This is a genomic window from Acinetobacter sp. Leaf130, assembly GCF_001423205.1.
GTDB classification, from domain to species: Bacteria; Pseudomonadota; Gammaproteobacteria; order Pseudomonadales; family Moraxellaceae; genus Acinetobacter; species Acinetobacter calcoaceticus.
In genome coordinates this window covers 1-57,671 of record NZ_LMOE01000006.1, presented here as the reverse complement: position 1 = coordinate 57,671, position 57,671 = coordinate 1, and the positions used below count along the sequence as shown (strand labels likewise).

At 38.8% G+C, this 57,671-nt stretch carries 55 protein-coding genes and 1 pseudogene (1 of these 56 running past the window's edge); 32 read left to right on the top strand and 24 right to left on the bottom strand.

The window, feature by feature from the left end; all coding sequences use genetic code 11:
• The 3 genes from ASF86_RS13305 to ASF86_RS13295 all read right to left on the bottom strand — a co-directional run.
• A protein-coding gene (locus tag ASF86_RS13305) for an NAD(P)-dependent oxidoreductase (RefSeq protein WP_056482779.1) crosses the window boundary here: on the bottom strand, positions 1-184 show its start. The gene continues 686 nt to the left of window position 1, outside the view; only the first 184 of its 870 coding nucleotides appear in the window; it begins with the start codon at positions 182-184; its stop codon lies off the left edge, out of view.
• An 11-nt stretch (positions 185-195) separates the two neighbouring features.
• Positions 196-984, bottom strand: a complete 789-nt coding sequence (locus ASF86_RS13300) for a crotonase/enoyl-CoA hydratase family protein (RefSeq protein ID WP_003655004.1) — start codon at positions 982-984, stop codon at positions 196-198.
• A 94-nt stretch (positions 985-1,078) separates the two neighbouring features.
• Positions 1,079-3,886 (bottom strand): ATP-binding protein, encoded by a 2,808-nt coding sequence (locus ASF86_RS13295; RefSeq protein WP_056482776.1) that lies wholly within the window; start codon positions 3,884-3,886, stop codon positions 1,079-1,081.
• 172 nt (positions 3,887-4,058) lie between these two features.
• Here ASF86_RS13295 and cysM point away from each other — a divergent pair, with 172 nt between their 5' ends.
• Genes cysM through ASF86_RS13275 form a run of 4 tightly spaced genes read left to right on the top strand, consistent with a single transcriptional unit; the run spans position 4,059 to position 9,560 of the window.
• Entirely contained in the window at positions 4,059-4,991 is a 933-nt protein-coding gene (cysM, locus tag ASF86_RS13290) for a cysteine synthase CysM (RefSeq protein WP_004641224.1), read from the top strand.
• 12 nt (positions 4,992-5,003) lie between these two features.
• Positions 5,004-5,822: a 3'-5' exonuclease gene (locus tag ASF86_RS13285; RefSeq protein WP_017391245.1), complete on the top strand. Its 819-nt coding sequence runs from the start codon at positions 5,004-5,006 to the stop codon at positions 5,820-5,822.
• A gap of 9 nt (positions 5,823-5,831) precedes the next feature.
• Positions 5,832-7,223 carry a 23S rRNA (uracil(1939)-C(5))-methyltransferase RlmD gene (gene rlmD / locus ASF86_RS13280; RefSeq protein WP_056482773.1) on the top strand — a complete coding sequence of 464 codons (1,392 nt, stop codon included), beginning with the start codon at positions 5,832-5,834 and terminating at the stop codon, positions 7,221-7,223.
• Positions 7,224-7,253: 30 nt separating this feature from the next.
• Complete coding sequence (locus ASF86_RS13275) at positions 7,254-9,560, top strand: RelA/SpoT family protein (protein WP_003655013.1); 2,307 nt, start codon at positions 7,254-7,256, stop codon at positions 9,558-9,560.
• A gap of 46 nt (positions 9,561-9,606) precedes the next feature.
• On the opposite strand, the gene ASF86_RS13270 is transcribed toward ASF86_RS13275, so the two are convergent.
• The 5 genes from ASF86_RS13270 to ASF86_RS13250 form a co-directional block, all read right to left on the bottom strand.
• Complete coding sequence (locus ASF86_RS13270) at positions 9,607-10,611, bottom strand: CsgG/HfaB family protein (RefSeq protein WP_056482770.1); 1,005 nt, start codon at positions 10,609-10,611, stop codon at positions 9,607-9,609.
• Between the two features lie 71 nt (positions 10,612-10,682).
• Positions 10,683-11,285, bottom strand: coding sequence for a penicillin-binding protein activator LpoB (gene lpoB, locus ASF86_RS13265; RefSeq protein ID WP_056482767.1), 603 nt, complete (start codon positions 11,283-11,285; stop codon positions 10,683-10,685).
• Between the two features lie 53 nt (positions 11,286-11,338).
• Entirely contained in the window at positions 11,339-11,749 is a 411-nt protein-coding gene (locus tag ASF86_RS13260) for a YcfL family protein (protein WP_056482764.1), read from the bottom strand.
• A 19-nt stretch (positions 11,750-11,768) separates the two neighbouring features.
• Entirely contained in the window at positions 11,769-13,082 is a 1,314-nt protein-coding gene (locus tag ASF86_RS13255) for a COG3014 family protein (protein WP_056483198.1), read from the bottom strand.
• Between the two features lie 516 nt (positions 13,083-13,598).
• Positions 13,599-14,372 (bottom strand): SDR family oxidoreductase, encoded by a 774-nt coding sequence (locus ASF86_RS13250; RefSeq protein WP_056482762.1) that lies wholly within the window; start codon positions 14,370-14,372, stop codon positions 13,599-13,601.
• A gap of 112 nt (positions 14,373-14,484) precedes the next feature.
• Here ASF86_RS13250 and mazG point away from each other — a divergent pair, with 112 nt between their 5' ends.
• From mazG to yjgA, 9 genes are all read left to right on the top strand, one after another.
• A complete protein-coding gene (gene mazG / locus ASF86_RS13245) occupies positions 14,485-15,291 on the top strand; it encodes a nucleoside triphosphate pyrophosphohydrolase (RefSeq protein WP_056482759.1) in 807 nt (268 codons plus the stop codon).
• A complete protein-coding gene (locus ASF86_RS13240) occupies positions 15,260-15,664 on the top strand; it encodes a ComEA family DNA-binding protein (protein ID WP_056482757.1) in 405 nt (134 codons plus the stop codon). Before mazG ends, ASF86_RS13240 begins: the two co-directional genes overlap by 32 nt.
• A 125-nt stretch (positions 15,665-15,789) precedes the next feature.
• Positions 15,790-17,253, top strand: coding sequence for a polynucleotide adenylyltransferase PcnB (gene pcnB / locus ASF86_RS13235; RefSeq protein ID WP_056482754.1), 1,464 nt, complete (start codon positions 15,790-15,792; stop codon positions 17,251-17,253).
• On the top strand, positions 17,250-17,732 hold the full coding sequence (gene folK, locus ASF86_RS13230) for a 2-amino-4-hydroxy-6-hydroxymethyldihydropteridine diphosphokinase (RefSeq protein ID WP_056482751.1): 483 nt from the start codon (positions 17,250-17,252) through the stop codon (positions 17,730-17,732). The genes pcnB and folK overlap by 4 nt, the downstream gene beginning before the upstream one ends.
• Positions 17,733-17,778: 46 nt before the next feature.
• Entirely contained in the window at positions 17,779-18,588 is an 810-nt protein-coding gene (gene panB / locus ASF86_RS13225; protein ID WP_003655024.1) for a 3-methyl-2-oxobutanoate hydroxymethyltransferase, read from the top strand.
• A 3-nt stretch (positions 18,589-18,591) separates the two neighbouring features.
• Complete coding sequence (panC, locus tag ASF86_RS13220) at positions 18,592-19,440, top strand: pantoate--beta-alanine ligase (RefSeq protein ID WP_056482749.1); 849 nt, start codon at positions 18,592-18,594, stop codon at positions 19,438-19,440.
• Positions 19,441-19,463: 23 nt separating this feature from the next.
• A complete protein-coding gene (gene rapZ, locus ASF86_RS13215) occupies positions 19,464-20,315 on the top strand; it encodes an RNase adapter RapZ (RefSeq protein ID WP_003655028.1) in 852 nt (283 codons plus the stop codon).
• The gene (locus tag ASF86_RS13210) at positions 20,312-20,581 is read left to right on the top strand and encodes an HPr family phosphocarrier protein (RefSeq protein WP_013198928.1); all 270 of its coding nucleotides are present in this window, start codon (positions 20,312-20,314) and stop codon (positions 20,579-20,581) included. The genes rapZ and ASF86_RS13210 overlap by 4 nt, the downstream gene beginning before the upstream one ends.
• A gap of 2 nt (positions 20,582-20,583) precedes the next feature.
• Positions 20,584-21,120, top strand: coding sequence for a ribosome biogenesis factor YjgA (yjgA, locus tag ASF86_RS13205; protein WP_005036793.1), 537 nt, complete (start codon positions 20,584-20,586; stop codon positions 21,118-21,120).
• A gap of 47 nt (positions 21,121-21,167) precedes the next feature.
• Here yjgA and ASF86_RS13200 read toward each other — a convergent pair whose 3' ends face one another.
• Entirely contained in the window at positions 21,168-22,805 is a 1,638-nt protein-coding gene (locus tag ASF86_RS13200; protein WP_056482746.1) for an acyl-CoA synthetase, read from the bottom strand.
• Positions 22,806-23,198: 393 nt separating this feature from the next.
• Here ASF86_RS13200 and thrS point away from each other — a divergent pair, with 393 nt between their 5' ends.
• The 4 genes from thrS (at position 23,199) to ASF86_RS13180 (ending at position 27,013) form a co-directional block, all read left to right on the top strand.
• Positions 23,199-25,121: a threonine--tRNA ligase gene (gene thrS / locus ASF86_RS13195; protein ID WP_003655037.1), complete on the top strand. Its 1,923-nt coding sequence runs from the start codon at positions 23,199-23,201 to the stop codon at positions 25,119-25,121.
• 5 nt (positions 25,122-25,126) lie between these two features.
• Entirely contained in the window at positions 25,127-25,678 is a 552-nt protein-coding gene (gene infC / locus ASF86_RS13190) for a translation initiation factor IF-3 (RefSeq protein WP_080026316.1), read from the top strand.
• 228 nt (positions 25,679-25,906) lie between these two features.
• Positions 25,907-26,527 (top strand): glutathione S-transferase N-terminal domain-containing protein, encoded by a 621-nt coding sequence (locus tag ASF86_RS13185; RefSeq protein WP_017391235.1) that lies wholly within the window; start codon positions 25,907-25,909, stop codon positions 26,525-26,527.
• A 57-nt stretch (positions 26,528-26,584) separates the two neighbouring features.
• Positions 26,585-27,013, top strand: a complete 429-nt coding sequence (locus ASF86_RS13180; protein ID WP_056482744.1) for a YqaA family protein — start codon at positions 26,585-26,587, stop codon at positions 27,011-27,013.
• 42 nt (positions 27,014-27,055) lie between these two features.
• On the opposite strand, the gene nreB is transcribed toward ASF86_RS13180, so the two are convergent.
• Positions 27,056-28,309, bottom strand: coding sequence for a nickel resistance MFS transporter NreB (nreB, locus tag ASF86_RS13175; protein WP_056482741.1), 1,254 nt, complete (start codon positions 28,307-28,309; stop codon positions 27,056-27,058).
• Positions 28,310-28,545: 236 nt separating this feature from the next.
• Here nreB and rpmI point away from each other — a divergent pair, with 236 nt between their 5' ends.
• The 4 genes and pseudogenes from rpmI (at position 28,546) to ASF86_RS13155 (ending at position 30,314) form a co-directional block, all read left to right on the top strand.
• Positions 28,546-28,740: a 50S ribosomal protein L35 gene (rpmI, locus tag ASF86_RS13170; RefSeq protein WP_003655048.1), complete on the top strand. Its 195-nt coding sequence runs from the start codon at positions 28,546-28,548 to the stop codon at positions 28,738-28,740.
• 11 nt (positions 28,741-28,751) lie between these two features.
• The gene (rplT, locus tag ASF86_RS13165) at positions 28,752-29,111 is read left to right on the top strand and encodes a 50S ribosomal protein L20 (protein ID WP_000124858.1); all 360 of its coding nucleotides are present in this window, start codon (positions 28,752-28,754) and stop codon (positions 29,109-29,111) included.
• A 90-nt stretch (positions 29,112-29,201) separates the two neighbouring features.
• A complete protein-coding gene (locus ASF86_RS13160; RefSeq protein ID WP_056482738.1) occupies positions 29,202-29,759 on the top strand; it encodes an NADAR family protein in 558 nt (185 codons plus the stop codon).
• Between the two features lie 55 nt (positions 29,760-29,814).
• Positions 29,815-30,314, top strand: a pseudogene (locus tag ASF86_RS13155) (GNAT family N-acetyltransferase).
• A gap of 6 nt (positions 30,315-30,320) precedes the next feature.
• Here ASF86_RS13155 and ASF86_RS13150 read toward each other — a convergent pair.
• A complete protein-coding gene (locus ASF86_RS13150; RefSeq protein WP_056482735.1) occupies positions 30,321-31,313 on the bottom strand; it encodes a hypothetical protein in 993 nt (330 codons plus the stop codon).
• A 158-nt stretch (positions 31,314-31,471) separates the two neighbouring features.
• Between ASF86_RS13150 and pheS the strand changes: the two genes are divergently transcribed.
• Genes pheS through ASF86_RS13135 form a run of 3 tightly spaced genes read left to right on the top strand, consistent with a single transcriptional unit; the run spans position 31,472 to position 35,159 of the window.
• Positions 31,472-32,452: a phenylalanine--tRNA ligase subunit alpha gene (pheS, locus tag ASF86_RS13145; protein WP_003655056.1), complete on the top strand. Its 981-nt coding sequence runs from the start codon at positions 31,472-31,474 to the stop codon at positions 32,450-32,452.
• A 32-nt stretch (positions 32,453-32,484) separates the two neighbouring features.
• Complete coding sequence (gene pheT / locus ASF86_RS13140) at positions 32,485-34,866, top strand: phenylalanine--tRNA ligase subunit beta (RefSeq protein ID WP_056482732.1); 2,382 nt, start codon at positions 32,485-32,487, stop codon at positions 34,864-34,866.
• Positions 34,863-35,159, top strand: coding sequence for an integration host factor subunit alpha (locus ASF86_RS13135; RefSeq protein ID WP_000126166.1), 297 nt, complete (start codon positions 34,863-34,865; stop codon positions 35,157-35,159). Before pheT ends, ASF86_RS13135 begins: the two co-directional genes overlap by 4 nt.
• A gap of 165 nt (positions 35,160-35,324) precedes the next feature.
• On the opposite strand, the gene ASF86_RS13130 is transcribed toward ASF86_RS13135, so the two are convergent.
• Complete coding sequence (locus ASF86_RS13130) at positions 35,325-35,564, bottom strand: hypothetical protein (RefSeq protein ID WP_056482730.1); 240 nt, start codon at positions 35,562-35,564, stop codon at positions 35,325-35,327.
• Between the two features lie 94 nt (positions 35,565-35,658).
• Between ASF86_RS13130 and ASF86_RS19310 the strand changes: the two genes are divergently transcribed.
• Entirely contained in the window at positions 35,659-35,817 is a 159-nt protein-coding gene (locus tag ASF86_RS19310; protein ID WP_081407704.1) for a hypothetical protein, read from the top strand.
• Positions 35,818-35,976: 159 nt separating this feature from the next.
• Here the strand turns inward: ASF86_RS19310 and rho are convergent, their stop codons facing one another.
• Both rho and trxA read right to left on the bottom strand, forming a co-directional pair.
• Positions 35,977-37,245, bottom strand: a complete 1,269-nt coding sequence (gene rho, locus ASF86_RS13125; RefSeq protein ID WP_003655059.1) for a transcription termination factor Rho — start codon at positions 37,243-37,245, stop codon at positions 35,977-35,979.
• Positions 37,246-37,567: 322 nt separating this feature from the next.
• Complete coding sequence (gene trxA, locus ASF86_RS13120; protein ID WP_003655060.1) at positions 37,568-37,894, bottom strand: thioredoxin; 327 nt, start codon at positions 37,892-37,894, stop codon at positions 37,568-37,570.
• Positions 37,895-38,173: 279 nt separating this feature from the next.
• On the opposite strand from trxA, the gene ppx reads away from it, so the two are divergent.
• Genes ppx through ASF86_RS13095 form a run of 5 tightly spaced genes read left to right on the top strand, consistent with a single transcriptional unit; the run spans position 38,174 to position 43,273 of the window.
• On the top strand, positions 38,174-39,694 hold the full coding sequence (ppx, locus tag ASF86_RS13115; protein ID WP_017388337.1) for an exopolyphosphatase: 1,521 nt from the start codon (positions 38,174-38,176) through the stop codon (positions 39,692-39,694).
• 18 nt (positions 39,695-39,712) lie between these two features.
• Complete coding sequence (locus tag ASF86_RS13110) at positions 39,713-40,534, top strand: acetyl-CoA carboxylase carboxyltransferase subunit alpha (protein WP_003655062.1); 822 nt, start codon at positions 39,713-39,715, stop codon at positions 40,532-40,534.
• A complete protein-coding gene (gene tilS / locus ASF86_RS13105) occupies positions 40,471-41,874 on the top strand; it encodes a tRNA lysidine(34) synthetase TilS (RefSeq protein WP_081407703.1) in 1,404 nt (467 codons plus the stop codon). Before ASF86_RS13110 ends, tilS begins: the two co-directional genes overlap by 64 nt.
• Positions 41,846-42,682, top strand: coding sequence for a pyrroline-5-carboxylate reductase (gene proC, locus ASF86_RS13100; RefSeq protein ID WP_080026326.1), 837 nt, complete (start codon positions 41,846-41,848; stop codon positions 42,680-42,682). Before tilS ends, proC begins: the two co-directional genes overlap by 29 nt.
• Positions 42,683-42,703: 21 nt before the next feature.
• Positions 42,704-43,273 (top strand): YggT family protein, encoded by a 570-nt coding sequence (locus tag ASF86_RS13095; protein WP_056482725.1) that lies wholly within the window; start codon positions 42,704-42,706, stop codon positions 43,271-43,273.
• Between the two features lie 54 nt (positions 43,274-43,327).
• On the opposite strand, the gene polA is transcribed toward ASF86_RS13095, so the two are convergent.
• Positions 43,328-46,099, bottom strand: coding sequence for a DNA polymerase I (gene polA, locus ASF86_RS13090; protein ID WP_056482722.1), 2,772 nt, complete (start codon positions 46,097-46,099; stop codon positions 43,328-43,330).
• A gap of 154 nt (positions 46,100-46,253) precedes the next feature.
• On the opposite strand from polA, the gene ASF86_RS13085 reads away from it, so the two are divergent.
• Positions 46,254-49,058 carry a DUF2339 domain-containing protein gene (locus tag ASF86_RS13085; RefSeq protein ID WP_056482718.1) on the top strand — a complete coding sequence of 935 codons (2,805 nt, stop codon included), beginning with the start codon at positions 46,254-46,256 and terminating at the stop codon, positions 49,056-49,058.
• Here the strand turns inward: ASF86_RS13085 and ASF86_RS13080 are convergent.
• Together ASF86_RS13080 and ASF86_RS13075 are read right to left on the bottom strand one after the other, a co-directional pair.
• On the bottom strand, positions 49,048-49,965 hold the full coding sequence (locus ASF86_RS13080) for a mechanosensitive ion channel family protein (protein ID WP_005036762.1): 918 nt from the start codon (positions 49,963-49,965) through the stop codon (positions 49,048-49,050). The genes ASF86_RS13085 and ASF86_RS13080 overlap by 11 nt on opposite strands.
• 9 nt (positions 49,966-49,974) lie before the next feature.
• Positions 49,975-50,796, bottom strand: coding sequence for a hypothetical protein (locus tag ASF86_RS13075; RefSeq protein WP_017391225.1), 822 nt, complete (start codon positions 50,794-50,796; stop codon positions 49,975-49,977).
• 96 nt (positions 50,797-50,892) lie between these two features.
• Between ASF86_RS13075 and gspE the strand changes: the two genes are divergently transcribed.
• Complete coding sequence (gspE, locus tag ASF86_RS13070) at positions 50,893-52,383, top strand: type II secretion system ATPase GspE (protein ID WP_056482716.1); 1,491 nt, start codon at positions 50,893-50,895, stop codon at positions 52,381-52,383.
• A gap of 58 nt (positions 52,384-52,441) precedes the next feature.
• Here gspE and ASF86_RS13065 read toward each other — a convergent pair whose 3' ends face one another.
• From ASF86_RS13065 to ASF86_RS13035, 7 genes are all read right to left on the bottom strand, one after another.
• Positions 52,442-52,873, bottom strand: a complete 432-nt coding sequence (locus tag ASF86_RS13065; protein ID WP_003655074.1) for an organic hydroperoxide resistance protein — start codon at positions 52,871-52,873, stop codon at positions 52,442-52,444.
• Between the two features lie 88 nt (positions 52,874-52,961).
• The gene (locus ASF86_RS13060) at positions 52,962-53,399 is read right to left on the bottom strand and encodes a MarR family winged helix-turn-helix transcriptional regulator (RefSeq protein ID WP_056482713.1); all 438 of its coding nucleotides are present in this window, start codon (positions 53,397-53,399) and stop codon (positions 52,962-52,964) included.
• A gap of 165 nt (positions 53,400-53,564) precedes the next feature.
• Positions 53,565-53,939: a DUF4951 domain-containing protein gene (locus ASF86_RS13055; protein WP_056482710.1), complete on the bottom strand. Its 375-nt coding sequence runs from the start codon at positions 53,937-53,939 to the stop codon at positions 53,565-53,567.
• Between the two features lie 14 nt (positions 53,940-53,953).
• Positions 53,954-54,778, bottom strand: coding sequence for a carbon-nitrogen hydrolase family protein (locus ASF86_RS13050; protein ID WP_056482708.1), 825 nt, complete (start codon positions 54,776-54,778; stop codon positions 53,954-53,956).
• A gap of 26 nt (positions 54,779-54,804) precedes the next feature.
• On the bottom strand, positions 54,805-55,326 hold the full coding sequence (gene gigB, locus ASF86_RS13045; protein ID WP_002117273.1) for an anti-anti-sigma factor GigB: 522 nt from the start codon (positions 55,324-55,326) through the stop codon (positions 54,805-54,807).
• Positions 55,327-55,428: 102 nt separating this feature from the next.
• The gene (gene gigA / locus ASF86_RS13040) at positions 55,429-56,397 is read right to left on the bottom strand and encodes an RsbU family protein phosphatase GigA (RefSeq protein WP_042895048.1); all 969 of its coding nucleotides are present in this window, start codon (positions 56,395-56,397) and stop codon (positions 55,429-55,431) included.
• A 111-nt stretch (positions 56,398-56,508) separates the two neighbouring features.
• Positions 56,509-57,387: a VacJ family lipoprotein gene (locus ASF86_RS13035; RefSeq protein ID WP_017391221.1), complete on the bottom strand. Its 879-nt coding sequence runs from the start codon at positions 57,385-57,387 to the stop codon at positions 56,509-56,511.
• Between the last annotated feature and the right edge of the window lie 284 nt (positions 57,388-57,671).

Sequence of the window (57,671 nt, the reverse complement as noted above, 5' to 3'; positions counted from 1 at the left end):
GATATTCACCAATATTTGAAAGTTCTAAAGCTTGTGCACCGATATCAATAAGTTCGTCACATGCAGAGGTGGTTCGATTCCAAACAGCAACTTGAAAGCCAGCTTGAATAAGGCGGGTTGCCATCCGACTTCCCATAAGCCCTATGCCTAAAAAAGCAATAGGGGTGTTGCGATCAAAATTCATAATCTAAGCTCTTATTTATATTGGCGTGGTAAAAAATTAACTTCCGGATGTTTGTCTTTTTTACGAGCAAGTTTGCTATTTTTACCAAGTAATAATTTAAGTTGCCAGATTTTTTCTAGACGTAATGATTTTTCTGGTTGATGTTCCATTGCATCAAGTACGCGTTTTGCCGCAGTGAGGGCATCAGGTGAGCGCTGCAACATTTCAGATGCAATCTCATTTGCTCTCTCTAAAGGAGTGTCACTTAAATGAGTTACAAGACCAATTTCTTTTGCATAATTCCCATCAAAAACGCGGGCAGTTAAGGTGAGTTCTTTTGCAAGGTCAACGCTAATTAAACCTTTTAATGAGCGAGTAAGTCCCATATCAGGAACTAAACCCCAGCGGCTTTCCATAATCGACATTTTTGTTTCTGGATGAGAAATTCGGATGTCAGCAGCCAAGGCGAGTTGCATGCCAGCGCCGAAACAATATCCTTCTAATGCTGCAATAACAGGTACAGGTAAATTCTGCCAAGTCAGAAATGCTTTTTGAAAAAGACTTTGTCCTGGTTTTACAAGTTCCCAAATTGCAAAAGCAGAGTTTTTAGGATTGTTGAGGTCAGATAAATCAATACCAGCACTAAACACATTTCCTTCGCCTGTCAAAATAACACAGCGAATATCTCTATCCTTTTTAATTGCTTTTGCAGTTGAAACTAACTCTTTTAATAAGGCAAAACTCATCGCATTGCGTTTGTCTGGACGGTTTAAATATACCGTTGCAATGCCATTATTTTTTTCAATACGTAAGAGTGCCATGAGATTCCCGCTTCTTTTTTTATAGATGAACGGAGCATAACATGGCTGTAATCTGGAAACATGACAGCTCAGTCATGCCTATTTGGTAGATATGTTAGTCAGGTATCACCAAGATCTGGTGAGCAGCACTTTCTACTTCTTTAACGACAAGACCTAATTCATCAAAGCGCTGTATAACTTCTTCAATGAAGCCTTCATCTGCTATACGGCGTTCTTTACGTAGCGTTGAAATAAATTGTTCAAAGTCACCTGTAACTTGCTGTAGTTTCGGGGCACCTACATAGCGAGTGGCACCATACAGGCGATGTAAAACATGCTCAAGTTGAGGGAAGTCTTCAAGCTCAATGAGCTGCTGCATTTCGTCTAGCTCAGTTGGAAAACTATCAACTAACATTTTGAGTAGATCTTGTGCTAAGTCTTCTTTATTTGCTGCAAGTTGCAAACTTTGTTGCCAGTTTAAAATTTGCGGGTCTAAAGCTTCTGCAACTACGTGGTGATCTTTATCTATGGCTTTTGCTGTAAAGTTGTTTTTAGTCCATTGCGTTAAGATCTGGATGATTTGCTCCATTTGAATTGGCTTGGTGACATAGTCATTCATGCCTACTTTAAGAAGCTTTTGCTTTTCATCGGCAAGGGCGTGGGCCGTTAACGCAATAATTGGAAGCTGCATTTCTCCATCGAGCGTTGACTCTAAAGAACGGATGGCACGTGTGGTATCAATGCCCGACATAACTGGCATTTGGATATCCATAAACACCAAATCAAATGGTTTAAGTTTTTGGTCAATTCGTTCTTGAATAAGGTTAAGCGCTTCTTGACCACTTAACGCTTTGGTTGTTTTAACGTTTAATTCACCCAACAAAGCTTCTAAAACAATTAAGTTTGGTAAATGGTCATCTACTGCAAGAATGTGTAAACCCTGACCATTAAAATCTTGTTGTTCTTCTTCAAAAATAGGCTGGTTGCTTAATAGTTGAATGAGTCCACTACGGCTTAATGGTTGATATAAAGGACGAGCACGATATTCACTGAGCATGTTTGGCTCAAGCGTCATTTGATAGCCATAGACGGCTAAATTACCTTGATAACGGCTGCGGATTTCTTTTAATAGCGCTTCTGTATCACCGCTATGGTCAACGATAAGCCATGTATTATCTTTCTGATCAAGATGTTTTAAACGACTAAACAAGTCCAGAATTGATTGTGTTTCGATATGAGGAACATGGTAGTTTTCAAGGTAATAACGTAAAACACTTGCTGTAGCAGGATGAGCAAGGTAAGACACCACTTGTAAATGCTCAAAGTGCGGATGTTCGATTTCGTAATCTTCATCTACCACAAATTGTGCGGTAAACCAGAACGTAGAGCCTTTTTCTGTTGGCGCACGTTCCTGATTATCCTCAAAGCCAATTTGACCATGCATGAGATGAACAAGCTGTTTAGAGATAGCAAGGCCTAAACCTGTACCGCCAAATTGACGTGTAACTGATGCATCACCTTGCGAGAATGATTCAAATAATTTTTTACGATCTGTACCACTTAAGCCAATACCACTATCTTGAACACTAAAATGAAGCAGACATTGTCCAATATCATCATGTTCCATACGAACACGAACAATAATTTCACCATCTGGAGTGAACTTGATTGCATTAGAAATCAAGTTGGTCAGAATTTGCTTGAAGCGTAACGCATCACCAATAACTTGTTGTGGAATGTTGTCCGCATAGTAAAAAGCCATGGCGATATGTTTTTGAGCGGCCAAAGGAGACAGCATATCCATAACATCAAAAATGGCTTCTTCCAAATCAAAGGGCGCTGTTTCAAGCTCTAACTTACCTGCATCAATTTTTGAGAAATCTAATACATCGTTAATTAATGCCAATAAATGGGCAGATGACTTGCGAATGGTTTGTAAATAAAGATTTTGTTCGTTATTTAAATTTTGTTGACGAAGCAATAAATGAATAAAGCCATCGATACTGTTGAGAGGTGTGCGAAGCTCATGACTAATATTGGCAAGGAAAACTGACTTTGCTTGGTTTGATGAAATCGCTTGGTCACGTGCTTGACGATAGGTAATGTTTTGGACTTCTAAGGTATCTAGTGTTCTGCGTAAGTCTTCTTCTGTTTGTTCGGTGTGCTCTTTTAATTCTAAAAAGCTAAAGTGCAATCGCTTAACAACATTTGCAATATCGCGCTGTAGTAAACGTAGCTCCCCAGTACTGTTAATGACTAGGTGCTGGTCTAGAGTATCTGCATTTAGACGTTGTAACTGCATGCGAATTTCATACATCGGCGCAATCCAGCGACGAGAATAAAAATTCAAGCATAGTAAAAGTAACAATAAGGTCATTAATCCAGTAATGACGAGAGCAATCATAATGCGATAACGTGCCAACTCTAGAGGCTGGTTATCCATTTCAATCACTAACCAGACTGGCGCTTTTCCAGCTTTATTACTAATCTGTAGTCCATAAATATTGTTGTGGTTATAAGAGATTGGACCAAAAAAATTATTACTACTGGGAAAGCTAGGCCAATAACGATTATCACGATAACCAATACTTAAATAAGTCTGTCCGTTGTTATCGATAAGTACCGCGCGTTTAAGATTTTTTTCGCTAAACATGCTTTGCATGATGTGCTGAGCATGATCGTATTCATCGGGCTGTAGTTCGACCAGCGTATACAAATCTTTCGCAATTTGATTATAGCGAGCTAAAATTGCTGAGGCGTGATGTAGCTGTTGTTTTTTTACCGAATGTGACGTTTCAGTTAAAACCAGAAAAGCACCGACCCCTGTTAAAATCATAATCGGCACAAAAATTAGAGCAATCAATTGCCCATATGCATGATTCAGACGTAAGCGTTTCGATAAGGTTTTATTGAAATTAGACATGGCTACATCAGATTTATCTCTCTGTACGGCATCTTATCACGCTTTATTTTAAAACAGACGGCATTTTATAAATGACCGAGCTTTAATCGCTTTCATGAAAAAGCATATTGAAATGGGTGCAGTACCGAGCATTTTTTCATACAATAGGCCCACCTCGATATAGGTATTGATCATGAGTAATACACAACCTGACTTTTTAGCCGACGAATTTTTGTTAGATCACTATGTAGGTAAGACACCTCTAGTTCGTTTGCAGCGATTAGCTTCTCATACGCAAGCGACGGTTTTAGCAAAATTGGAAGGTAATAATCCAGCAGGTTCTGTAAAAGACCGTCCTGCATATAACATGATTATGCAGGCAGAAAAACGTGGTCAAATTAAGCCAGGTGACACTTTGATTGAGGCAACCAGTGGGAACACGGGTATTGCTTTGGCAATGGTTGCTGCAATGCGCGGCTATAAAATGAAACTTATTATGCCAAACAATATGAGTCAGGAGCGTAAAGATGCGATGCTGGCTTATGGTGCAGAGCTGATTGAAGTAACGCCACAGCAAGGGATGGAAGGTGCACGTGATTTAGCCTTGCAAATGGAAAAAGACGGTAAAGGGCACGTTTTAAATCAGTTTGGTAATCCTGATAATGTTGAAGCTCATTACTTAACGACAGGCCCTGAAATTTGGAAACAAACAGGTGGGAAAATTACCCATTTTGTAAGCTCAATGGGTACAACCGGTACTATTATGGGTGTTTCTAAATATTTAAAAGAACAAAACCCAGATATTCAGATTGTTGGTTTACAACCAGCAGATGGATCAAGTATTGCCGGTATTCGCCGTTGGCCAAAAGAATATTTACCTACTATTTTTGATAGTAGCCGTGTGGATCGTACCATTGATATCCCACAAATTGATGCTGAAAAAACCATGCGTAAATTAGCACGCATGGAAGGCATCAGTGCGGGTACATCTTCAGGCGGTGCAGTATGGGCATCCATCAAGATTGCAGAAGAAAATCCAGATGCTGTTATTGTTTGCATTATCTGTGACCGTGGCGATCGCTACTTGTCTACAGGACTGTTTTCAGTACAGGACGATAACTCATAATTGAGAGAAATAATGCGTTTCCCAACCTTAGTTTTTGATATTGAAACTTTAACTGATTTAAAAGCGGGAGCGCATTTATATCATCTTGATTTGCCAGAGGCTGATGTAGAGCAAGCGTTGACTAAACTGCGCCGTCAAGAATCAGGCATGGATTTTCAGCGCTTACCTTTGCACGAAATTGTTTGTATTTCTGGTCTATGGATTGATGAATCAGGTTTTAGATTGTTTTCTTTTAGTCGTGAACAATATTCTGAAGCCGAAATTTTACAGAAATTCTTGTCAATTTTTGATAAGCGTCATCCGACTTTAGTGAGTTGGAACGGCTCGCAATTTGATTTACCCGTCATTCTATTCCGTGCCATGTATCATGGGCTTTCTGCACCGGGCTTGTTTGATCAAGGTGAGATTGATAGCCAGAAGCGTTTTAATAATTACCAAAACCGTTATCACCATCGCCACATTGATTTAATGGACGTGATGGCAATGTTTAACGGGCGTAATTTTCAAAAGCTTGATGATATTGCCTGCATTTTAGGTTTGCCGGGTAAGCGCGGTGAGTCGGGTTATCATGTGCCGGAATATGTCCGTACGCAGCAGTGGTTAAAACTGACCAGCTATTGTGAAGGAGATGTACTTAATACATGGTTCGTCTATGTACGTTGGTTGTTATTAAAAGGACAATTAACTGTAGATGAGCATAATGATTGGGTAAACTCTAGTATTGATTATTTAAAAAATATTCCTCAGCAAGCAGATTTTCTTGAAGTATGGGAACGTACCTCAAAACATACTGAATTTACTTCACATTATTTTAATCCTTTAGATTTTTAGGTTCATCCTTTGAAACAACAAGCCAAATCTCGCAAGCCCCAACAACCTGAATATATTTTTCAGGTTGAAACACTTTCTCATGAAGGGCGGGGAATTGCGCATTATGGTTCTCATCCTGATCATCCCGCAGATAAGCATGGCAAGAAAGTTTTTATTCGTTATGCATTTCCCGGAGAAACTGTAAAGGCCAAGATTACCCATCAAGCAAAGCGTCTTGAAGAAGCTGAGATGGTGCAGTTGTTAGGAGAACCGTCAACTCATCGTATAGATGCAATTTGTCCTCATTATGGTATTTGCGGCGGCTGTAGCATGCAGCATATCCATCCTGATGAACAAATCCGTTTAAAACAAAGTGTGCTCCAATCACATTTACAGCATTTTGCAGGTATTCAACCTGAACAGTGGCTAGAGCCGATTCGATCTTTACAAAGTGATTATCGCCGTCGAGCACGAATTGGTGTGCGCTATTTGCCGAAGCCAGATCGCTTAATTATGGGGTTTCGTGAACATCATAGTAATCGCTTAACTTCTATCCATAGCTGTAGCGTTTTGGATAAAAATTTATCAAATAGTTTGCCTGAGTTGCGTATTTTACTCCAAAGTCTAAAAGGCAAAGCGCATATTGGTCATGTAGAATTAGCAAAAGGTGATCATGAAATTTCTTTATTGGTTCGTCATGTAGAAAAATTAAACAATTCTGATGTCAACCAATTAAAGCAATTTGCGTTAGACAAAGGGTGGCAGTTGTATTTGCAACCTAAGGGTCCTGAAAGTATTCATCGTATTGATGATGAAAAAGGTGCTTTACGTTTACATTATGCTTTAGAGAGGTTTAATGTAAATTTTGCTTTTTCGCCATTGGATTTTACGCAGGTCAATGCCACAGTAAATGAACAAATGGTTCAATTGGCATGTGAATTGCTTCAATTGCAACCAAGTGAAAAAGTACTTGATCTATTTTGTGGTTTAGGCAATTTCTCACTCCCGTTAGCACGATGTGTTGGTGAGAGTGGGCAGGTTGTTGGTGTGGAAGGGAGTGAAGAAATGGTTCAACGGGCAACAGCTAATGCAAAATGCAATAGTTTGGTGCAGGCAACCTTCTTTTCACAAGATTTAACAAAAGATTTTTCGCATCATTCTTGGGCAAATCAAGGATTTGATGCATTATTGATTGATCCTCCTCGTGCTGGTGCATATGAAATTATGCAGTATGTATCAAATTTTGGAGCAAAAAGAATCGTTTATGTATCATGTAATCCAGCTACACTGGCAAGGGATGCAGGTGTTTTGGTCCAATATGGTTACCAGTTAAAAAAAGCAGCGGTGATGGACATGTTTACGCACACAGAACATGTTGAATCCATTGCACTATTTGAAAAAATTCAAGAGATAAACGATTAAAAACATGAGTTACATATTGAGGAGAATGGTATGGTCACAGTACGTGAACAGTTACCTGAACAACTAACTGAGTTGTCCGAGGAAACGACTGTAGAGCATGCCGCCGAAACGCAAATCGGTTTAGCCTCATGGTTGGATCGAGTGCGTGAAATATTAGATGGGGCGAAGCTTGAACAGCTTGAAAAGGTTGCGAATGAAACCCTGCAAAAAGAGTTAGAATCAACGGTTAATCATCGGTCCAATACTTTCGCTACTGGCGTTGGAATGGCCGACATTTTGGCACATCTCCATGTAGATGAAGATACTCTATCGGCAGCCATGCTCTATCGTAGTGTGCGTGAAGACATTACTGATATAGAAGAAGTAAAAAAGAAATTTGGAGATCAGGTCTATAACCTTGTCAAAGGCGCTTTGGCAATGGGTAAACTATCTGAACTCATTGAAAAAAATAAGCGGTTAGAAGACCACTTCAATAACAATCAACGAGAACATTTAAGTGGCATTTATAAAATGCTGATTTCGGTCACCGAAGATGTTCGTGTTGTTTTAATTAAACTTGCTGAACGTACCTATTCTTTACGAGAGCTTGCAAATTCCTCTCGTGAACGTCAAGAACGCGTAGCACGTGAAATTCTTACTATTTATTCGCCATTGGCACATCGACTCGGTATTGCTCAGCTTAAATGGGAACTTGAAGATCTCGCTTTTCGCTATTTAGCTCCAGATCGTTATAAAGAAATTGCGTCATTACTGAATGAAAAACGTTTAGAGCGTGAACATTATATTCAGTTCGTGATTGATCGTTTAAAAAATGAGTTGGCGTCTTACGGAATCGAGTCAGAAATCACAGGTCGGGCAAAGCACATTTATTCGATTTATCGAAAAATGAAAAGCAAAAACCTGAGTTTTGATCAGCTCTATGATATTCGTGCTCTGCGTGTATTAGTCAATAGTGTCCCTGAGTGTTACCACTCATTGGGTATTGTTCATCAAATCTGGCGTCATATTCCGCATCAGTTTGATGACTATATTACCAACCCAAAAGCAAATGGTTATCGCTCTTTGCATACCGCTGTAATTGCCGAAAATAAATCGCTTGAAGTACAAATTCGTACTCATGAGATGCATGACGAAGCAGAGTTGGGGGTATGTTCGCACTTTAACTATAAAGAAGGTTCAAAGAATACCGACCATTCCTTTAACCATCGTTTGCATTCATTGCGTGCTGTTCTAGAGCACTACCAAGAACGCAATGAAACGACAGTACATCAAAACGAAGATGAAACAGAAGGCTTTGATCAACTACAAGATTTTGAAGGTTTTGAGAAGATTTATGTTTTTAGTCGTGATGGTGATATTAAGGAATTGCCTCGTGGCTCGACAGTTTTAGATTTTGCTTATCATGTGCATACAGAAGTAGGGAACAAGTGTTACGCAGCGCGAGTTAACCAGCGTTATGTGCCATTAACCTATACTTTAAAAACTGGTGAGCAGGTTGAGATTTTAACTAAAAAAGATCGTGATCCAAACCGAGATTGGTTGGTCAATTCTTTAGGTTATATTAAAACCTCTCGTGCTCGTGACAAGCTACGTCATTGGTTTAGACAGCAAGATCGTAGTAAAAATCTTGAAGTTGGCCGTGAACTTCTTAATAAAGAGTTAGCTCGTCTAGCGATTCACCCAAAAAGTATCGACCTAAATGATTATTCATCACATTTTAATGTAAAAACAGGTGATGACATTTTGGTGAGTCTGGTAAGCGGTGATATTAGCTTACATGCCTTGATTAATCAGGTGAACCGCCAAATGCATCTAGATCAGGATGAACCTGAACTAGTGCTTAAACCAGCATTAAATCCACGTGCTAGCCATACATTGTCGGCTCATGGAATTTTAATTGATGGTTTAGACAATGTAGAGCTGCACATTGCTCAGTGCTGTCAGCCCGTGCATGGTGAATCAATCGCTGGATATATTACTTTGAACCGTGGTGTCAGTATCCACAAAGTCATTTGTTCAGATTATCAGCGTATGATTAAGCAGGAACCAGAGCGTGCTGTTGAAGCCGATTGGGAAATGCAGCCAACACGTGGTCAAAGCGTTCAAATTGTGGTTGAAGCTTATGATCGTCGTGGTCTGCTTAAAGACTTAACTCAAGTGATTTTCTCTGACCAAATCAATATTCGTCAGGTTAATACAATTTCTGAAGCAGATGGTATTGCCAATATGAAGTTGTTAATTGAGGTTAAGGGTTTAGCACAGCTTTCTCGTTTGTTGGCTCGGTTAGAGCAGCAACCTGGAATCATTAGTGCGCGACGCATGATCCAAGGTGTTTAATTAAATTTAGTAATAAAAAAGGCTGTCATTTGACAGCCTTTTTTATTTACCAGTGAATTGGTTTTTCGCTAGAACCTGAAGGAAGATCTGCATCTGATAATGGCGAAGAATTTATCTGATTCTCAAAACTATCTTGGTTTTGAGAATAGTGATTTGATTTCAAAGATAAACCACGTAATACATCATTGACCACTTGATCTGCGAAAATTTCGGTACTAGAAGGTGGAGTATCTTGTGTGACTAAATTACCAACATTTGCTTGCGGTGGTTGCTTAATAGAACCAGCGGCTGCAATTTTGCCTGTATTTACTTCGATCACACGCCAGTTAAGTTTAATTGCATCACGTTCAGCAGGAACTGTACCGTAAAAAGATTGACCCTGAACAGTACGTGCTTCATTAATTCTACCGACGAGAATATAGTCTGCACCTACTTTTTGGGCAATTCTTGCCATTTCTGATGGCGCACCATCCCAAGCGAGGAATGCATTTTCACTTGCCATTTCTTCAATATAATCTCGACTTACTAAGCTTAGTTGTCGTGAATTTGCCATTTGTGTACCAATTAGGTCCGCGACTTCTTGCACAAACTCATATGGGTCTTCACCCGATGCTAAGTTAAATTTTGACTCAACAACTTGAAAAGGAAAAACCGCCATTCTTCGTAAATGTTGATCAGCTACATTTGATTGATATTTACTAATATAGGCTCGAACCCGAGCTTTATAATTTTTGCCTGAACCAGAAACACTAAGAACTTGAAAGCGATTAATGGCACCTGATGATTCGGTTTGGACACTAAACATAGGCGAGCTTTTGCCTTGATATGACCAGTGGTGATCTGTCATAACCATATTAACTTCTTCAGCCATCCCCATTTGTGAACTTACTTTTGTTCCATTCACAGATTGAGCCGCAGTAAGTAAAGCTTCTGCAATAGCTTGTTGCTGGGTTGGCCCACTACCTGAAGCTTCTTTCATCACTTCTTGTAACGCGGCAAAACTAGAGGTGGCAGTAAGACTTAATAGTACTGCACAAAATATTTTTCTCATAAAGGCTCTTTTTATTTATATAGCATAGCAACCGATAAGTGCCATGCTATAAAGGAATTAACTAGAAAAGCTTATAAGCCGAAAGTTGATTTTTTTGCAGATTTGCGGATTTCTTTTTCACTGGTCCACTCAACGATTCCAGTTTTTAAATTCAGTAGTTTTAAAGTGAATTTATAGTAAACATCACTTTTGCCGCCTGAGTTTTTAACGATGCTAGATAAGTTACCATTCAGCATATACTCAGCACCAATCTGTGAGCCAGACTGTACGGCAGTACGTTTATCTACCATTCCGCTACGTTGTTGATACGCCATCTGGTCTGCTACTGCACCTACAGAAGTCATGTCTACAAAGCGGAATTTTCCTGAATTGATTAAACGGTTTTGAATCGTATCTGTAATAGACTCTGTATCGATATGCTCTTGAGATTTGTTCTTAATTTTGTCAACAAATAAAACAGGACGACGATTTTTTGTCATGTCAATAATTGGTGGAAAGGCGAGCATGTCATCCACCATTTTTGTTGCAATTTGCTGCAAGTCCGTCGAACCAAAATCTTTTGTTAAAGTTTCAACAGATTGTGCATCACCATAGCTAACAGTTTGTGAAGCACAGCCAGAAAAAAGTGCAGCGCTACTCATTGCTGTAATCATGAATAGTGATTTAATTTTCATTAAAATGTCCTGTATCTATCTTTAAATAATGTTGTGAATTTAGGTTTAAAAACTTAATCTTTTTTCATGTAAATCAATACATCGACCGCACTAGGGTTGGGAGCAACAGATTGAATGGTTTTAACTTCACGACCTTGTAAACTAATGGGCTTCCAAATAGCGCCTTCTGGATTAATTTCAGTTCCTTCTGCATCAAACCATACAACTTTGTATTGAAAGTCTTGGGCATAGAACCAACCATTCTTTAATGCAAGAGAGGCACGTTTGATATCACCTAAAGTAGTCATGTTGACTCTACTAACACCAATGCGAGTAGCTAAAACAGGGTTGCTTGTCTGAGTTCGGACAGTACTTTTACCTGTTACGATATCTGTTTTTGTTTGCATAGCATTTGGAGCTGTACAACCCGTAAAAAATACGGATGTAATTGAGAATAGGCTTAAATAAATTACGGCCTTTTTCATTTTGAAGATCCTTTAATCATTAATGAGTAATAGCAAAACTATCGGTTAAAATTTCTTGATTTGCTTCAATGCCGTGAATGAACACTGTTTGATTTGGTTTTACATTAATATTGAGTTCTTGAGTCATATAGCCATTCTTTAGTTGGATCGTATGAGTGCCTGTTGGTAAAGTGAGACGAGCAACTTGAGCGTTACTTGGTAAAGTATTCCACGCACGAACATCAGCTTTTTCAGAAGCTGTGTTATAAATATTTCCAGCGATTTGACCAATAGCGCCGAGTCTGTTCCCAAGTTCTTTTTGCACCATATATTTTGCTGTCGTACGTGCAATTTGTGAGGCCATATTAGCTGCTACATTTTCTTTTAGTGTTTTTACAGCTAATGCACCTATATCAGTTAAGGTCGAAGTATTTGTTACCGGTCTGCCATTTACAAACACCTGAAGATTGGAGGGGCTTGTGTAGGTCGCAGGATTATAGCTAGCAAAAGAAATATTGACTAAGCCATTTGGAGTAGGCAAGGCTAGCGTGTTAGGAATTTTTTGCGGTACTAAACCTTGTTCTAAAAAAATTACAACTGGATATTGTTGAGATTTCTTATTAGAGGAAGTGTCTAAACGTTTGACATCATTTTTAATAAAATCATTAGGTTGTAATTCGTAAGCTTTTTTGAAATCAACTAGGGCATCATTTTCTTCCCCAAGAGCCTCCCAAAGAGTAGCTGCCATATAAAATGCATAAGCATTTTGATATGTATTTTTAACTTTCCCAGCGATTGTATCTAAGCCAGCAAAAGCTTCATCAAAGTTTTGATCGTTATCGGAGCCAGCTTTTTCTTTAGCTTTCTCCGCTTCTTTTGTATGAGCGAGTTCAATTTCACGCTGAATGCGTTGGGCAATACGCATTTCTACACCAGCACTTTCTACATTGTTAAGAGCTATAAAATTAATTGCTTGATATACATGAGCCAAAACTTGCTCATACTCAGGGATCTTATAGGGAATAATGCTGTCATTACTTACAAGTGAAAAAGCTTTAAATCCAAGTTCTGAAGCACTGATCTTTGCTTTATTATTCCTTTGTTCTAACAGAGCAAACGCAGCTTCGAAGGATTGTTTACTTTCTTCATACTGATGATTAGCTTGTTGCAAACGAGCTTTTTCAAGTAGGTAGAGTGCTGCATCACTGCTTTTGACTTTTTTATCTAAAAACTTATGAGTTTCTTCTGGAATGGGTTGGTTGATATTTGCACGGAAGCTTTGAGCTGTTTGATTGTAATCATCAAAAAAACCAGCGTGAGCGATAGGAAAAAGACTGCTGAATAGAGCAGTGATAAGAAATTTTTTGTGTAGTTGTGATTGTTTATTTATTAGAGAATTTGTCACAAAAAACACCCATAAGTTTACAAAAATAAACGAACTATAATTTTATAAGATGAGTATTTCAATAATTTTATTTATTATTAGTTTTATGTATTCTATTGAAAAATAACCGCAAAGGCTTATGTAATATAGCATTGAATGTTTTTGAAGTTTTATATTTTAAGTGTTTATTTGTTTGATAAATCATCTAATTAAATTTTTATAATAATTTGAATCTTAACTATTGACGTGTATTTGAAATTTTATTTAGATTTAAATGAATTTGTAAGTTTAAATAATTGAAGTAGTTGGTTTTTGCTAATATTTATGTTTTGTTTTTTTAGATTTTTTAATCAGTTGCTGCTTTTATTTATTTTTATTTGAGCTTTAGATTTAGAATAACTTAAATTTTAGTATTTTTAATTATTGTATTATGAATATATTTTTAAAAAAAAGGCTGTCAAATGACAGCCTTTTTTTTATATTGGATTATTTTCTCGATAAATAAATGTTGGTGAGTCGATTTAAAAACTGAGGGCTTAAAGTCGAGAGCTGATAAAGTAGTTTGGTTTTTATGCCAACAGGAGTGTGAGTCGGAGTCCAGAAATGAGCCTTTTTCTCTACAAGCGTAAGCACCTGCTGAGCAATATCATTTGGAGTTAAATCTATCCCCATATTTTGAATAGTGCCTGCATCCATATTGTTAACCATTGCAGTTTGCACAAACAGCGGCATCACATCTAAAACGCGAATACCATATTTTTTCCATTCCACATCTAAACCTTCTGTAATTCCGCGAACAGCAAACTTACTGGCTGAATAAGAAATCAAATCGGCTTGTCCATAAATTGCAGAAGCTGACGAAAGATTGATAACACGTGCAAAAGACGCTTGCTTTAAATAAGGTAGGGCAGCGTGACAGCCATTGATGACACCGTTTACATTAATATTTATTGTTCTTTGATGAGCTTTAATATCAGTCGTTTCAAATGCGCCAGAATATAAAATACCGGCGTTATTTACCAAGATGTTAAGTTCGCCAGCCCAGTCAGTAAACTCTTTTAATATGTGTTGCCATTGGTTGTAATCACTTACATCTAGATAGCCAGCATATGCATTTGGCCCTAAGTCACTTGCCAGTTTTTGAGCAAGCGACTCATTAATATCATAAATGCCTACTTTATATCCCTGTTGGTAAAATACACGTGCAATTTCTGCCCCAATACCTTGAGCGGCGCCACTAATCAGAATACTGTGTCTCATCTTTTTTCTCTTTGTCAGTACAATAGTGCGACTGATTTAATCGCTTTGATTTTGATCATAACAAATTAAGATCTTAGTTTTACTGACCGACTTTTTGAACTTGAGGGTTACCATGGATAAGTTGCTTAAAATTATGCAAGAGTTACGTGAGAAATGTCCGTGGGATCAGGCGCAAACACCCATGACTCTTACGAAATATGCCATTGAAGAGGCCTATGAAGTCGAGGCGGCCATTCGTCAGGGCGATATTAATGAAATCAGAAATGAGCTAGGCGATTTGTTATTACAAGTCGTGTTTCAATCACAAATGTTTAGTGAGCAAGATGCTTTTAATTTTCAAGATGTTGTTGAGGCAATAAGTGAAAAGTTAATTCGCCGCCATCCACATGTTTTTCAGGCAGATCAATTTAATAACTTAAGTTCTGAACAAGTAAGTGAACTCTGGAAACAAATTAAACAACAAGAAAAACAAGGAAAGATTCAATCACGATTAGATGAGCTAAAGCATGGACCAGCACTATTACAGGCACAAGAGATTCAAGAAAATGTAGCAAAAGTTGGGTTCGACTTTGAAACCGTAGAAGATGCTTATACAAAACTAGAAGAAGAGCTGGATGAGTTCAAACAGGCACTAAAAAATCAAAATATGGATGAAATCCAAGATGAGTTTGGAGATTGCCTGTTTTCATTAGTCAATGTAGGACGTAAACTTGCGATTTCAAGTGAAACATCACTTTTATCAACAATACATAAATTTAGAAGCCGTTTTGCTTTTATTGAAGATCAAGCGAAAAAACAGCAAAGAACATTAGATGACATGACCTTGTCTGAAATGGATGAATTGTGGGATCAGGCAAAGCGGCAGTTAAAATCAGGGGAAAAAACACATGCAGCTCAGCATCAATCTTTGGAAGAGTAAGTATTATATTTTTATTGTTTTATTTTGGAGCCTGATTTCATCAACACTGATTCAGGCCCAGTCTTTTGATCAAAATTTTAAGGAGTGGAAAGCTAAACAGCAGATGTATGATCAGAAGTTAAGCACGCAGCATTCCTCTCTCTCTAATGCCCCAAAAAGTTCAACAATGACTGATTCTTCAGGGCAAGTTCACTTGAATCAAGCCAATATTGATGAGCTTCAAAAGCTAAAAGGGATTGGTGAGAAAAAGGCTCAGGCGATTGTAGAATACCGCCAAAAGAATGGTGGTTTTAAAAATATTGATGAATTTAAAAACGTAAAGGGCATTGGTCCAGCCATTTTTGAAAAGAATAAAACGCGGTTGAGTTTATAAATCATGTGTTTGTCAATTGTCATTTCATGCGCAAACTACAGAGAATCAAATTGCCCTTTGTGTGCGTTAGAGCTATGATTAGCGACAACTTGTTATTTACGTCCTGACGTAGGAGACAGCGTCTTTTGCAAACCTTGCGAGCGTCAAAATGTGGTTTGTCCACAGCCCAACTTCCTTCTTCGATTTTAGATGTGATCGATAGCCTGACTAAAGCTGGCTATGAAGCTTATATTGTTGGGGGTGGTGTCCGTGATTTAATGCTAGGGTTTAATCCTAAAGATTTCGATGCAGTCACCAATGCGACACCTTCTCAAATTAAAGAAGTTTTTGGCCGACGTTGCCGAATCATTGGTCGTCGATTTGAATTGGCACATGTCTATTCAGGACGTGAGCTGATTGAAGTTGCAACATTCCGTGCCCCTCCTAAAAAAGCAGTTACGAGTGCCTCAGGCATGATTTTACGTGACAATAACTGGGGTACCATCGAACAAGACTTTGCTCGACGTGACTTTTCTATCAATACCTTATATTACCAACCGCGTAAGGCTATTGTGCTCGATTTTTGCAAAGCAATTGACGATGTTAAAAACAAAACTTTGCGTTTATTGGGTGATCCAACACAGCGTTTTGAAGAAGACCCTGTGCGTATGCTGCGAACTCTACGCTTTGCAGCCAAGTTAAATTTCAAAATTGATTCAAATATTCTCGATATATTTGATGCTGAAATGACGCAATTATTGCGTGATGTCTCGCCGCATCGTTTATATGATGAATCTCAGAAGCTGTTCACAATGGGACATTTGGCGCGTGTTCTGCCAATGTTGATTGAGTTCGGTGTCTGGAAGCAACTTTTTGCCGATATTCAGCCTAATCTCACTGCATTTATTTTAAGAGCAGCAAAGAATACAGATCAACGTATACAAGTGGGTAAGACAATTAATCCTGCGTTTTTCTATGCAGTTTTATTGTGGCAGCCGTTTTTAGAGCGTTGTGAATTTTATTTATCTAAAGGTATTGTGCCGACCGAAGCTCGTGCACAGGCTGGTTTAGATGTCTTAAAACGCCAAGCGACACGTACAGTTATTCCACGTTTTGCAGAAACTTTTATCCGTGAAGTTTGGGAAATGCAGACTCGTTTGCTCAATCCAAAACCACAGCAAATAGAAGCATTGGCAGGGCATGCTCGCTTCCGCGCTGGTTTTGACTTCTTATTACTCCGTGAAAAGTCAGGTGATGACACAACACAAGGAATGGGAAGCTGGTGGGAATCGTACCAAGAAATGTCAAATGACGAAAAAGAAGCTGCTATTAGCCAATATAATCGTCAGAAAGCTAGAAACCGTCGTAAAGCTGCTGCTGAGCCTATTGAAAATAATAAAGTTGAGACGGAAATTGAACCTTTGGTTGATATTCCGGAACTACGCACTCGCCGTGGGAAAAAAGAACGTACTAGACAAGATCAGGCAGTAAGCCGATTTGTTGAAAAAGCGACTGCTTTGGACGCAGGCGTGATGGGCGATCATCCAATTTTAAAACGTAAGCGGGTACAACGCGATTTAAGCCAAGTTGTTTTTGGGCCAACGCAATGACAATAACCACTTATATTGGTTTAGGAAGTAATTTAGGCGATTCACGTCAAATTTTATCTGAAGCCATTACCAAGCTTAAAACCTTAGGAATGGTTAAAGTTTCTAGACTTTATCAAAGTCCACCTATGGGGCCTCAAGACCAGCCAAATTATTTAAATGCAGTTGCAGAATTAAATACGGATCTTGCGCCTTTAGATTTGCTCGATCATTTACAACGTTTTGAGCAAGAGGCTGGTCGTGTACGACTTCGTCGTTGGGGTGAGCGAACCTTAGATCTGGATTTGCTTATATATGGCAATGAAAAAATCCAAAATGAGCGCTTAACTGTGCCGCACATAGGAATTCTACAACGAGATTTTGTTGTAATTCCCTTATTAGATTTAGATGCAGATTTACAACTGAATGGTCAGCCACTCAAAGATTTAGAGCTGATACAGCAGCCGACACTGACTGTACTTGCTGATGAGTCTTGGGCTTAAGCTCTCGATTCATTATGTTCTGCGAACTCCTGTAGAGGATATCATCATGATTAGTCTAAGTGACTTAAGAAAATTTAAAACCGAAGGACGCAAGTTCTCTTGCCTGACTTGTTACGATGCAAGCATGGCAAAAGCAATGGAACTTGCTGAAGTTGATACAATCTTAATTGGTGATTCTCTTGGAATGGCAATTCAAGGGCGAGATTCAACTTTACCAGTAACCGTTGAAGATATGGCTTATCATACGGCAGCGGTTCGTCGTGGTAATCAGCATGCATTGATTATGACCGACTTACCATTCATGAGTTATGCAACCTTAAATGATGCTTTGCAGAACTCAAGAACAGTCATGCAGGCTGGCGCTCAAATGGTGAAAATCGAAGGCGGTGCATGGTTAAGTGAAATCGTGCAGGTTTTAACCCGTAATGGCGTACCTGTTTGTGTACATTTAGGCTTAACACCTCAATCTGTACATGTATTTGGTGGTTATAAATTACAAGCGAGAACACGTGAAGCGGCAGATCAACTCATTGCTGATTGTACAGCAGTAGTTGAGGCGGGTGCGTCGGTGTTATTACTTGAATGTGTACCTGCTCAGTTGGGACAAGAAATTGCTGAATTATTCCCAAATACACCTGTAATTGGTATTGGTGCAGGTAATGCAACTGATGGTCAGGTATTGGTTGTACAAGATATGTTAGGTTTAACTTTTGGTCGAGTTGCACGTTTTGTACGTAACTTTATGAAAGAGCAATCAGGTGAAACTGCTATTTTAGATGCGTTTAAAGCTTATCATGCTGCGGTACTTGATCAGTCATTCCCTGCTAAAGAACATACTTTTCACGTTGAGCTGTAATTCATGAAAACAGAAACCACCATACAAGGTCTTGCAGCTTCTTTAAATCCTGCTAGAGCTGCACGTAAAATTATTGGTTTTGTCCCAACAATGGGAAATCTACATGAAGGACATCTCACACTTGTTCGTGAAGCGAAAAAGCTATGTGATGTTGTGGTTGTGAGCATCTTCGTAAATCCGACTCAATTTGGACCGGGTGAAGATTTTGACAACTATCCTCGTACTTTAGAACAAGATAGTCGCCTACTTGCCGATGTAGGCTGTGACATTATTTTTGCACCATCAGTTGAGCAAATGTACGGTACACAACCGCGTTTAACGAATATAAGTGTAAACCAGATTACAGATGCTTTATGTGGTAGTTCACGTCCGGGACACTTTGATGGTGTAGCTTTGGTGGTAACTAAGCTCTTTAATATTGTGCAACCTAACTACGCTTTCTTTGGACAAAAAGATTACCAGCAGTTAGCAGTTATTCGCCAGTTTGTACAAGATTTAAATATTCCTTTAGAAGTGATTGGTGTGCCAATCGTTCGTGCAGCAGATGGCTTAGCACTTAGCTCAAGAAATGGTTATTTAAGTGATGAGCACCGTCAGGTGGCTCCGGTTATTTATCAAAGTTTGAAGCAGGCTGAGCAACAGTTACATCAAGGCAAAGATTTGCAACAAGTTGTAGAAGATATCAAAACTCAGTTGACAGATAATGGTTTTGTTGTTGATTATGTCGAAGCTCGTCAGACAAATCTGTTACCTGCTACTCAATTTGATCGTGATATTGTGTTATTTGTCGCGGCAAAACTGGGTGTAACCCGTTTGATTGACAATTTAGAAGTTGCCTTTACACCCCAATAAAGAGATCAAAGGACAGCCATGCCATGAAGCGTATACTTATCGTGACAGGACAGTCTGGTTCAGGAAAATCTTCAGCCCTTCAAGTATTAGAAGATTTGGGCTATTACTGTATTGATAATTTGCCTTTGGCATTGCTGCCTGAAATTGTGGCAAAGCTAGATCATGAAAATAACCTAGAGCAATTGGCTTTAGGTGTGGATGTAAGAAGTACTCGGGCAGATATGCAAGAGTTCGATCATGTTTTTGAGCAATTACAAAGACATGGGACGGTTGATGTTATTTACCTTACTACGCAAGATCAGGATCTGATTGCACGTTTTAGTGCATCGCGTCGTCCACATCCATTAGCCAACCGTTTTAAAAGTCTGTTGCAATGTATTCATGAAGAAAAGCAGTTGCTGCTTCCAATTCAGTTCCGTGCGACGGTTCATATTGATACAACAGATAAAAGCGTTCATGATTTAAAGCATATTTTACTGTCTAAATTGGGGCAGTCAGATAAGCTTATTGTCATATTGCAGTCTTTTGGATATAAACATGGCATTCCTTTAGATGCCGATTATGTTTTTGATGTACGGCATTTACCAAATCCGCATTGGGATTTAGAATTAAGACGTTTTTCTGGTTTGGATGAGCCAGTAAGACAATTTTTAGAAGCAAGTCCACAAGCAAACGAAATGTTTGATGATATTCTTCACTTCTTAAAAAAATGGCTTCCAGCATTTGCTGAAGGACATCGTCACTATATGACGATTTCTATTGGTTGCACTGGAGGTCAACATCGTTCGGTTTATATCGTAGATAGACTAAAACAAGCACTTGAGGCAGAATGGTCTGTTCAGGTCTTACACAGAGAAATGAAGCACTGGTCATGATAGACACAACTGTTGATGTAATTAATAAACTCGGTTTACATGCTCGTGCATCAGGAAAACTGATAGAGGTCACTACAAAGTTTCGTTCGTCGATCCAGATTGGGAAAGGCGATCATTTGGTAGATGCAAAAAATATTATGTCTTTGCTGATGTTAGGTGCAGGTAAAGGGACCACTTTACGATTGGTCATTGATGGTACCGACGAAGAACAGGCATTAAATGAAGTACTGGCGTTATTCGCAGCAAAATTTTATGAGGCAGATTAATCGTGGCACGTGGTTCCCAACGTTATACTGAAGAAGATTTCGGTTCTTTAGAAGGACGTGCAAGCAAAACCGAACAGAAAAAAGCAGTGCAACGCATGGCTGCTTTAGGTGAGCAACTCGCACAACTTTCTATTAAACAAATTCAGAAACTTCCAGTTGATGAGCGTTTAATTGATGCTTTAATGGAAGTGCAGAACATTAGTTCTTTTGAAGCACGTCGTCGCCAATTTCAACGTATTGGTAAGTTATTGCGCAATGAAGATGAGACCGTTATTTTGTCTTATTTAACCCCACAGCAAGGCGCAAAAAGACAGGCTCAATTAATGCGTTGGGTTGACCGCATGATTGAACAGGGTGATCCTGCAATTACTGAATTTAGTAAAATTTATAATGCATCGGAACGTCACACCTTGCGTCAGCATGTGTTGAGAATCAACCGTGATAAAACTCAACAGGCGAGTGAAGCAGATATTGAGGCATCAAAAGTTAAATTTGTTAACTATGTGCAGCAAATTGCATTATTGTCTGATCAAGGCTAAATGCACTTAAATAAAAAAAGCGACGCTCAAGGCGTCGCTTTTTTTATTTATATATTTTCAGCACGTTCTTTTGCCCATTCACGCAAAATGAATTTCTGTAATTTGCCGGTCGATGTTTTTGGAATTTCAGTAATAATCACATCTTTAGGAACTTTAAAGCGTGCTAACTCTTTTTGGCAATGTGCAATAATTTCTTCAGGCGTTGCGGTAGCACCCATTTTTAATTCAATAAATGCGCAGGGTACTTCTTGCCAGCGAGCATCGGGTTTAGCAACGACCGCAGCAGTTAAAACAGCTGGATGCCGGTACAACACATCCTCTATTTCTAGAGAGGAAATATTTTCTCCACCTGAAATAATAATGTCTTTCGAGCGATCAGTAATTTTTGCATAACCATCGGGATGGCAAACTGCTAAGTCTCCCGTATGGAACCATCCACCAGCAAAAGCTTCTTGAGTCGCTTTAGGATTCTTTAAATAGCCTTTCATGACAATATTGCCACGGAACATGATTTCTCCCATGGTTTGTCCATCGTTTGGTACGGGTTGCATGGTTTCTGGGTCTAATACGCGCATACTGTCTTGTAATGGGTAGGGCACGCCTTGGCGAGAATGAAGTTGAGCTTGTTCGGCAATTGAAAGCTCATTCCATCCCGATTGGGAAGCGCACAAGGCAGAAGGTCCATAAGTTTCAGTTAAACCATACACATGGTTTACGTTAATCCCCATATTGCGCATACCTTCAATAATAGCAACTGGAGGAGCGGCTCCGGCAACCATTACTTCAACATGGTGATCAAAGTCAGTTTGTTTTTCTTTAGGTAAGTTAATAATCATTGAAAGAACAATAGGGGCACCACAGAAATAATCAACTTTATGTTTTGCAATGAGTTGCATGACTAATTCTGGGTCGACCTTGCGCAAACAAATATTGGTTCCACCACTAGCTGCAATACTCCATGCAAAACACCAGCCATTACAATGGAAAAGCGGTAATGTCCACAAATATACAGCACGAGGTTTCATTCCGCAGGCTAATATATTACTTGCAGCGTTTAAATAAGCTCCTCGATGATGGTAAACAACGCCTTTAGGATTACCTGTTGTGCCTGAAGTGTAGCTTAAGCTAATTGCATCCCATTCATCTTCTGGTAAATGCCATACGAAATTAATGTCGCCTTGGGCTATCCATTCTTCATATTCAAAAGAGCCAATAAACTGATTCTCGCCCTCATATTCATCATCAGCCACATCAATCACAATAATGTGTTGGTCGGGAATAAGTGAAAGGGCTTCTCTTGCCAGATTAACAAATTCAGGGTCAACCAAAAGCACTTTGCTTTCAGCATGTTCTAACATGAAAGCTATTGTTTTTGCATCTAAGCGTGTATTGAGCGTATTGAGCACAGCTCCGGTCATCGGTACTGCAAAATGTGCTTCGATCATCGCTGCCACATTCGGCAATAAAACTGATACCGTATCATTTTTACCAATTCCCAGTTGTTTGAGCTGAGAAGCAAACTGGCAACAACGTTGGTAAGTTTCTTTCCATGAAATTTGGCGTTTACCGTGAATAATCGAAGCGTGATTTGGATAAATATAAGCTGCACGCTCTAGGTAGCGTAGAGGCGATAACGCAACAAAGTTTGCGGGTGTGCGTGGCAATTCATCATAAGCACTAACCATGTGAAACAACTCCGTGTTCTATTTTTAATTCATTCTTTGAAAATATGACTTAATACTCATCAAAGCATCTATGCTTTAGTCTTAAAGGGAAATACCCTCCAGTCAGAAAATGAGCAGAAATGCTATTTTCTTCATCTTAAACCACTTGTGTTGAACATGTTTAAAAAATCATCTCAATATGTTTTTTAAGTCATTTAATGCTGTTTACCTGATAAGCAAAATGTATTTATGATTTTATGGGCTCAAAGGTTTTCACTTTGCTTGAACAAGTGTAAAATCTTTCAGGTTTTTAATTTTGATTTACACCGTTTTTATATTTTGAGGTTCGCCTCGATCATAATCTCGCGGTGAAATGCTCCTTCGTATAGGGCATCACTCCTTAAGGATTTTTTTATGCCAATTATCACATTGCCAAATGGCGATCAAAAGAATTTTGATCACGCTGTATCTGTTATGGAAGTTGCCCAAAGTATCGGGCCTGGTCTAGCAAAGAATACTGTTGCTGGACGTGTGAATGATCGCTTAGTTGATGCATGTGACTTAATTACCGAAGATTCGACCTTACAAATTATCACTCCAAAAGATGAAGAAGGTCTTGAAATTATTCGCCATTCTTGTGCACACCTTGTCGGACATGCTGTTAAACAGCTTTTCCCTGAAGCCAAGATGGTGATTGGTCCAGTCATTGAAGAAGGTTTTTACTACGACATCTGGATGCCACGTCCTTTTACATTAGACGATATGGCAGCTGTCGAAGAGCGCATGAAAAAGCTCATCGATCAAGATTACGATGTTGTTAAAAAAATGACACCACGTGATGAAGTAATTGCTGAATTTACTGCACGTGGCGAAGAATACAAATTACGCTTGATTGCAGACATGCCTGAAGAAACACAAATGGGCTTGTACTACCACCAAGATTATTTAGATATGTGTCGTGGTCCACACGTACCGAACACTAAATTTTTAAAATCGTTTAAGCTGACAAAAATCTCTGGCGCTTACTGGCGTGGTGATGCGAAGAACGAACAGCTTCAACGTATTTATGGTACTGCATGGGCTGATAAGAAACAGCTTGCTGCATACATCAAACGTATTGAAGAAGCTGAAAAGCGTGACCACCGTAAAATTGGTAAAGCTCTAGACTTGTTCCATATGCAAGAAGAAGCACCGGGTATGGTGTTCTGGCATCCAAACGGTTGGACGATTTACCAAGTTCTTGAACAATACATGCGTAAAGTTCAGCAAGACAATGGTTACCTTGAGATTAAAACACCACAAATCGTAGACTTTACGCTTTGGGAAAAATCCGGCCATGCAGCGAACTATGCAGACAACATGTTTACGACTCATTCTGAAAGTCGTAATTATGCGGTTAAACCAATGAACTGCCCATGTCACGTGCAAGTTTTCAACCAAGGTTTGAAGTCTTACCGTGATTTGCCAATTCGCTTAGCAGAGTTCGGTTCTTGTCATCGTAACGAACCATCTGGTTCTTTACATGGCATTATGCGTGTACGTGGCTTTACACAAGATGATGCACATATCTTCTGTACTAAAGAACAAATCGGTCAAGAAGTTGCAGATTTTATTAAACTGACGCTTGATGTTTATAAAGATTTTGGCTTTGAAGAAGTGCAAATGAAACTTTCTACACGTCCAGAAAAACGTGTGGGTGATGATGCACTTTGGGATATGGCTGAGAAATCTTTAGCAGATGCTTTAGATGCAGCAGGGTTGGAATGGGAATTACAACCTGGTGAAGGTGCATTCTACGGTCCAAAAATTGAATTCTCATTGAAAGACTGTCTCGGACGTGTATGGCAATGTGGTACTATTCAGTGTGACTTCAACTTACCAGAGCGTTTAGATGCGTCTTATGTGACTGAAGACAATGATCGTGATCAGCCTGTTATGTTGCATCGTGCAATTCTTGGCAGTTTTGAGCGTTTTATTGGTATACTAATTGAACACTACGCTGGTTTCATGCCACCTTGGTTGTCACCGTTACAAGCATGTGTCATGAATATCACGGACTCTCAAGCTGAAGCTTGTGAGAAAGTCGTAGCAAAACTCAAAGAAAATGGTCTTCGTGCCATTTCTGACTTGAGAAATGAAAAAATCGGATTTAAGATTCGTGAGCGTACTCTAGAGCGTATTCCTTACTTGTTAGTTCTTGGTGATCGAGAAGTTGAAGAAGGTACAGTGAATGTACGTACCCGCTCAGGAAAAAATTTAGGTACTATGTCAGTAGATGCATTCATTGACTTAGTGAAGTCTGCCGTCGCCGAACGTGGCCGGTATATTGTGGAGTAAGAAAGATTAAACAGCCTGACCGTAACCAACAACAAGGTGCAAAAAGCAACCGTCCAGCAATTAATGATGAGATCCGTGCAAAAGAAGTACGCCTCGTCGGTGCTGAAGGTGAGCAAAAAGGAATTGTTTCATTAAGTGAAGCACTGCGTGCTGCTGAAGAGGTTGAACTTGATCTTGTTGAGATCGTTGCAAACGCCGAGCCGCCTGTTTGTAAAATTATGGATTACAACAAGCACTTGTTTGACCTGAAGCAGAAGCAAAAAGATGCGAAGAAAAAACAGCATCAAGTGCAAGTGAAGGAAATCAAACTGCGCCCTGCAACTGATGTTGGTGATTATCAAGTTAAGCTTCGTGCTATTTTGAAATTCCTTGAAGAAGGAAACAAAGTAAAGATTACTTTACGTTTCCGTGGTCGTGAAATGGCTCACCAACAGCTTGGCTTAGCTCAATTGCAAAAAATTGAAGTAGATGTAGCTGAGTTTGGGGTTGTGGAACAAGCACCAAAAATGGAAGGCCGTCAAATGGGTATGTTACTTGGACCGAAAAAGAAAAAGTAATACTCAAAAAAAGCACTGCAAAAGCAGTGCTTTTTTATAACTAAATACAAATAAAAAAGATGATTTAATTTTTCTCTATTCAGTTTCATTTAAGACAATTAATATATTTTTCTATGAAATTCAATTCTCGAATTTTATGTGTTTTTTGGTGTTGGAAATCTCATAGTCTTTCTTAAAACATGATATAAACCAAGACGCAGTCATGATAATGATGAATAGGAAAATAGAATGATTGATCTATATTATTGGGGAACTCCCAATGGACATAAAATCACAATTGCCTTAGAAGAAATGGGATTGGATTACACTCTTTACCCAATCAATATTTTAGAAAATGATCAATTTCAACCAGACTTCTTGAGAATTTCTCCGAATAATAAAATTCCTGCGATTGTTGATCAAGATGGACCCCGTGGTGAGCCAATTTCTATATTTGAGTCAGGCGCTATCTTGCAATATTTAGGTAGAAAAACTGGATTGTTTTATCCAACAGATGAGCAAGAGCGAGTTGAGGTTGAGCAATGGCTGATGTGGCAAATGGGTGGTTTAGGGCCTATGCTTGGGCAAAATCATCATTTCAACCGTTTTGCCCCAGAAAAAATCCCCTATGCGATAGACCGCTATATTAATGAAACTAAACGTTTATATAGTGTACTTAACAAACAACTCATTGGTCAGAAATTTGTCGCTGGTGAATACTCTATTGCTGACATGGCAATTTTGCCTTGGATTTTACGTTATGAATGGCAAGGTATTCAGATTGAAGACTATCCATACGTACAAGAATATATTGTACGTTTAACAGCACGCCCCGCAGTTCAGAAAGCACTATCAATTAAAGTGGCCTAATTTCTTGCTTGGATTTAGTGAATACTTAAAGCAAAAAGTCGTTTGGTGTGATTGATTATGCTGAGCTACTTTTTGCTTTTTATAAGTGCTTTTGGCGCGGCGACATTACTACCTCTACAGTCTGAAGCGGTATTGGTAACCTTATTATTAAAGGGGCAATATTCAGCTTTGCTTTTAATTAGCATAGCTACTTTGGGTAATGTATTGGGTTCTTGCGTTAATTGGTGGCTAGGCCTAAAGATAGAACAATTTAAACATCGTAAGTGGTTTCCAGTTTCTGAAAAGCGTTTACAACAAGCGCAGAGCTTTTACCATAAATATGGATTTTACTCTTTACTGTTAAGTTGGACGCCTATTATTGGTGATCCCATTACTTTAGTTGCTGGGTTATTCAAAGAAAATTTTTGGCGCTTCCTTGGTATAGTCATTATTGCTAAAGCAGGGCGTTATCTGTTTATTTACTGGGTAGTAATGGGTTTTATTTAAAATAAAAAAGCATCCGAAGATGCTTAAATTATAAATATGTATTTAGTCTTCTGAGCTTTTGGTAATGTCTACTTTAAATAGATCATTCGTTTTGAGCCAACAGAAAGTCACAACAACTAGAGTCATACAGCCTCCAAAAATAGTCGCTGTAATAGTTCCCAAATATTTAGCTGCTAAGCCTGACTCAAAAGCTCCTAATTCATTACTCGAAGACACAAACATGCCATTTACAGCGGCTACGCGTCCCCGCATATTTTCTGGTGGGAAAATTTGCAAAATGGTTTGTCTTACAACAACAGAAATACTGTCACATGCACCTGTCATAGCAAGCGCAAAGAGAGATAACCACATATTATTCGAGAAGGCGAATAGGATGGTGAATATTCCAAAACCTGCTACAGCAAGTAACATGTTACGCCATGCATGTTGAGTTGGCGGAAAGCGAGTCAAAGCAATCATGGTAATGAGTGCGCCAATAGATGGAGCCGCACGTAAATATCCAAGCCCTTCAGGACCGACTTTTAATATATCTTCTGCAAAAATGGGTAATAACGCGATTACACCCCCAAATAAAACAGAAGCTAGATCAAGAGAAATTGCCCAAAGAACAATTTTGGTTTTCCAGATAAAACGGAAACCGTCTCCTAGACTTTCTAAAATGTTGTTAGTTTCAATTTTAGGGAAACTACGTTTATGCAATAAGTTAATTAAAATAAAGCACATACCAAGTAAAACAGCAACGCTAAATAGACTGGTTTCTCTGCCTAAATAAGCAAGCATAAAACCACCAAGCATTGGGCCGATAATTACACCACTTTGCCAGCCTATCGTTGTCCATGTCGCACCATTTGCATAGAGTTCGCGCGGAATTAAAAATGGTTTTAATGATGTTGCAGAAGGATTGTAGAAACCACGGATTGTTCCCAAGCCAAAAATGACTGCATAAATACCCCAAGAAAGGAAGTTAACACTGATGTGTTCTAAACCATGTAAGTGGAAAAGTAACCATAAAACCAAGGGAAGAGGAACCGAGAAAAATAAACAGATTTTCATAATAAGCTGTTTATTAAACCTATCTGCGAAATAACCTCCCCAAAGAGAAAGGGCAATAAATGGAATTGCTTCTGCAAGTCCGATTAAACCTAAGGTCAGTGGATCTTTGGTGATTTGATATAATGAGTAGGCAACAATAATTTCTTGAATCAAAATTGCGAGCGTTAAGCAAAATTGATTGATCGTAACGATAGAGAAATCTCGATACCGTAATGCAGCGAAAGCATCATTTTGTATATTCATATTCTTTTGAATTTAAGCGATTGTACTTATTATAGGGGATGATTTTATGGATTTTCTCGTAATTTGATAATTGATTATAGAAAATAACGTTGATATAAAATAGACAATTTAATATCAAAAAATGAGCATTTTACTTTTGTTTTAAGTTGGGATGCTTTAGAATATCGGCTCCCTTACCTGCAGGTCGTTTTTGCAATGGTGCAAACGTTCCGAACAGGTGTTCAAAAGAGGTTGTTATGCCTAAGATGAAAACTCGCCGCGGTGCTGCTAAACGCTTCAAGGCGACTGCACACGGTTTTAAGCGCAAACAAGCATTTAAGCGCCACATTTTGACCAAAAAATCTGCTAAACGTATCCGTCAATTACGCGGCTGTGTAATGGTTCATGTTTCTGACGTGAACTCAGTTCGTCGTATGTGCCCATACATCTAAGGAGATTATAAATGGCTCGTGTAAAACGTGGTGTAGTGGCTCATCGTCGTCACAAAAAAATTCTTGCTCGCGCTAAAGGTTACTATGGTGCTCGTTCACGCGTTTACCGCGTAGCGTTCCAAGCGGTAATCAAAGCTGGTCAATACGCTTATCGTGACCGCCGTCAAAAGAAACGTCAATTCCGTGCTCTATGGATTGCGCGTATCAATGCTGGTGCTCGTCAAAACGGTTTGTCTTACAGCCGTATGATCGATGGCTTGAAAAAAGCTCAAGTGATCATCGACCGTCGCGTATTAGCTGACATCGCTATGCATGATGCAGTAGCATTTGCTGCTTTAGCTGAAAAAGCTAAAGGCGCATTAGCTGCATAAGCTTAGAGATTCAAAAAGAGGCCGCTTTTTAGCGGTCTTTTTTATTTTTAGTGGTTCTGTTTTAAAAAAGATAATAACCAGAGATAAATTATGAAAGATGAAAAATTTTTAGATGACTTAATTCAAAAAGTGCAAAAAGGTGATCAGTTTAAATATTTATATTTTTGGGGGCATACTCCTAAGCAAGCTGATCTTATTGATAAGAGTTGTTTTAGTCAGTGGTATCCAGTGCAATTTAAAGATGAAGGTATTGAATACTTTACTGCTGAGCACTATATGATGGCGCAAAAAGCAAAATTATTTAATGATGAAGAAATCTTTGCACAGATCTTGCAAGTTAAACATCCGAATGAAGCAAAACAACTAGGTCGTAAAGTGCGCAATTATGATGAAAAGATATGGCAAGAAAAACGTTTTGATATCGTGGTGCAGGCGAACTTTGCTAAATTCTCTCAGCATCCTGAATTGAAAGAATTCTTATTAGCAACGAAAGACCATATTTTAGTTGAAGCATCTCCAGTAGATAAAATTTGGGGGATTGGTATGGCGCAAGATCATTTACATATTCAAGACCCATCTCAATGGCAAGGTTTAAATTTGTTGGGCTTTGCTTTAATGCGTGTTCGAGATCAGCTTTTAGCTCAATAAATTTGTACTAAAAAATGATACTTAACTTTAAAAGTAGTGATGTATGGGGAAAGAATTGAAATCATTAAATGAAAGAGAAATTCGTATAGCTACTTTTAAGGATGTATTATCTATTGCAGAAGTACATGTGCAGTGCTGGAAAGAAACCTATACAGGGATGCTTAAGCAGGAAATATTGGATGAGCTTAAAGTACTAGATAAGGAGCTACTATGGAAAGAAATCACCAAAAGCCCTGATCATAAGTTATTTATACTGAACATGGAATGGTAAAAGGCTTTCTCGATGGTTATCTGAGCCCAGAGAATAATACTGCTGAAATTCTTGCCTTTTATCTTTTGGAAGAAATTCAAATGCAAGGTATAGGTCGTGAGTTATTTCAAAAGTTCTATCAATGTGCATTAAATCAAGGTTACACTTTTATTCGTTTAGAAGTTTTTAATAAAAATCCAAGCCGTTTCTTCTATGAAAAAATGGGGGCCAAAATAATTAGCGAAACCGAACTACCTGAGTTCGGCTTCGAAATAACAGAATTACTTTATCAATGGGAACTGTAATCTTGATTAAAGGCCAAAATAATAGGCCAAGGCACAAATAATAATCGTTAAAACAATCAGCTTAATAACGCCCGAACCAGTGCCTTTATGGTGGTGAGATTTCAAATGTTGTGGATTTTCATTTGATTGCTCGAACGGAGAAGCCTTAACGACTGGAATTATTTGAGCTGTTTGGTAGTGATTAGCAGTCTTAACAATAAGCTTGGCAAACAAATCATCAGTTTTTTGCGTAAAATTTCTTAAATTAATGAGTTGTTCTTGGTCTAGCTCTTCTCCTAAAGGATCATTTGCAAGTCGCTTCTTTTGTTCTAAATAGTTGGTTAATGCTTGAGTACGAGATAAAAGCTGGTGAGCATAATCTGCAGGATAATTCTCTGGAATTAAAGCAAGTTTTGGTTCTTGGCTCGTAATGTTGGTACCATCAAAATAAGCTTTTTGAAACTCTGGCTCTTCAAAACCTACTGCATATTTACTACGGAATAATTCACTATCCATAAAGTCCGCTATTTCTTGCCATGGCGGATTTTTTAAATCTGCTTCAATTTTTTTTGATAATTTTTCAGTTAGTTCAAAACGCCAGAAAGTTTCTAAACGAAGTTTGCAGGTTTGTGAAGGAGGGGCTTCAAACTCATTATCATTGTTATACCATTCAGCAAGTTCATGGCCGAAAATCCATGCAAATTTCTTATTATTTTCATGGCTCACAATAAAATGAGTATAAGGTAAAAGCTCAACATTACTGTTTGGATTTTGCTCTTCATTAAGAAGGCTTGATAGATGTAAGCTAAGCTGAGTGGTACCTTGTTTTTTTAAAGCTTCTAACCAAACTTGAAAGTGTTGAGCAAGTAAATGCTGAGAAGTTAAGTCACGAAACTGAAAACTATGGTGGTCAAAAATATGATGTTGTCGCCATTGGGTAAAGCTTAAATTTTGGCGGAGGTATTCATTACCATACGTCACAAGCGTAAGTTGTTGTTTCCAAATCTGATTGAGCGCCATAATAGTTGATCTCATTGACGATGCTATTATCTTATACGTTTTATCTTTTTGTTGCCTAATACATTTTTCATGATGGATAAACTTCATCAATTCGATGAAAAACTGTTAGAATGCAGTGTTTTATTATATTTTTTTAATTTGTTGCTTTGAGAGTTAATATGTCACTGGAAGCCCTGACCACAGAAGCGCTTGCTGCCATTGCAGCAGCTCAAGACCTTGTTGCACTTGATCAGGTACGTGTGCAATTTACAGGGAAAAAAAGCCAGCTTGCAGAACAATCGAAAGCATTAGGGAAAATGGACCCTGAAGAACGCAAAGTACAAGGTGCTGCGATTCATGCTGTTCGAGAAACAATTAATACTGCTTTAACAGAACGTCAAGCAGCATTACAGCAGGCAGCACTTGAGCAAAAGCTAGCAAGTGAAACGATTGATATTACTTTGCCGGGCCGCGGTCAGCGTGTTGGTACAGTCCACCCTGTTACCCAAGTACAAGAAAGAATTTGTCAGTTCTTCACTAAAGCTGGTTTTACAGTCGCGACTGGTCCAGAAGTTGAAGATGACTATCATAATTTTGAAGCATTAAATATTCCTGGTCACCATCCAGCGCGTGCTATGCACGATACTTTCTATTTTGATGCCACTCATTTACTGCGTACGCATACTTCAGGTGTGCAGATTCGTACAATGGAAACAAGTGAGCCACCAATTCGTATCGTATGTCCTGGGCGTGTTTATCGATGTGACTCAGACCAAACGCATTCACCTATGTTCCATCAGATCGAAGGTCTATACGTTGCCGAGAACACCAGCTTTGCTGAGTTAAAAGGTTTATTGATTAATCTGCTTAATGAATTTTTTGAAAAAGATTTAAAGGTACGTTTCCGTCCATCATATTTCCCGTTTACTGAACCAAGTGCGGAAGTAGATATTATGGATGAACGTGGCCGTTGGTTAGAAGTTTTAGGCTGTGGCATGGTACATCCAAATGTATTACGTGCTGCTGGTATTGATCCTGATAAATACAAAGGCTTTGCTTTTGGTTTAGGGGTAGAGCGTTTTGCAATGTTGCGTTATGGCATTAATGACTTGCGTATGTTCTATCAAAATGATGTGCGTTTCTTACGCCAATTTGCCTAACAGTTTTTCAGGATTAAAAAAGGTTTATAAAGATGAAGATTAGCGAAAATTGGCTACGCACATGGGTTAACCCAGCAATTGATAGTGATACATTGTCTGATCAGTTGACGATGCTTGGTCTTGAAGTTGATGAATTAGCACCTGTGGCTAAACCATTTACAGGCGTTGTAATCGGTGAAGTGTTAACTGTTGAGCAGCATCCTGATGCAGACCGTCTGCGCGTAACAACTGTTAATATTGGTTCAGGTGAACCTCTGCAAATTGTATGTGGCGCACCTAACGTTCGCGTTGGAATGAAAGCTCCAGTTGCAACCATTGGAGCTGTATTGCCTGGCGATTTTAAAATCAAAAAAGGTAAGCTTCGTGGAGTTGAGTCACAAGGGATGCTTTGTGGTGCTTCTGAGATTGATCTTGAAGATAAAATCGATGGTTTGCTCGAACTGCCAGTGGATGCTCCAGTAGGAGTAAATGTCCGTGAATACCTCAAACTTGATGACAATGTCATTGATATCAGTATTACGCCAAACCGTGGTGACTGTTTTAGTATTCGTGGTATTGCCCGTGAAATCTCAGTTATTAATAAGCTAGAAATGATTGAGCCTGTAATTAATACGGTTGCTGCCACCATTTCTGATGAGAAAAAAGTAGTTATCAGTACTGAAGGCGCTCCGCGTTATTTAGGGCGTGTAGTTAAAAACGTTAATGTAAAAGCTGCTACTCCTGAGTGGATGCAACAGGCTTTATCACGTTCAGGAATCCGTACTCATAGTATTTTGGTTGATGTGACCAACTATGTCTTAATGGAATTGGGTCAACCAATGCATGCATTCGATTTGTCTAAAATCGAAGGGACTGTACATGTTCGTCAAGCAACACAACAAGAAAAGTTACAACTACTGAATGATCAAGAAGTTGAGTTGCAAGAAGATATTATGGTGATTGCTGATGACCAAAAAGCTTTAGCAATTGCTGGAATTATGGGCGGTTTAGCATCAAGTGTAACCGATGACACTACCGATATCTTCCTAGAAAGTGCATTCTTCGCGCCACTCGTGATTGCTGGTCGTGCTCGTCGTTTTGGTTTACATACAGACTCTTCACAGCGTTATGAACGTGGTGTGGATTTTGAATTGCCGTTAATAGCGATGAACCGTGCTTCGCAGCTTATTCAAGAGTTAGCGGGCGGTGAATTTGGCCCAATTACTGTAGCTGAAAAAACTGACTTACTTCCAAAACGTGAAGCCATTGAACTGAAACAAGCTCAGGTAGATCAATTATTGGGATATCAAGTGTCGGGTGAGTTCATTGCAGATGCTTTAACCCGACTAGGGTGTAAGGTAACAGTTAAAGCTGAAGGTGAATGGAGTGTAGTTCCACCATCACATCGCTATGATATGGCAATTTATCAAGACTTAATTGAAGAAGTTGCGCGTATTGATGGCTATGACAATATCCAGATTAGCTTACCAAGCATGGATGTTAAATTTGCTAAATACCAAGATCGCTTTGAGCTCGCTGAGCTACGTCAAACGATCGTGACATTAGGTTATCAAGAAGCAATTAGCTTTAGCTTTGCTGATGCCAAACTTGAAAAGCAATTAAATCCCGAAGTTAAACCGTTGATGCTCGCAAATCCAATTTCAAGTGATTTGGCCGCAATGCGTAGTACTTTACTTTCTAGTTTAATTCCTTGCGTACAATATAATCTCAATCGTCAGCAAAGCCGTGTTCGCTTCTTCGAATTCGGACTGCGTTTTGATTATCAAAATGCTAAGAGTATTGAAGACTTGCAACAGACTCCTACCTTGGCTCTAGTGGCAGTAGGCTCGCAAGCACCAGAATCTTGGCATGCTAAACCGCAACCAATGGATTTCTTTGATTTCAAAGGTGAAGTAGAGGAGATTTTAGCTGCTGGGCGTGTAAGTGTTGAATACGTTCGTTCAGAACGTGCGTGGTTGCACCCAGGGCAATCGGCTGACATTTTAGTAGATGGTAAGTTAATTGGTTATTTGGGCCGTTTGCATCCATCTCTAGAAAATGAGCTTGATTTAAGCACTACTTGGGTTGCTGAACTCGATCAAACAGCTGTTTTGCAATCTTATGTATCTAATTTTACAGAATTATCACGTTTTCCTTCGGTTAGACGTGATATTGCGCTTTTAATCTCTGATAATATAAATGTTAGAGATATTCAGCAGTTAATCGAACAAACTGGTGGAGAGCTTTTAGACTCTACATGGTTATTCGATGTGTATACGGGGCAGGGTGTCGAAGATGGTAAGCGCTCATTAGCGTTTGCACTATTGTGGCAACATCCTTCACGTACGCTTGAAGATGCTGAAATTAAATCTGGTATGGACAATATTATCCAAGTGTTAGAAAACACTTATCAAGCGACATTGAGGGCCTCATGACAGCATTAACTAAAGCAGACATGGCTGATCATTTAAGTGAGTTAACCAGCTTAAATCGCCGTGAAGCAAAACAAATGGTCGAGTTGTTCTTCGACGAAATTAGCCAAGCACTTATTGCAGGGGAGCAGGTTAAGCTCTCTGGTTTCGGTAATTTTGAATTAAGAGATAAACGCGAACGTCCAGGACGTAATCCGAAGACAGGCGAAGAAATTCCGATTTCTGCTCGTCGTGTAGTAACCTTCAGAGCAGGTCAGAAATTTAGACAACGCGTTGGAAATGAGCAGATCGATTGATCTGCTTTTTTTTATTTATATTTTAAATGGTTTTATATAATCTTATTTAACTTTAATGATGTCCCGCTTTAGGTTGTTGTGAGTGAAGGGATTGTTAGAACTTAAAATTTAGGCATAAAAAAAGAGGACAAAATGTCCTCTTTTTTATCTAATCTAGATTATAGATTAGTGTGCAGCAGAAGCAGCAACGTCAGAAGCAGCAGCAGCAACGTCAGAAGCAGCAGCAGCAACGTCAGAAGCAGCAGCGTCAACAGCTACAGCAGCTTCAGAAGCAGCAGTAGTAGCTTCAGAAGCAGCAGCTACAGCTTCAGAAGCAGCAGCAGGAGCTTCTTCTTTCTTAGAACAACCAACGAAAGCTAAAGTAGCAGCTACAGCAGCAGCAACAGCAAATTTTTTGAATAACATGGCATCACTCTCACAAAAAAGATTTGAGATTAAAAAAACCTAAGTTGGACTGTTTTGCTTTTATTATTCCTAAAACGTAGCTAGGTAACAACGCATGGAGCAGTCTAACTGGTCTGCCGCTATGCTATCACTGCAAATGCTGAAATACTACTGCCGTCTGTCAAAAAAACGTATAAAAAAGAGAAAAACAGTCTGTTTTTTAACAGAAAAAAACAATCAATCAGCCCGAGTACATTGGAAAAGGTGGAGGTAAGCCACTAAAAAAACTTAATTTTTTTAATTCAAAAATATTTATTATCAAAATCTTATAAATAATTTTACATAAAAAACTGCAAAATGTATTTTTGTGTAAAGCTTGTCAACCAAATAAAAAGCCACTCAAAAGAGTGGCTTTTTATTGAAGATTAATCGATTAAGTTGAAGCTTTACGTTTCATTTGATCGAAGAAATCATCATTTGTTTTAGTTTCTTTCATGCGATCAAGTAAGAATTCCATTGCCGCTAACTCATCCATAGGATGAAGAAGCTTGCGGAGAATCCATACTTTACGTAAGTTATCGTCATCCATTAAGCGTTCTTCACGACGGGTACCAGATTTCTTAATATTCATAGCAGGGAAGACGCGTTTTTCAGCAATACGGCGATCAAGAGTAATCTCTTGGTTACCTGTACCTTTGAATTCTTCATAAATTACGTCATCCATTTTACTGCCTGTTTCAATCAAAGCAGTTGAGATGATCGTAAGAGATCCGCCTTCTTCAATATTACGTGCAGCACCGAAGAAGCGTTTAGGGCGCTCTAATGCGTGAGCATCTACACCACCAGTTAATACTTTACCTGATGAAGGAATGACAGTGTTATATGCACGCGCTAAACGGGTAATAGAGTCAAGCAAAATCACAACGTCTTTTTTATGTTCAACAAGACGTTTTGCTTTTTCAATCACCATTTCTGCAACTTGTACGTGGCGAGCAGGAGCTTCATCAAAAGTTGAAGCAATGACTTCACCGCGAACAGTACGTTCCATTTCGGTTACTTCTTCTGGACGCTCGTCAATTAATAGAACAATCAGGAATACTTCAGGATTGTTTCTAACAATAGATTGAGCAATATTTTGAAGTAACATTGTTTTACCCGCTTTTGGCGGTGCAACAATAATAGAACGTTGACCTTTACCAATTGGTGCAACTAAGTCAACCACACGAGAAGTTAAGTCTTCTGTCGTACCATTACCTAGTTCCATAACCAATTGTTCGGTTGGGAAAAGGGGGGTTAAGTTTTCAAATAGAATTTTATTTCGAGAATTTTCTGGCGTGTCATAGTTAATCTGGTTAACTTTGAGCAACGCAAAATAACGCTCACCTTCTTTTGGAGGGCGAATAGTACCTGTGATGGTATCGCCTGTACGCAAGTTAAAGCGTCGGATTTGTGAGGGACTCACATAAATATCATCCGGACCTGCTAAATACGAACCTGCGGCAGAGCGCAAAAAACCAAAACCATCAGAGAGAATTTCAAGAACGCCATCACCAAAAATTTCTTCGCCATTCATTGCATGGCGTTTCAAAATGGCAAAGATAATATCTTGCTTTCGGTTACGAGCCATACCTTCCAGGCCCATAAATTCAGCAATTTTAATTAATTCACCAATTGGTTTTTTCTTGAGTTCAGTTAAATTCATAAGGGTCAGAATTAGGAAAGAGTAGAGTGTGGTTTAAAAAGAAGAAAAATCGCTCGCATACAAAAAAGATTATCGCAATTGTATTTACACAATAACAATTCAGAAGTCTGATTGATTGTTTCGAAGAAAAATGTGAAAAAACAATTTCTGTTGCCGAGTGGCGATCTTTATGTTTGTGTCTTGTAAGAAGCCGGACGAAGATGATTCCCTTCAGTGCCTCTTGAGCATGTAATATAAGCCAGCTTAGTTAATTTGTCAATTTATAGCCGAAAAAAATACGCTATAAAAAAGTATAGCGTATTTTCATTCTTAGCATTTTGGCTTAAACATTTTCATCAATAAAGCTAACAAGTTTAGAGCGAGGTACAGCGCCAATTTGTTGAGCTACGACTTCACCATTTTTGAAAAGTAATAAAGCAGGAATATTACGGATATTGTATTTCACCGCAATATCTTCGCAAGAAGTCACATCAACTTTAACAATTTTTACTTTACCAGCATATTCACTTGATAAGTCTTCAAGAACAGGTGCAATTGCTTTACAAGGTGCACACCAACCTGCCCAGAAGTCAACAAGTACAGGTGTTTCAGCGTCTAGAACATCTGCTTGGAAGTTATCATCAGTTGTATTTACAATAGTCGCAGACATGGTACGGCTCCAATTTTTAGAAAAAAGTGCTATTACTACAGGAGAAAATTATCTCTATCAGTATTACATAGCTACTTAGTTCAATGTAAGGGTTTGATGCTATTATTCAAGGCTTAACTAAATTTGTCTAATGGATGCTCACGATATTCATCATCGACTTGTACAATCAACTCATAAATAGAAAAATATAAATGACAGTTAATTGTTGATGAAAATGGCTTTTCAATTGCATTCTTGTGAATTACTCTAGGCGTGAATTGTTATGGGTTTAGTTCAATAATGTCTGACTTTCTGATTGATGAAGAATTACTTGCCGCCATAGACATGGGGTCGAACAGTTTTCACCTTGCAATTGCACGGGTAGATCATGGTGAAGTTAAAAAAGTTGCTTCGATGTCAGAAAAAGTACAGCTTGCAGCTGGTTTAGATGAGAATAAAAATTTAACAGAAGCAGCTCAGCAACGTGGTTTGGCATGTCTAGCGCGTTTTGTTGGAAGATTGAGTTCTGTTCAACCTAATCGTTTACGAATTGTGGCTACTAATGCCTTGCGTCAGGCAAAAAATGGTCATGAATTTATCCAAAAAGCTGCAGAAATTTTACCTAAACCTATTGAAATTATTGCAGGGCGAGAAGAAGCTCGTCTGATCTATTTGGGCGTATCGCATACCATGGCTAATGGTGGACGTCGCTTAGTTGTTGATATTGGTGGGGGTTCTACTGAATTCATTATCGGTGAAGAGTTTGAACCGATTTACACCGAATCATTACAAATGGGTTGTGTGGCCTATACAACAGCTTATTTTGCTGATGGGGAAATTACTCAGAAATCATTTGATAAGGCGGTAGTCGCTGCCCGTAAAGAACTTTCTGCTATTGCAACGACTTATAAAATGGAAGGGTGGGATACTGTCGTTGGTTCGAGTGGAACGATTAAAGCCTGCCGCCAAATTATGGTTAATATGGGCTTAAGTGATGAACAAGAAAATGTCACTCGAGAAGGGTTATACAAACTTAAAGATAAATTACTTAAGTTTAAAAATGTTTCTGAAATTGATTTTGAAGGATTAAGAGAAGATCGACGAGCAGTTTTGCCAGCCGGATTGGCAATTTTGTACGCAGTTTTTGAAGTTCTAGAAATTGATCGTTTGGCATATTCTGATGGTGCATTACGCGAAGGTGTTATGTATGACCTATTAGGTCGATTTAAACATGAAGATATCCGCGACCGCAGTGTACAAGCTCTAATGGGCCGTTATAATGCCGACCCTAAACAAGCAGAACGTGTTGTCAAGACAGCACAACAATTATTTGATGGTGTTGCTAAATCTCTTAATTTAACGAGTGAAGACAGTGACTTACTGCGTCGGTCAGCTTATTTACATGAAATTGGTTTAGCAATTAGTCATGGTGGTTATCATCGCCATGGTGCTTATTTATTACAGCATTCTGATATTCCGGGTTTCTCGCAAATTGATCAAAATCATCTTTCACATTTAGTTGCTCATCATCGTCGTAAATTACGAAATGATGTAAAAAACGAAATTTTGAAGGCTGGTGGTCATAAATTACTTTACTTAAGTTTATTGCTTCGCCTAGCAGTTTTACTCAACCATAGTCGAAGTGATCAGATGCTTCCTGCCATTGAACTGACCATCATAAATGATCAACAATGGCAGCTTAGTGTTTCTGGTGATGCCAAACAATGGCCATTGTTAGTTGCCGACTTGCATGATGAGCAAGAGCAGTTTAAGCATTGGGACATTGAATTGAATATTCAGTCGGAAAAATTTATCGATTAAAGGGATAATATTCGACCTATGAAAAAATCTACTCAGTCCAAAGCTTGGACAACGGTTCAAATTGCACGTCATCCTGAACGTCCGCAGTTTCTAGATTATGTCGGTGAAATCTTTACAGAGTTTGACGCCTTGCATGGTGATCGTTTGTTTGGTGACGATGGTGCGATGGTAGGTGGTCTTGCTCGTTTTGACGGTCAACCTGTGATGGTCATTGGACAACACCGTGGTCGTAGTACCCGTGAAAAATTAAAGCATAACTTCGGTATGGCTAACCCTGAAGGTTATCGTAAATCTCAGCGTCTATTAGATATGGCTGAACGTTTTAATCTTCCGGTTTTCACGTTTATTGATACTATGGGTGCTTACCCAGGTGTTGGTGCTGAAGAGCGTGGACAAGCCGAAGCAATTGCAACTAGCCTTGCTCAACTTTCACGTTTGAAAGTTCCTGTTGTTGCAACAGTACTGGGTGAAGGTGGTTCTGGTGGTGCTTTAGGTATTGGTGTGGCTGACAGAGTAATTATGTTGTCCCACAGTATTTATTCTGTGATTTCACCAGAAGGCTGCGCATCTATTTTATGGAAAACTGCTGAAAAAGCGGCTCAAGCGAGTGAAGCTTTAGGTTTGACAGCAGACAAATTACAATCTCTAGGTATTGTTGAATATGTAGTAGATGAAGGCGAAGGGGCACATTTAGACCCTGAGCAAGTCATGCAAAACCTAAAAGTAGTTTTGAAGCAAGCTTTGGATGAATTGCTACCACTGGATGCAAATGAACGATGCGAAGCACGTTATCAACGTTTAATGAAGTTTGGCAGCGCAAATTTAGGCATAATGTCTTAAAGCAGGCTCAACTGTTTTCAGAAAATAGTTCTTTTCTTATTGGATGTAGTGGCGGCATGGATTCAATGCTGCTACTACATTTGATGTCTCAAATTTTTCCTCAAAAGATCCGAGTAATTTATATCGATCATCAACTGCAATTACAAAGTGCAGAATGGGGGAAACTCGTTGCTAAACAAGCTACTCACTTAGATATTCCTTATATTATTCAAAAAGTTCAAGTTACCGAAGGTAATTTGGAAGCTCAAGCACGTCAAGCACGGTATCAAGCTTATCAACAGCATTTGCAAGCCAACGAAATTTTAGTGCTTGCTCATCATCAACAAGATCAGGCTGAAACAGTAATGTTGAGGTTGTTGTCGGGTGCAGGTGTTGATGGATTGGCTGCAATGCAGTCCATTGATTACCGTGTAGACATGACAATTTGGCGTCCTTTTTTAGATTTAACTCGGGAGCAAATTGCCGATTGGACTACTCAACTTGAAATTGAGTATGTAAATGACCCTACAAATTACGATATTCATTATGATAGGGCGTGGTCACGTGAGGAACTTTGGCCTTTTTTACAAAACCGCTTTCCTAAAATGCAGAAAGCACTTAGTCGAACCAGTCATTTGATGCAAGATGCTTCTGAAATTTTAGAAGAAGTTTTGATAGTCGATTTAAAGCATTGTGGCACTGCTGAGTGTTTAGACTTAACTAAATTGTTAGATTTATCGGCTGCCCGTCAGCGCCAGTTGCTTTCGGTTTGGATGAAAGGTGATGGGCAATATCGACCTGCATTTGAAATGGTCGAGCGCTTAAAAAATGAAGTGATTGATTCAAAGTCTGATGCACAAGCTGCATTACACTGGAATCAGTTTTACTATGTCCGTTATCAACATCATCTTTATAGATTGAGTAAGCAGGCTTTTCTTGCTGAAACATTAAGTCCAGTTGAAGCTGAATCGGAGCATCACTTCCAAATGGGAGAAATAGTGCATTACGCTTCAGGAAATTTTCAGATTAAACAAAAAAAAATCGGTTTGGCTTCATCTTTATTAAATGAAAAATTGAGAATAATTCGACGTCAAGGTGGGGAAAAAGTCCATTTATATGGCCGTATTGGTCAATGGCCATTAAAAAAAGCAATTCAAGAAGCACATATTTTGCCTTGGCTTCGTCATACAATTCAAATATTAGTCATAGATAATGTTATGCTTGGGGTTTTTACACCGAAAGGATTTTGGTTGGCTCAGTCTCCGTATTGTGAGCAAGGAGGATGGCAACCAGATTTAATTTCTCATTCTTGTAATCTGGTAAATGGCGAATATGGTTATGGCAAGTGCAGTAAATTGTAATATCTGTTTTATTGGTGGCGGTAATATGGCCCAAGCTTTAATTGGCGGGCTGGTTTCAAGAGGTTTACCACCGACACGTATTACAGTTTCAGATCCTGTTGAACAGATCCGTCAATTATTACAAGAGAAAGAAGTCCACGTAACACAAGATAACGTGGCTGCAATTCAAAATGCTGATGTTGTCGTATTGGCGGTAAAGCCTCAAGTTCTGGCGACTGTTTTACGTCCCTTAAAAGGTCTGTTATCAGATAAATTGGTCATTTCAATTATTGCTGGTGCTGAAATTCAAACAATATCAAATTTAATTGATAGCGATCGAATTGTGCGAGTTATGCCAAATACACCAGCTCTGGTTCAAACTGGCGCTCATGGTATCTATGCAAATGATGTAGTGGGTACTTCGGATCGTGAATTAACAAGTCAGATTTTAGCAGCCACAGGCTTAACAATTTGGGTAAACTCCGAAGCTCAAATTGATGCGGTAACAGCAGTTTCTGGCTCAGGTCCTGCATATTTTTTCTATCTCATGGAAAGTATGATCCGTGCGGGTAAAAATTTAGGACTAGATGAAAAAGTTGCAACCGCGTTGACTCTTCAAACGGCTTTAGGTGCAGCTCAAATGGCAATTACCAGTTCAAATACTCCATCTGAACTTCGTAAAAATGTGACATCGCCAAATGGTACAACACAAGCTGCACTTGAAGTTTTTGACCGTGCACAAATCTCCCAAAATATTCAATCTGCATTGGCTGCTGCACAGAAGCGTAGCCAAGAATTGGCTCAAGAATTGAGTGACAGTGCGAAATAGCTTAAATAGGATAAGACAACTATGGGTGCAAATTCTGCGCTAATTTTTGGAATTTTAATTAATGTCGCGATTTTATTGGTCTTTTTCCGTTTTTTAATGCAATTAGCGGCAGTAAGTCCTTATAATCCTGTGGTTTTATCGACCGTAAAAGCGACTAAGATTGTTGATATTTTTGGCCGAATTTTTCCGACGGTCGCAAAAGGCCGATTTAATTTGGCTGCGTTGGTTCTTTTAATTACTTTGTATTTGCTGAAAATTTTCGGTGTGATGTATCTTTCTGGCTCTATGCCAAATAGTCCGATTCATTTACTGATTTTGACATTTGTAACTATGATTCAGGACTTGATTCGTTTCTGCCGTTATTTAATTTTCGCAACAATCATTTTGAGTTGGGTGGTCATGTTTATTCAATCGCGTTCACCTTATATTGAGGTGATTCAAGATTTAGCTGAACCATTACTCGCACCATTCCGTCGTTTATTGCCTAATATGGGAATGATTGACTTATCTCCAATTTTGGCATTTTTGGCACTCTATATTGCCGAGATATTAATGAATGAAGTAGCGAAAGTTCTATTAACAGGACTTTAAGCTGACTCAATAAAAAAGGGCTGTATTTCACAGCCCTTTTTTTATTTCTGTTAATTAATGAGCATCATCCCAGTTTAGTCCTTGTCCTACCTCAACCACTAAAGGCACGGAAATTTTTAGAACTGATTCCATGACATTTGCAATTTGTTTGGAAAGTTCTTCAGCAATGTTTTGATCTACTTCAAAAACTAATTCATCGTGTACTTGAAGAAGTAATTTTGCCTGATCTTTTGGCAGAATTTTATCTACTTCAATCATCGCAAGTTTAATAATATCAGCTGCACTACCTTGTAAAGGTGCATTGATCGCAGCACGTTCGGCAGCCTTACGTACCATCACATTTCGTGCATCAATATCTGGTGTATATAGACGACGGCCTAAAATGGTTTCAACAAATCCTTGCTCTGATGCAACTTGACGCGTGCGTTGCATATACTCATAAATGCCAGGATAACGTTGGAAATATTGCTTAATATAGTTTTGTGATTCTTGACGTGTGAAGCCTAATTGACGAATTAAGCCAAACTCAGACATACCATAAAGTAGACCAAAGTTTACTGCTTTGGCTTGACGGCGCTGGTCATTAGTCACATCTTCAATTGCAATACCCAATACTTCGGCAGCAGTACGACGGTGAACATCCTGTCCGTGCTGGAACGCATGTACTAACGCATCATCTTGAGAAAAATGTGCCATTAAGCGTAGTTCAATTTGCGAGTAATCGGCAGCCAATAGAACTCGGCCTTCTGGTGCAATGAATGCTTTACGAATCTGACGACCAATTTGTCTACGAATTGGAATATTTTGTAAGTTAGGATCAGAAGAGGATAGGCGACCTGTTGCTGTTAAAGCTTGATGATAGCTCGTATGTACACGATGCGTATCATTATGAGACTGCTCAACCAAACGGTCCGTATAAGTACTTTTTAGCTTTGCCAATCCGCGATGTTCTAAGATAATTTCCGCTAAAGGATGTTCAATTTTTTCTAAAACACTTTCGCTTGTACTGTATTGCCCAGTTGCGGTTTTTTTACCACCTTTGATTCCTAATTTATCAAATAGAATTTCGCCTACTTGTTTAGGTGAGGCAATATTAAAAGTTTCATCTGCAATTTCCATGGCCTGATTTTCAAGACCTTCCATAGTTTTTGCAAATTCAACACTTAAGTTATCGAGGAATGCATGATCTAAACGAATGCCATCTTCTTCCATGCCTGATAAAATTCGGGCAACTGGCATTTCGATGTTATATAAAATATTTTCTAACTCAGGGAATGGCTTAAGTTTATTTGAAAGCACTTCATACAAACGATAGGTGACATGCGCATCTTCTGCTGCATAGTGGGCAGCCACTTCAATCTCAATTTGATTAAATGTTTTCTGCTTTGCACCTTTGCCGGCAATTTGCTCAAAAGTTGTTGTTAAGTGACTTAAGTAGACACGAGCAACATCATCCATTCCATGACGAGTCGCTGCCGCATTCAATACGTAAGATGCCAACATGGTATCGAAATACCAGCCTTTTAGCTCAATACCGTGGTTTGCAAAAATGTGTGCATCATATTTAAGATGATGGCCAATTTTTTTAACCGCTTCATTTTCTAATACAGGCTTAATTTGAGCCAGAATTTGCTCACGGTTCAGTTGCTGTGGAGCATTTTCATAGTTATGCGCCAAAGGAACATAGTAGGCATCTTGCGCATCAAATGCGATTGAAAAACCGACCATCTCCGCAATACGATAGTCAAGACTCGTGGTTTCTGTATCAATGGCAAAATGATCGGCATTTTGCATGCGTTGCCAGAGTTGATCCCATGCTTCTTGAGTTAAAATAGTGTGGTAATTGGCGGTTCCAAGTTGGTCATCTTGACTGGTTAAGCTTGCCTGATCTTCAGTTTCTATAGAATCAGCCGGTTTAACTTCATCTTGAACTACGACCTGTGAAACTTGTTGTTTATAGCTAGAGCTGTTCGGATTATTTGGATGATCAAGCGACTGTAACTGATTTCTAAATTCAAGCTCAGTATATAGGTTGCGCAAAGCATCAACATTTGGGTCGATAAGCTTTAATTCATGCCAATCGAGTTCTAAAGGAAGATCGCACACAATGCTTGCTAACTGATGATCAAGCTTAATATTGTCTAAATTATCTTTGATATTCTGGCTAATCTTGCCTTTAAGTTGGTCTGCATTGGCAATGATATTGTCCAACGTGCCATATTCAGTTAGTAATTTGGCTGCTGTCTTTGCGCCTACACCCGGTACACCCATAATACCGTCAGATGCATCACCCATCAGAGTCAAGTAGTCGATAATCTGATTTGGCCAAACGCCAAATTTTTCAAATACACCGTCGGTGTCCATTACGCGATCTTTAAAGCTATCTTCTAACTTTACATGATCATTAACTAATTGAGCCATGTCTTTATCTCCAGTCGAGATAAGAACATGGTGTCCTTCGAGTACGGCACGTTTAGCAAGTGTACCGATAATGTCATCTGCTTCTGCGCCAGGGAGACTATATAAAGGAATACCTTGAGCTTTAATCAATGCATGTAAATATGGAATTTGTTGAGACAACTCTTCGGGCATGCTCGGGCGGTCACCTTTATAGATCGGTGAAAGCTTATGACGGAAGGTTGGTTCGGGGGTATCAAAAATTACGGCCATATGCGTTGGTTGCATACGACGCATCAATTTTTGAATCGCAGAAATTGCTCCACGTATTGCATTGGTATGTAACCCTGTAGAGGTCGTCAATGGTGGTAATGCATGATATGCACGAAATAAAAAATAGGACCCATCAACCAAGACAAATGGTGGCATTGAACAATTCCTTAATCTGAATTACGGGTATTTTACGTGAAAACGGATATGAATGCAGATTTATGATTTTTGCAGTATTTTGTATGTATAAATATACGCTTGTATTTGCTTAAAGTAAGATGACATGTAATGAAGGTGTCATATTGCTAAGCCCATGTATAAAAAAGACAAACAGGGAATGATCATTGTTTTGATCGCTTTGACTTTGTTTTTAGCCATGTCAATTGGTTTTAAATTTCATAGTGCCGTTGTTGTTTTATCTATTGCATTTATCGTAATACTGGTTCAGTTATTGTCAAATCTGCATCAGCGTCTGACCCATTTAGAACAACAGTTTTCTCATCAAGCAACTCCTCTTTATTCTATTCGTATGCAAACAACAGTGATTTATGCGGCTACTTTGGTTGCATTAGTTGCTTATATGAATCACTGGATGTGGATTGCTGGCGGTGCATTACTGGTTTTATTGTTATGTTTAGTCCAAACGATTAGTGCATTTCATACTCGACTGTTGTACCTCGAGACAGTAAAACAAACTGTTCATGTGAATGAAGTTGTAAATACAGATGCTGTAACACCCGTACTAGAGCCAATTGATCCAAACAATATGATCAAACCAGCTCTACCTGAAACGAACACTTTAGATAAAAAAGAAAATCTAGCTCCTGTACAAACTGCATGGTGGCAACCAGCAATAGATTGGATGATACATGGCAATCCAATTTTAAGAGTTGCTGTTGCTGTGCTCATGGTTGGGGTAGTGTTATTACTGCGTTTTGCAAGTGAACATTGGCAGCTGAGTTTAGGTGTGAAACTTGGATTTATCGCTATTGCTGGAGGCGTATTAACCGGATTTGGATATACCTTGCAAAAGAAAAATCAACTTTTTGCTGTGGCATTACAAGGTGTTGGACTGGCTGTTATATTCCTAACACTCGTGTTCTCACATCATTTTGGTGTGATTGCCAATCTAACTACAGCTAGCATCTTATTTACTATTTTATTAGCAATCACTGTATTTTTAAGTTTAAAGCAACAGGCGATTTATTTAGCGATTTTAGCACTCGGCATGGCTTATGCTGCCCCATTGGTGATTCCGCAATATCGCCCTGATGTGGTTTTCTTATTCAGCTACTATTTGGTTATTAATCTTGCGGTTGCCGCCGTTAATTTTATTCAGCCTTGGAAAATCTTAAATCAAATCGCTTTCTTTGCCACGATGTTTATTGGTGGTACTGCAATCGCATTTTATGCAGAACCTGCAAAATTTGACACATTGGACTGGATTTTATGGCTGCATATAGGATTATTTATTTGGTTAAGTGTGCGTTATAGCCAAAATATAGCGCGGGTTTCAGAGCATGAAAAACAAGAAGGGATTCGTTTACCCCCTTTGTTGGATGTGGGTCTTATTTTTAGTGTTCCAGTATTAGGCTTTACATTACACGCTTATTTAGTTCATGAGTCTACACAAGCGTTGACGATTGGCGCCGCAGTATTAGCGGGAACTTATGCACTATTAACTTTCTGGATCAAAAAGAGTCATCCTCAACTTTCAGTACTAGCAAAAAGCTTTTTCATTCTTGCCGTTGCATTCTTTGCTTTAATATTTCCACTTGCGAAAGGGGCGCATTGGACTGCAATTGGTTGGGTTGCTCAAGGTACGGCCCTCATTGTATGGGGAGTAACTGAGCGCTACCGTTTGAGCCGATATATTGGTGTCGTTTTAGTTTTACTCAGTTCAGTTGCATTGTTTTATCAATTTTGGGCGAATGCAGAGTTCCCGACTCTAAGCACAAGCATTTATGCAATTGCCCAATTCATTTCGGCCTATTATTTATTGCAATACAACACTAAAGAGCAACACTATTTTAGTGCCAGCATGTTTAGCGGTATTTTCTTATGTTTAGGGATGTATGCAGGTGCTGTAGCGGGTGTAGAAATAATGGCATGGCAACATCATGGCTTAAGCCCATATTTGATGATTGCGATACTATTATTATCAATATTTAGTGTAGTGGTTCACTACAAACTAAGGGTCCAATGGCAGAGTCTACAGTTAAGTTTAATTGGCCTGTTATTATTGTTAATTTTGGGTGAGGCATTTACCAGTCAAGTATTCAGCATGTTTAAATGGCCGAGTATATTACAGCAGAGTACTTTCCTCATCGCAGCAACGCTTCTTAGTGCTTTATTCATTATGGCTCAACCGCAGTTAGGTCCGTCTGGATATTTAAAGGTCTGGTCTGGTTTAAGTTGCTTAGCATTAGCAACAGTGGGGTTGGCGATCTTTCCACAAATGCCAATAGTTGCTTTGGCTTTTGTACCCGTAGTTTATTCACTCTGGGCGTATAAGTCCTATAAAACTGCTTTGTTACATCAAATTCCGGTATGGTGTTTAAGTTTACTTTGGTTGCTTGCGGTGAGTGTCGATATCCATTCTGCCGAGTACTTTTATTTTGTTCCTTTGTTTAACTTAACTGATTTCCTTTCAATTGCAGTATTTGCAGGTCTTCTCTTTATTATCTATCAACATGCTTTTGATCAAGATAAATCGCTTGAGTGGACTTTTAAAATTACAACAATTCTAGTGGGATTATTAGTATTTAGTAGTGTGGTGGTCAGAGGTTTGCACCATTACTGGGCGACACCACTATGGAGCGCTGCAATTTGGACAAATGGCGTAGTACAGCTAAGTTTGACATTACTTTGGGTTGTATTAGCGTTCATTTTAACCACATTCTCAAGTCGAAAAATGATTCGTCAATTGTGGTTCGTGGGTGCTGCGCTTTTAGGAATTGTAGTATTAAAACTAATTTTGCTTGATCTATCGCAAAGTGCGACTTTAACTCGGGTCATTTCATTTATTGGAGCAGGTGGGGTAATGCTAATTATTGCTTATATTGCACCATTACCACCGTCATCCGCTGTACAGAAAAGTGAAGAGCCTAAGCTTTAGGCTCTCGTTTTAACTCATTTTGATTAGTATATTGATCGATATCATCTTCAGCAAAAACAGTAGATGGTCGATCAATCAAACCCATTTTAGGAACAGGAATTTCAATTCGGTTATCTAAAAATCCATTTCGAATTCTTTCTTGCATTTCATCCCGAACTTTTAAAGAGTTTTCTTGTCGACACCACATTGTGAATAAAAGCTCAATCGATGATTCTCTGAATGCAGTAACTGTAACAGCGGGTTTAGGATCATCTAACACAAGTGGATAATGAGCTGCGACATTCAGTAGAACCTCACGCACCTTAATAATGTCTTCGTGAAAGTTAATTGCTAGTGTAATTGGAATACGCCGTATTGGGTATTTAGATAAGTTGTGTACAGGGGCACGAATAAGCTGTTCGTTTGGTAAACGAATATAAACATTGTCGAGTGTAAGTAATTTTACAGAGAGCAGGTCGATTGAGATCACTTCACCTTCAATCGTATTTCCACGAATGAGAGTAATCTGGATCGTATCACCGACTTCAAACGAACCTTCACCAATTAAAAATAAACCACTGATTAAGTTACTGGCAGACGTTTGCGATGCGAAACCAAGTGCTACGGTTAGAATCCCTGCCGCGCCAAGGAATACACTGAGTTTAAAACCAGCTTCTTTTAAACTCGTCATAATGAAGAGTAAGAAAATAAAATAAAAAATACCGCGCCGCCAAACCAAACGTTGATGAGCATTAAAACGTGAGCCAATGGTTCTAATAAATGTATTGGAAATAATACGGGCAAGCACAAAACCAATAAAACACAGTACAACACCGACTAAAATTTCACTAATACGTTCGGTATTGATATTGGTAAATATACTGGTGAGGCTATCAGCGATATCCTTAGGAATATTTGAATCAGCCATATAAACCTCTTAAAAGAATGAATCAAACATATTGAATAATGCTCCACCAGGTGAACGTGGTGGATGAACATAGGTCACTTCACCCGCAAGTGGTGGAGTGCGGTTTTCAATACGAATGCGTGCAGGACGATCAGAGCCTTCATAGAAAACTTTAATTTGAGAAGTCCATAAGCGCCCAGTACTTTCACTATAAAAAAGAGGCAGAGCGGTAACAGGTACATTCATGCGGTCAAAACGCAATTGATGATTACTGGTATTGTGAAAATCAATTGGAGTTACAGCACGAAAAGCACGGGGTGTTAACAGGTTCAAATCGGTACGCCCATCTACGGAAGTGGCATAACAGATTTCGCCTTGCTGGGCATTTGGACCAAACCATGTATCTTTAGGCTGAATTAGAGGAATTTCAAACAAAGGCTCATGCTGACTTTCAACTAAACCGGCAATCCATAGCGGTGTACTAATATAAAGAGTTCCGCGTTGTCCCGCTGGAATGTAGATAGGGTCAACAGGTTTAATTACTACGGAACGGTCTGCCAGACGTGGCATCAGTAGAAATTCTGGATTAGTTTTCCGGAACATGTAGCGTTCTACTTGAACAGTATGCGGAAAGGCAAAATTCGGATCTGCGATTGGGTGCCAATCTTGCTCATTATCGTCTTGAAGAGATGGGCGATAATATTCGATACGCCATTCTTTGATGCCGCGCGTTAGACGAAAAAGCATTGAACCGAATTGCCATGCTTTAGCCTGATTAATTTCAAAGTGCTGTTCGCCCCACCATTTTAAAGAATTCTGGGGACGAGGCTGATATTCATTATTTTCAAACAAGACGTAAAATTCCTCTACCGAGTTGTTAAACAGACTTCACGCTGTAATCTGCTTAGAGTACACTCAAAATCATCTTACTCATCATTATAAATTGTGATGCAAATATTGAAACAAATACAAGTTCCATATAGTTTTGCCAAGCGTCATGGTGTTTTATTTCGTTATGACGGTGATCAAGTATTTATTATTAGACGTCAAAATACTGAAAAAATTGCATTGCAGGAAGCAAGACGAATTCTAGGTAAGCCAGCTCACTACCAATTATGTACTGAACATGAATTTAATGCACTGCTTAGTACAAGTTATGCGCGAGATACAGGGGAGTCACAAGAAGTTGCAGCAGGTTTAGAAGATCATCCTGATTTATTAAGTTTGGCTGATCAGGTTCCAGAAACAGAAGATCTGATGGATCAAGAAGATGATGCACCTATTGTCCGTCTTATTAATGCGCTACTTTCAGAAGCAATACGGGTAGGAGCTTCTGATATTCATATTGAAGCTTTTGAAAAGAAACTATCTGTACGATTACGTGTAGATGGTCAATTACGTGAAATTGTACAACCACGCCGTGAGTTGGCGCCTTTGCTGGTTTCACGTATTAAAGTCATGGCAAAACTCGATATTGCGGAAAAACGGGTGCCGCAAGATGGGCGTATTTCTTTACGTCTTGCTGGACGTGAAGTAGATGTACGTGTTTCGACTTTACCTTCATCGCATGGTGAAAGGGTTGTAATGCGTTTGCTTGATAAACAAGCTGGTCGTCTTAATATGATCCATCTGGGGCTGATGGCAAATGACTATGAGCGTTTAACTCAGCTCGTACATCGTCCGCACGGGATTATTTTGGTAACAGGTCCTACAGGCTCGGGGAAAACGACGACCTTGTATGCAGCCTTATCGGATCTAAACGACAATACGCGTAACATTTTGACAGCCGAAGATCCGATTGAATATCAACTTGAAGGTATTGGGCAGACACAAGTCAATACTAAAGTGGATATGACTTTTGCCCGCGCTCTAAAGGCAATGCTACGTCAAGATCCAGATGTGGTCATGGTGGGGGAGATTCGTGATCTGGAAACTGCTGAAATTGCAGTACAGGCATCATTAACAGGTCATTTGGTTTTATCTACACTGCACACCAATACAGCTATTGGCGCGGTCACCCGACTTAAAGATATGGGGATTGAACCATTCTTATTATCGAGTTCTTTAATTGGAGTGATTGCTCAACGCTTGGTTCGTACCTTATGTCAACATTGTATGACATGGCGTGAAGCAGATACTTTCGAAAGACAGGTATTTCAGCATATTCATAGTGAGTCTATTTTGAAGTTACCACAGGCTCAAGGATGTGATCATTGTTCACATTTAGGTTTTAATGGGCGTACGGCTATTTATGAAATCGTGCCTGTTGATGATTCTATGCGCCGTCAGATTCACGGAAATGCGGCTGAATATGAATTAGAAAATCATGCTCGTCAGTACTCTGGCTCTATTCGTGATGATGGTTTACGCAAAGTACTTACAGGTAAAACTACACTCGAAGAAGTGCTTCGAGTAACCAATGAAGCAAGTGAAGCATAATTTGTAACGTGCAATAAAAATGCCCGATAAGATTCGGGCATTTTTGAAACTTGAAAAATTACTCAGTCACAATATTAAAGTTCACATCAATATTATTGCGAGTTGCATTTGAATATGGGCAAACGATATGAGCTGCTGCAACTAACTTTTCAGCTTCTTCACGGTCCATGCCAACTAAGTAAACATTTAAAGTTACTTCAATACTAAAACCTGTAGGAATTGGACCAATACCTACTTCGCCTTCTACATACGCATCTTTGCTAATATTAAATTTATCGCGGTTTGCAACAAATTTTAAAGCGCCTAAAAAGCATGCTGAATAACCAGCTGCAAATAATTGCTCAGGATTTGTTACAGCACCACCAGCGCCACCCATTTCTTTAGGTACGCCAAGTTGTACATCTAATACACCGTCTGATGAGGTTGCGCGGCCATCACGACCACCGGTTGCTTTAGCTTTTGCGCGATAAACAACTTTTTCTAATGACATCGTTTTTATTCCTAAAATAAATTGAATACAAATATATCGTACACGACTTAATTATTTTGACAAGTATATTTTTTGAAAAAATTGCTGTTTATTTGACTAGGTTTGTACGGAGTTTAGTAAGTTGATCTTTTAGGTCCAGTAGCGTTGTCATATCACATGAACTTGCATCTAATACTTCGGCTGGAACATTCATTGCCTGATCTTTTAATTTTTTTCCTTCATCGCTTAGCGTAATAATAACTTGGCGTTCATCTTGCGTTGAGCGAGTGCGATGAAGAAAATGTAGGGCTTCTAATTTTTTCAGAATAGGGGTGAGAGTTGATGATTCTAAAAAAAGCTTGGCACCAATTTCTGAAACAGTAACTTCATCCTGTTCCCATAAAACCAACATCACCAAATATTGAGGATAAGTAATACCCAAAGGCGTTAGGAGTTTTCGGTAGAGCTGATTAAGAGCTAAATTTGTTGAATAGACGAGGAAACATAGTTGATTCTCAAGCTTTAAGTTTTTACAGTCTTGGTCCATATATTCCTCAAAGAAACTAATATTGCTTTTGTAGTATATCGCGTTCTATTCAGTTTCTTAAATGTTCATAAGAATAGGTTATGAATAAAGTAAATTAGGGCACATAAAAAATGGAATAATTAAATCAATTATTCCATAAGATAAAAATCTTTTAGATAAAATTGTCTACCATAGATCTGCAATTTTTTTCATTAAACGCGCACGATATTTAGCGGTAGGATTATTTACACTACGTTGTTGCTCTTGTTCATAAAAATCTTTCCAAGCAGTAATCATTTCAAGTGTTGTTCCTTGTTTTTTAATCATAGAAACATCTGCTGGTTGAATATTTTCTAAACGTTGTCTTGCGCCTTCTGCGCCAGTTCCCCATCCAATTATTCTTTGGCCAAATGCAGGCAAAGGAATATCTTTAGGAGTAGAGGGAAGAATATCTGATTTGAGTTGTGCGGTTGGTGAAGCGAAATGATTCGTTGTGCCAAACTCTGCATAACAATGAATATTTGCCCCCAAGCAAAAAAAGCTAAATAAGTATTTCCACATGAATAATTAAACTTTTAATAGTGAATCAATTTACGGTGTGTCATTAGAGGCATTGAAGAGCGGACGAGATCTTGTGCTGTTAAATCAAAAGGTACAGTGATTAAACCATTCCCTTCATATCCAATCATACTTAAAATTTGACCACGACTATCTGTTGCCCCCGAGTGTCCCCAGGTTTGTCGTTTTTCACCATGCCAGCCCTGTTGTGCTGCACCTAAAACATAACATTGGCTATCCATTGCCCGAGCCTGTAGCAAAAGTTGCCAATGCATTTGCCCAGTTGTGTAAGTAAATGCAGCAGGAGCAGTAAGAAGATGAGCGCCTTGTTGTCTTAGTGTTAGAGCAAGCTCTGGAAAACGTAAGTCATAACATACCATTAAGCCAATATTGCCAAAAGGGGCTGATGTGACTACTACGTCTGTGCCTGGTTCAAAGAAACGAGACTCTTGATAACCACCGACCGCATCACCAACTTGTACATCAAATAAATGGATCTTGTCATAACGTGCTTCTGTACGCTCAGGACTGATACAGAGGCTAACGGTTCGGACGCGACCATCTTGAATCGTAGATCCATCTGGACGGAATGGACATGGTAAGGTTCCAGCTACAATCCAGATTTGATATTGATGTGCTAGTTGCTCAAGCCTTTGTTGAATAGATTCAAATTGCTCAGCAGTTTCACGTTGTTTTCCAGCAGCAAAACATACAAAGTTTTCAGGGAAAACAATTAGGCTAGCATTTTGCGCCTTGCTTTGTTGAATCAAAGACTCGATGACTTGAAAATTATTTTCAATATCATCTTGAGAGTTCATTTGAGCAACAGAAACAAGAGTCATATTCTAATCCGGCTTAATCGTGAAAATCAGGCATTTTGCTTATCCGATACCTGTTCAAGCGTATCTTGTTCTTTCTGTAACTGCTTCACAAGTGGTTCAAACATATTCTGATTGTTTGCATTGAGTTTCATCAATGTCTTATGTGCATCCAGAACAGTTCTTAGCATTGCATTATGAGTGATTTGTTCATCTGTTAATGTTAACGTACAAACATTAGGATCACCACAATAATTCAAAATGACAAAAACCTGCCCTAGCCCCATACTGTTGGCTAAGGTTGTGATATCTGGATTGGTAGATAGCATCACAGCTTGAATATGATGAGTCTGTTTCAGCTTTAAACCTAGCTTGGCTAAGATACCTAATACAGTACTATCAATAAATGTTGTTTGGGTTAAATCAACGATTGCACCAACAACATTCTCTTGCTGTTCAATTCTGTTTAAAAGTTTGTCTAGACTTATACAAGAATGGGCTCGCACTTCACCAATAAGTTTGAAAATATGCGTTCCATTTAAACTTGCATATTCAACATGACCTGTTGACATATAAATGCCATTTTCAGAGAAGGATAGAAAAATTATCACATAGTGCCATCTCAGACTCAAGAGTCCTTAGGTCGTATATTATGTAATTAATTGATTCGTAAATTAATTCATTCGACAAAGACTGAAGATGGCAATATCATCGGCCACATGATCGGGTGCTTGAAATGATTGATTTTGCAAATGATGGACCAATTGTTGGAACTGATCATTCAAACCACCATCAAAGGGTTCGAGGGCTCCATCAGAGCAAACAATGAAGCGCGCATGGCGATTTAATGTACAAATATGCTCTTCAACTTCGAGTTCATCAGTTAAACCTAATGGAAAACTGCTCGTTGTTAGAATTTTAGGTGCTTGATTGGGCTCAAAAATGATAGGAGGAGGGTAATGGCCGGCACTTGACCAACGAAGAGTGTGCGTTTCAAGATTTAAAATACCCACAACAATCGTAATATGCTTTTCAATATTTTCTTGAACCAACATCCCGTTTAATTTTTTAATTAATTGTCTTGGGGTTTTAGATCGACCATGGAAAGCTGCCATCCATGATGTTAGCAAACTACTCGTTACACCATGACCTGAAACATCTGCAAGATAAAATAAAACTTCTTTATCGTTTAATTTCCAATAGTCATACCAATCACCGGAAAGATAAGCGGAAGGCTGAAAGAAAGTTTCGACTTCATAATTTAATAAATCGATTGGGTTTGGTAATAAGCGTTTTTGTAATTCAGCAGCCGAAGGTAAGTCACGGCTATCTTGATTACGCTTATATTGAGCATCAATTCTTGATAAGGCTTTGTTTAAATCGTTAGGTAGTTGATTCCATACCCAACCTGCAAGAGCACCTGCTTCCCATGCATGAGCTAAAGCGCTACCTTCATTTTCAAAAGCAATTACAATAGTCGGTAAATTCCACTTATAAGTTAAGAAATCTTGTACATCTGCAATTGCAATGATGGTTGGATCATATAAGTCTAAATCATCTATGTTAATGACTTGTAAGCCTGGTAGTTTATCCAAAGCTTGCTCTAAATAAGGAATAGAGCGTGTCGGTTTAATAAAATACATAGAAGATATGGTAGTCCTTTTATATGATCACTTTATTCATCATAGAGTATGTATGATCAAAATCAAGGTATTGCCGAACTCTCAATCCGAGCAATACCTTTATTTCATCTTTTAAGGGTTTTGATTCTCATCTGATGTATCTTCTGAATCATCATCAATGAAAGACACATCAGCTGAATCACCTTTTTTCTCAGCAATTTGGAATGCTTTACGTTGGAGATACAAGTCTCGAATCATGGCATATTGATCACCCTGTAAGGTCTGATCTAAGTCTAGATATTGAGCACGTGTATCAACAGCTTGTAATAAGTTACTCGACCAATAAACACCATCTTGATCATCAAGAATATATTTCTGTGGACGAGCTTGAGCATCTACTGCTAAACCAAAACCATCACGTAAAGTACTTGGCCCAAAGAAAGGTAGCATAAGGAATGGACCAGAAGGCACACCATAGTAACCAAGAGTTACACCAAAATTCTCTTCCTCAGTTGGTAAACCTAAGCGGCTGGCTGGGTCTGCCAAACCAAGAGTAGTTAAGGTGTTAATTGTAAATCGACCTAAAGTTTTTGCTGCACGAGCTGGACGGCCTTGAATAAGCTGGTTAACAGCATTCCATGGTTCTCCTAGGTTTTTACGGAACTGGCGATAAGAACCGCGTACGTCTTCTGGTGTTTTTTCTTTATATTGAACTGCAACAGGACGCAAAAAGTTTCGGTCCAACATGTCATTAAAAGAATAAATTGGACGGTTCAGAGATTGCAAAGGATCTTTTACAGGATCTGGTTGTGCTGCATTTGCATTTATTTTTAAATCTTTAACCTTAATATTTTTTAAATCATTAATAATTTGTGATCGAACATGATGAGGTCCAACTTCTGCTGATGAGTTAGCATTAGGAGATTCACTTATAGTACTTTCTTGAGCATATATAGAGGTGCAAACACCTACAGATAACACGCTTAATAAAATTAAATTAGAATAATTCATATAATTCCTTAACCGCCAGCCAGGCTAATACTTAATGTGCAGTTGGGTGGAGATATGTTTTAATACAAAATCGATAACCTATTATCAATGTAAAATTGATCAAATAATATAGATAATATGCTAAAAAGGTTAAAAAATAGCCATACGATATGATTAATTTGAAAAAGGTATTGCAAAGGGATCTTAATCCTCTATAATGCACATCCATCGGCGGTGATGCAGATAGAAACTTGTTGAAAAACAGTTACTTGGAATTGAGTTGGTTGCTTTTGAGTTGGTTGCTT

Coding starts and splice junctions, on each gene's coding strand:
- ASF86_RS13300 (WP_003655004.1), bottom strand. CDS start 984: ATGGCACTCTTACGTATTGAAAAAAATAATGGCATTGCAACGGTATAT.
- ASF86_RS13295 (WP_056482776.1), bottom strand. CDS start 3,886: ATGTCTAATTTCAATAAAACCTTATCGAAACGCTTACGTCTGAATCAT.
- cysM (WP_004641224.1), top strand. CDS start 4,059: ATGAGTAATACACAACCTGACTTTTTAGCCGACGAATTTTTGTTAGAT.
- ASF86_RS13285 (WP_017391245.1), top strand. CDS start 5,004: ATGCGTTTCCCAACCTTAGTTTTTGATATTGAAACTTTAACTGATTTA.
- ASF86_RS13275 (WP_003655013.1), top strand. CDS start 7,254: ATGGTCACAGTACGTGAACAGTTACCTGAACAACTAACTGAGTTGTCC.
- ASF86_RS13270 (WP_056482770.1), bottom strand. CDS start 10,611: ATGAGAAAAATATTTTGTGCAGTACTATTAAGTCTTACTGCCACCTCT.
- lpoB (WP_056482767.1), bottom strand. CDS start 11,285: ATGAAAATTAAATCACTATTCATGATTACAGCAATGAGTAGCGCTGCA.
- ASF86_RS13260 (WP_056482764.1), bottom strand. CDS start 11,749: ATGAAAAAGGCCGTAATTTATTTAAGCCTATTCTCAATTACATCCGTA.
- ASF86_RS13250 (WP_056482762.1), bottom strand. CDS start 14,372: ATGAGACACAGTATTCTGATTAGTGGCGCCGCTCAAGGTATTGGGGCA.
- mazG (WP_056482759.1), top strand. CDS start 14,485: ATGGATAAGTTGCTTAAAATTATGCAAGAGTTACGTGAGAAATGTCCG.
- ASF86_RS13240 (WP_056482757.1), top strand. CDS start 15,260: ATGCAGCTCAGCATCAATCTTTGGAAGAGTAAGTATTATATTTTTATT.
- folK (WP_056482751.1), top strand. CDS start 17,250: ATGACAATAACCACTTATATTGGTTTAGGAAGTAATTTAGGCGATTCA.
- panB (WP_003655024.1), top strand. CDS start 17,779: ATGATTAGTCTAAGTGACTTAAGAAAATTTAAAACCGAAGGACGCAAG.
- panC (WP_056482749.1), top strand. CDS start 18,592: ATGAAAACAGAAACCACCATACAAGGTCTTGCAGCTTCTTTAAATCCT.
- rapZ (WP_003655028.1), top strand. CDS start 19,464: ATGAAGCGTATACTTATCGTGACAGGACAGTCTGGTTCAGGAAAATCT.
- ASF86_RS13210 (WP_013198928.1), top strand. CDS start 20,312: ATGATAGACACAACTGTTGATGTAATTAATAAACTCGGTTTACATGCT.
- ASF86_RS13200 (WP_056482746.1), bottom strand. CDS start 22,805: ATGGTTAGTGCTTATGATGAATTGCCACGCACACCCGCAAACTTTGTT.
- thrS (WP_003655037.1), top strand. CDS start 23,199: ATGCCAATTATCACATTGCCAAATGGCGATCAAAAGAATTTTGATCAC.
- ASF86_RS13185 (WP_017391235.1), top strand. CDS start 25,907: ATGATTGATCTATATTATTGGGGAACTCCCAATGGACATAAAATCACA.
- ASF86_RS13180 (WP_056482744.1), top strand. CDS start 26,585: ATGCTGAGCTACTTTTTGCTTTTTATAAGTGCTTTTGGCGCGGCGACA.
- nreB (WP_056482741.1), bottom strand. CDS start 28,309: ATGAATATACAAAATGATGCTTTCGCTGCATTACGGTATCGAGATTTC.
- rpmI (WP_003655048.1), top strand. CDS start 28,546: ATGCCTAAGATGAAAACTCGCCGCGGTGCTGCTAAACGCTTCAAGGCG.
- rplT (WP_000124858.1), top strand. CDS start 28,752: ATGGCTCGTGTAAAACGTGGTGTAGTGGCTCATCGTCGTCACAAAAAA.
- ASF86_RS13160 (WP_056482738.1), top strand. CDS start 29,202: ATGAAAGATGAAAAATTTTTAGATGACTTAATTCAAAAAGTGCAAAAA.
- ASF86_RS13150 (WP_056482735.1), bottom strand. CDS start 31,313: ATGGCGCTCAATCAGATTTGGAAACAACAACTTACGCTTGTGACGTAT.
- pheS (WP_003655056.1), top strand. CDS start 31,472: ATGTCACTGGAAGCCCTGACCACAGAAGCGCTTGCTGCCATTGCAGCA.
- pheT (WP_056482732.1), top strand. CDS start 32,485: ATGAAGATTAGCGAAAATTGGCTACGCACATGGGTTAACCCAGCAATT.
- ASF86_RS13135 (WP_000126166.1), top strand. CDS start 34,863: ATGACAGCATTAACTAAAGCAGACATGGCTGATCATTTAAGTGAGTTA.
- ASF86_RS13130 (WP_056482730.1), bottom strand. CDS start 35,564: ATGTTATTCAAAAAATTTGCTGTTGCTGCTGCTGTAGCTGCTACTTTA.
- ASF86_RS19310 (WP_081407704.1), top strand. CDS start 35,659: ATGGAGCAGTCTAACTGGTCTGCCGCTATGCTATCACTGCAAATGCTG.
- rho (WP_003655059.1), bottom strand. CDS start 37,245: ATGAATTTAACTGAACTCAAGAAAAAACCAATTGGTGAATTAATTAAA.
- trxA (WP_003655060.1), bottom strand. CDS start 37,894: ATGTCTGCGACTATTGTAAATACAACTGATGATAACTTCCAAGCAGAT.
- ppx (WP_017388337.1), top strand. CDS start 38,174: ATGTCTGACTTTCTGATTGATGAAGAATTACTTGCCGCCATAGACATG.
- ASF86_RS13110 (WP_003655062.1), top strand. CDS start 39,713: ATGAAAAAATCTACTCAGTCCAAAGCTTGGACAACGGTTCAAATTGCA.
- tilS (WP_081407703.1), top strand. CDS start 40,471: ATGCGAAGCACGTTATCAACGTTTAATGAAGTTTGGCAGCGCAAATTT.
- proC (WP_080026326.1), top strand. CDS start 41,846: ATGGTTATGGCAAGTGCAGTAAATTGTAATATCTGTTTTATTGGTGGC.
- ASF86_RS13095 (WP_056482725.1), top strand. CDS start 42,704: ATGGGTGCAAATTCTGCGCTAATTTTTGGAATTTTAATTAATGTCGCG.
- polA (WP_056482722.1), bottom strand. CDS start 46,099: ATGCCACCATTTGTCTTGGTTGATGGGTCCTATTTTTTATTTCGTGCA.
- ASF86_RS13085 (WP_056482718.1), top strand. CDS start 46,254: ATGTATAAAAAAGACAAACAGGGAATGATCATTGTTTTGATCGCTTTG.
- ASF86_RS13080 (WP_005036762.1), bottom strand. CDS start 49,965: ATGGCTGATTCAAATATTCCTAAGGATATCGCTGATAGCCTCACCAGT.
- gspE (WP_056482716.1), top strand. CDS start 50,893: ATGCAAATATTGAAACAAATACAAGTTCCATATAGTTTTGCCAAGCGT.
- ASF86_RS13065 (WP_003655074.1), bottom strand. CDS start 52,873: ATGTCATTAGAAAAAGTTGTTTATCGCGCAAAAGCTAAAGCAACCGGT.
- ASF86_RS13060 (WP_056482713.1), bottom strand. CDS start 53,399: ATGGACCAAGACTGTAAAAACTTAAAGCTTGAGAATCAACTATGTTTC.
- ASF86_RS13055 (WP_056482710.1), bottom strand. CDS start 53,939: ATGTGGAAATACTTATTTAGCTTTTTTTGCTTGGGGGCAAATATTCAT.
- ASF86_RS13050 (WP_056482708.1), bottom strand. CDS start 54,778: ATGACTCTTGTTTCTGTTGCTCAAATGAACTCTCAAGATGATATTGAA.
- gigB (WP_002117273.1), bottom strand. CDS start 55,326: ATGTCAACAGGTCATGTTGAATATGCAAGTTTAAATGGAACGCATATT.
- gigA (WP_042895048.1), bottom strand. CDS start 56,397: ATGTATTTTATTAAACCGACACGCTCTATTCCTTATTTAGAGCAAGCT.
- ASF86_RS13035 (WP_017391221.1), bottom strand. CDS start 57,387: ATGAATTATTCTAATTTAATTTTATTAAGCGTGTTATCTGTAGGTGTT.